Annotated in this window: 44 protein-coding genes and 1 pseudogene (2 of these 45 running past the window's edge); 29 read left to right on the top strand and 16 right to left on the bottom strand. The window is 43.2% G+C overall.

The window, feature by feature from the left end:
* From KSX81_RS00905 to KSX81_RS00890, 4 genes are all read right to left on the bottom strand, one after another.
* Positions 1-42: the beginning of a glycoside hydrolase family 2 TIM barrel-domain containing protein gene (locus KSX81_RS00905; RefSeq protein WP_060451210.1), read on the bottom strand. Its footprint begins 3,015 nt before the window's first position; only the first 42 of its 3,057 coding nucleotides appear in the window; the start codon lies at positions 40-42; its stop codon lies beyond the left edge, outside the window.
* 149 nt (positions 43-191) lie between these two features.
* A complete protein-coding gene (locus tag KSX81_RS00900) occupies positions 192-1,520 on the bottom strand; it encodes a sulfatase (protein WP_004320059.1) in 1,329 nt (442 codons plus the stop codon).
* A gap of 2 nt (positions 1,521-1,522) precedes the next feature.
* The gene (locus KSX81_RS00895; protein WP_004320057.1) at positions 1,523-3,349 is read right to left on the bottom strand and encodes a right-handed parallel beta-helix repeat-containing protein; all 1,827 of its coding nucleotides are present in this window, start codon (positions 3,347-3,349) and stop codon (positions 1,523-1,525) included.
* Between the two features lie 79 nt (positions 3,350-3,428).
* Entirely contained in the window at positions 3,429-4,970 is a 1,542-nt protein-coding gene (locus KSX81_RS00890; protein ID WP_195637805.1) for a sulfatase family protein, read from the bottom strand.
* 237 nt (positions 4,971-5,207) lie between these two features.
* Here KSX81_RS00890 and KSX81_RS00885 point away from each other — a divergent pair, with 237 nt between their 5' ends.
* The 3 genes from KSX81_RS00885 (at position 5,208) to KSX81_RS00875 (ending at position 10,887) form a co-directional block, all read left to right on the top strand.
* A complete protein-coding gene (locus tag KSX81_RS00885; protein ID WP_004320053.1) occupies positions 5,208-6,653 on the top strand; it encodes an arylsulfatase in 1,446 nt (481 codons plus the stop codon).
* 837 nt (positions 6,654-7,490) lie between these two features.
* A complete protein-coding gene (locus KSX81_RS00880) occupies positions 7,491-10,322 on the top strand; it encodes a hypothetical protein (RefSeq protein ID WP_004320048.1) in 2,832 nt (943 codons plus the stop codon).
* Positions 10,323-10,494: 172 nt separating this feature from the next.
* The gene (locus tag KSX81_RS00875; protein WP_004320047.1) at positions 10,495-10,887 is read left to right on the top strand and encodes a hypothetical protein; all 393 of its coding nucleotides are present in this window, start codon (positions 10,495-10,497) and stop codon (positions 10,885-10,887) included.
* A 91-nt stretch (positions 10,888-10,978) separates the two neighbouring features.
* Here the strand turns inward: KSX81_RS00875 and KSX81_RS00870 are convergent, their stop codons facing one another.
* Genes KSX81_RS00870 through KSX81_RS00855 form a run of 4 tightly spaced genes read right to left on the bottom strand, consistent with a single transcriptional unit; the run spans position 10,979 to position 17,190 of the window.
* A complete protein-coding gene (locus KSX81_RS00870; protein ID WP_004320045.1) occupies positions 10,979-12,463 on the bottom strand; it encodes a sulfatase in 1,485 nt (494 codons plus the stop codon).
* Positions 12,464-12,497: 34 nt separating this feature from the next.
* A complete protein-coding gene (locus KSX81_RS00865) occupies positions 12,498-13,316 on the bottom strand; it encodes an SGNH/GDSL hydrolase family protein (RefSeq protein WP_004320043.1) in 819 nt (272 codons plus the stop codon).
* Complete coding sequence (locus tag KSX81_RS00860; protein ID WP_004320042.1) at positions 13,313-14,833, bottom strand: sulfatase; 1,521 nt, start codon at positions 14,831-14,833, stop codon at positions 13,313-13,315. The genes KSX81_RS00865 and KSX81_RS00860 overlap by 4 nt, the downstream gene beginning before the upstream one ends.
* An 11-nt stretch (positions 14,834-14,844) precedes the next feature.
* Positions 14,845-17,190: a glycoside hydrolase family 2 protein gene (locus tag KSX81_RS00855; RefSeq protein ID WP_060451211.1), complete on the bottom strand. Its 2,346-nt coding sequence runs from the start codon at positions 17,188-17,190 to the stop codon at positions 14,845-14,847.
* A 367-nt stretch (positions 17,191-17,557) separates the two neighbouring features.
* Here KSX81_RS00855 and KSX81_RS00850 point away from each other — a divergent pair, with 367 nt between their 5' ends.
* The 7 genes from KSX81_RS00850 (at position 17,558) to tnpC (KSX81_RS00820) (ending at position 30,927) form a co-directional block, all read left to right on the top strand.
* Positions 17,558-19,885, top strand: a complete 2,328-nt coding sequence (locus KSX81_RS00850; protein WP_004320039.1) for a beta-galactosidase — start codon at positions 17,558-17,560, stop codon at positions 19,883-19,885.
* Positions 19,886-20,029: 144 nt separating this feature from the next.
* Entirely contained in the window at positions 20,030-24,052 is a 4,023-nt protein-coding gene (locus KSX81_RS00845; RefSeq protein WP_060451212.1) for a two-component regulator propeller domain-containing protein, read from the top strand.
* A 103-nt stretch (positions 24,053-24,155) separates the two neighbouring features.
* The gene (locus KSX81_RS00840; protein WP_060451213.1) at positions 24,156-26,051 is read left to right on the top strand and encodes an FAD-dependent oxidoreductase; all 1,896 of its coding nucleotides are present in this window, start codon (positions 24,156-24,158) and stop codon (positions 26,049-26,051) included.
* Positions 26,052-26,089: 38 nt separating this feature from the next.
* On the top strand, positions 26,090-27,970 hold the full coding sequence (locus tag KSX81_RS00835) for a right-handed parallel beta-helix repeat-containing protein (RefSeq protein WP_157452182.1): 1,881 nt from the start codon (positions 26,090-26,092) through the stop codon (positions 27,968-27,970).
* Positions 27,971-28,274: 304 nt separating this feature from the next.
* Positions 28,275-28,643 carry a hypothetical protein gene (locus KSX81_RS00830; RefSeq protein ID WP_174522443.1) on the top strand — a complete coding sequence of 123 codons (369 nt, stop codon included), beginning with the start codon at positions 28,275-28,277 and terminating at the stop codon, positions 28,641-28,643.
* Between the two features lies 1 nt (position 28,644).
* Positions 28,645-28,989, top strand: coding sequence for an IS66 family insertion sequence element accessory protein TnpB (gene tnpB / locus KSX81_RS00825; RefSeq protein ID WP_060451215.1), 345 nt, complete (start codon positions 28,645-28,647; stop codon positions 28,987-28,989).
* 87 nt (positions 28,990-29,076) lie between these two features.
* Positions 29,077-30,927, top strand: coding sequence for an IS66 family transposase (gene tnpC, locus KSX81_RS00820; protein WP_225472751.1), 1,851 nt, complete (start codon positions 29,077-29,079; stop codon positions 30,925-30,927).
* Positions 30,928-31,333: 406 nt separating this feature from the next.
* On the opposite strand, the gene KSX81_RS00815 is transcribed toward tnpC (KSX81_RS00820), so the two are convergent.
* Entirely contained in the window at positions 31,334-32,320 is a 987-nt protein-coding gene (locus tag KSX81_RS00815) for a DUF3871 family protein (protein WP_060451216.1), read from the bottom strand.
* Positions 32,321-32,611: 291 nt separating this feature from the next.
* Entirely contained in the window at positions 32,612-33,784 is a 1,173-nt protein-coding gene (locus KSX81_RS00810) for an IS4 family transposase (protein ID WP_060451217.1), read from the bottom strand.
* A gap of 632 nt (positions 33,785-34,416) precedes the next feature.
* Between KSX81_RS00810 and KSX81_RS00805 the strand changes: the two genes are divergently transcribed.
* Positions 34,417-35,718, top strand: coding sequence for an ATP-binding protein (locus KSX81_RS00805; protein WP_004320002.1), 1,302 nt, complete (start codon positions 34,417-34,419; stop codon positions 35,716-35,718).
* A gap of 461 nt (positions 35,719-36,179) precedes the next feature.
* On the opposite strand, the gene KSX81_RS00800 is transcribed toward KSX81_RS00805, so the two are convergent.
* Together KSX81_RS00800 and KSX81_RS00795 are read right to left on the bottom strand one after the other, a co-directional pair.
* Entirely contained in the window at positions 36,180-36,482 is a 303-nt protein-coding gene (locus tag KSX81_RS00800) for a helix-turn-helix domain-containing protein (protein ID WP_004320000.1), read from the bottom strand.
* A pseudogene (locus KSX81_RS00795) lies at positions 36,448-36,800 on the bottom strand (type II toxin-antitoxin system RelE/ParE family toxin). Before KSX81_RS00795 ends, KSX81_RS00800 begins: the two are co-directional and overlap by 35 nt.
* A gap of 212 nt (positions 36,801-37,012) precedes the next feature.
* Here KSX81_RS00795 and KSX81_RS00790 point away from each other — a divergent pair.
* The gene (locus tag KSX81_RS00790; RefSeq protein WP_149923934.1) at positions 37,013-37,243 is read left to right on the top strand and encodes a hypothetical protein; all 231 of its coding nucleotides are present in this window, start codon (positions 37,013-37,015) and stop codon (positions 37,241-37,243) included.
* Entirely contained in the window at positions 37,240-38,445 is a 1,206-nt protein-coding gene (locus KSX81_RS00785) for a WG repeat-containing protein (RefSeq protein WP_121765591.1), read from the top strand. Before KSX81_RS00790 ends, KSX81_RS00785 begins: the two co-directional genes overlap by 4 nt.
* Here the strand turns inward: KSX81_RS00785 and KSX81_RS00780 are convergent.
* The gene (locus KSX81_RS00780) at positions 38,442-39,107 is read right to left on the bottom strand and encodes a M23 family metallopeptidase (protein ID WP_004319995.1); all 666 of its coding nucleotides are present in this window, start codon (positions 39,105-39,107) and stop codon (positions 38,442-38,444) included. The genes KSX81_RS00785 and KSX81_RS00780 overlap by 4 nt on opposite strands.
* 220 nt (positions 39,108-39,327) lie before the next feature.
* On the opposite strand from KSX81_RS00780, the gene KSX81_RS00775 reads away from it, so the two are divergent.
* From KSX81_RS00775 to KSX81_RS00700, 16 genes are all read left to right on the top strand, one after another.
* Entirely contained in the window at positions 39,328-40,089 is a 762-nt protein-coding gene (locus KSX81_RS00775) for a DUF4099 domain-containing protein (RefSeq protein WP_004319993.1), read from the top strand.
* Positions 40,090-40,112: 23 nt separating this feature from the next.
* The gene (locus KSX81_RS00770) at positions 40,113-40,337 is read left to right on the top strand and encodes a hypothetical protein (RefSeq protein WP_004319991.1); all 225 of its coding nucleotides are present in this window, start codon (positions 40,113-40,115) and stop codon (positions 40,335-40,337) included.
* Positions 40,338-40,360: 23 nt separating this feature from the next.
* Positions 40,361-42,031, top strand: coding sequence for a hypothetical protein (locus tag KSX81_RS00765; RefSeq protein WP_374690139.1), 1,671 nt, complete (start codon positions 40,361-40,363; stop codon positions 42,029-42,031).
* 80 nt (positions 42,032-42,111) lie between these two features.
* A complete protein-coding gene (locus tag KSX81_RS00760; protein ID WP_060451220.1) occupies positions 42,112-43,269 on the top strand; it encodes a toprim domain-containing protein in 1,158 nt (385 codons plus the stop codon).
* Positions 43,266-43,751, top strand: coding sequence for a PH domain-containing protein (locus KSX81_RS00755; RefSeq protein ID WP_004319985.1), 486 nt, complete (start codon positions 43,266-43,268; stop codon positions 43,749-43,751). Before KSX81_RS00760 ends, KSX81_RS00755 begins: the two co-directional genes overlap by 4 nt.
* Complete coding sequence (locus KSX81_RS00750; protein ID WP_004319983.1) at positions 43,732-44,430, top strand: hypothetical protein; 699 nt, start codon at positions 43,732-43,734, stop codon at positions 44,428-44,430. Before KSX81_RS00755 ends, KSX81_RS00750 begins: the two co-directional genes overlap by 20 nt.
* Before the next feature lie 54 nt (positions 44,431-44,484).
* Positions 44,485-45,168, top strand: a complete 684-nt coding sequence (locus KSX81_RS00745) for a hypothetical protein (RefSeq protein ID WP_060451221.1) — start codon at positions 44,485-44,487, stop codon at positions 45,166-45,168.
* A gap of 17 nt (positions 45,169-45,185) precedes the next feature.
* The gene (locus KSX81_RS00740; RefSeq protein WP_004319979.1) at positions 45,186-45,848 is read left to right on the top strand and encodes a hypothetical protein; all 663 of its coding nucleotides are present in this window, start codon (positions 45,186-45,188) and stop codon (positions 45,846-45,848) included.
* Positions 45,849-45,863: 15 nt separating this feature from the next.
* Entirely contained in the window at positions 45,864-46,685 is an 822-nt protein-coding gene (locus KSX81_RS00735) for a M23 family metallopeptidase (RefSeq protein ID WP_060451222.1), read from the top strand.
* 68 nt (positions 46,686-46,753) lie between these two features.
* Positions 46,754-46,990 carry a hypothetical protein gene (locus tag KSX81_RS00730; protein ID WP_174522444.1) on the top strand — a complete coding sequence of 79 codons (237 nt, stop codon included), beginning with the start codon at positions 46,754-46,756 and terminating at the stop codon, positions 46,988-46,990.
* 8 nt (positions 46,991-46,998) lie between these two features.
* Entirely contained in the window at positions 46,999-48,801 is a 1,803-nt protein-coding gene (locus tag KSX81_RS00725) for a hypothetical protein (protein WP_060451224.1), read from the top strand.
* 82 nt (positions 48,802-48,883) lie between these two features.
* Positions 48,884-51,346 carry a zincin-like metallopeptidase domain-containing protein gene (locus tag KSX81_RS00720; RefSeq protein WP_060451225.1) on the top strand — a complete coding sequence of 821 codons (2,463 nt, stop codon included), beginning with the start codon at positions 48,884-48,886 and terminating at the stop codon, positions 51,344-51,346.
* A gap of 4 nt (positions 51,347-51,350) precedes the next feature.
* Entirely contained in the window at positions 51,351-52,907 is a 1,557-nt protein-coding gene (locus tag KSX81_RS00715; RefSeq protein WP_004319971.1) for a glucosaminidase domain-containing protein, read from the top strand.
* A complete protein-coding gene (locus KSX81_RS00710; protein WP_004319968.1) occupies positions 52,904-53,086 on the top strand; it encodes a hypothetical protein in 183 nt (60 codons plus the stop codon). The genes KSX81_RS00715 and KSX81_RS00710 overlap by 4 nt, the downstream gene beginning before the upstream one ends.
* Positions 53,087-53,158: 72 nt before the next feature.
* Positions 53,159-53,764, top strand: coding sequence for a hypothetical protein (locus tag KSX81_RS00705; RefSeq protein WP_004319966.1), 606 nt, complete (start codon positions 53,159-53,161; stop codon positions 53,762-53,764).
* A gap of 5 nt (positions 53,765-53,769) precedes the next feature.
* On the top strand, positions 53,770-55,494 hold the full coding sequence (locus KSX81_RS00700) for a zincin-like metallopeptidase domain-containing protein (protein ID WP_004319964.1): 1,725 nt from the start codon (positions 53,770-53,772) through the stop codon (positions 55,492-55,494).
* 401 nt (positions 55,495-55,895) lie between these two features.
* Here KSX81_RS00700 and KSX81_RS00695 read toward each other — a convergent pair whose 3' ends face one another.
* The 3 genes from KSX81_RS00695 to tnpC (KSX81_RS00685) form a co-directional block, all read right to left on the bottom strand.
* Positions 55,896-56,267, bottom strand: coding sequence for a DUF2958 domain-containing protein (locus KSX81_RS00695; protein WP_060451226.1), 372 nt, complete (start codon positions 56,265-56,267; stop codon positions 55,896-55,898).
* 2 nt (positions 56,268-56,269) lie between these two features.
* Positions 56,270-56,560: a hypothetical protein gene (locus KSX81_RS00690; protein ID WP_004319960.1), complete on the bottom strand. Its 291-nt coding sequence runs from the start codon at positions 56,558-56,560 to the stop codon at positions 56,270-56,272.
* Between the two features lie 126 nt (positions 56,561-56,686).
* Positions 56,687-57,671, bottom strand: partial view of an IS66 family transposase gene (tnpC, locus tag KSX81_RS00685; RefSeq protein ID WP_332058169.1) — the 3' portion only. It continues 581 nt past the right edge of the window; 985 of the gene's 1,566 nt are visible here — the last part of the coding sequence; the start codon falls outside the window, past its right edge; its stop codon occupies positions 56,687-56,689.

The raw sequence follows: 57,671 nt of genomic DNA, 5'->3' as shown, positions 1-57,671 counted from the left end.
GTTTAATAACAGTAAAAGTGTTAAGATAAATGTATTTCTCATATAGGGTATAGGATTAGATTGTTTATTGAGTTTTACAATATTTATAGCATAGGGAACATCTGTCTGCTTAGTTTTTACCTATGATAGTAACAGATGTTTCCTATATTTAATGCTATAGAAGTAGTAAAAGGTTCCAGTATCTTTTTATGTTATAAAAGTTCTTTTGGAGTAGCTTCTTCTATCCACTTGTTCAGTCTTTCAAGCATATCTTTTGTCCTTTCCGGATATACGTTGATAAGATTTGTGGTTTCGCTTTCATCATTGCTGATATTATAGAGCTGCACCTTTCCGCTTCTGTATTTAATCAGTTTCCATTCGCCGTTTATTATAGCAGCATTCTGGTCTTCGTAGCTTCGGAACATAAACAAGTCTCTGTCTTTTAGTTTCTTACCCTTTAGAACTGGGACGAGGCTCTTTCCTACTACCTGTTTGTCCTTACATGGTTTGCCTGAGGCAAGTTCTACAAGAGTAGGGTAGACATCGATTGTTTCTACCGGCTGAGTTATAGTCTTGCCCATCATTTTCTTATGAGTAGGGTCGTATATGATGAATGGTACGCGTGAACCGCCTTCAGCCAGTGCATCTCCTCCTATCTTGCCACCTCTTAAATGTCCGTTCTTGAAAGCCCCTCCCTGGTCGGAAGAGAAGATTATAACTGTATTGTCAGCAATTCCTTTTTTCTCTAGCGAACTTCTGATTTCTCCTACAGTCTCGTCAAGCGCCTCAATCATCGCTGCATACTGTGCGTATTTTCCGGTAAGCCCTTTCTTTTCATATTTTGCCACTAAGTCTTTTCTTCCTATTTGAGGGCCATGTACTCCATAATACCACACGTTGAGCAGGAAAGGTGTCTTTTTGTCGTATTTATTAATGAAATCTACCGCTCCGTCTCCAATGAGATTTGTCAGATAAGTATTCTTTCTGGCTTTTGGGAAAGGATTGTTAGTCTTGAAGAACGGTTGGTAGTAGTTGTTCGGATGTCCGTGTTCGCATGTACCGTACATAGCGTCGAATCCTTGTTTTGTAGGGAAATATGGTTCTGTGCCAAGATGCCATTTACCTACAAACATGTTATAGTAACCGAATTCTTTAAGTCGTTCAGCATAAGTGATTTCTTCCAAGGGGAGATACGCTCTCGACTTCATTTTGCCGGGGTCTTTGTCGAATGTTTCAAATTCAAGGCTTGTATCTTTGCCGTATATATGTCTTACGAATCCGCATCTTAACGATTCTTTGCCTGTCAGAAGCGATGCTCTGCTCGGGCTTGAAGTAGCACTGGCTACATAGGCTCTTGAAAAATACAGTCCGTCAGACTTTAGTTTGTTGATGTTTGGAGTATCGAATACAGGGTTGTTATATCCCAAATCAGCCCATCCAAGATCATCTACAAACAGCATTACTATGTTGGGCTGCTCCTGTGAGAATGCCGTTACCTGACTTCCTAGCAATAGGGCAGAGACAGTTATTAGATTCTTCATAATTATTCGAATTTCAGATTTTTATTTCCTTTAATTTTCAAAGTTTCTCTTGATTTCTTGTCGGCTTCCAGTACTTTAGCCGGTTTCAGTCCTGTGTGTATATTATCCTCGATTGTGACATTTTTGCAATTCTCCAACTGGAAAACCGGTGCGTCAGGGAACGGGGCTTTTTCCTCATTGTTAAGGTTTATTCTGTTGCCTTTGATAATAAGGTTTTCTGCTCTGTCCGCCCATACCACTCTCGGATTAAATCCGTCAATCTCATTGTTTATGATATTGATGTTCTTGTCGTAGCACTCAGTCTGGTCGAAGTTCTTGCCAAGTCGTGGAGTGATGTATATTGCGGCATGAGGTTTTCCGCAGTCGGCATAGTTCTTGAACTTGTTATTTCTGATTGTCACGTCGTTTACAGCACCGGATTCAAACCAGAAGAATGTTTCGCCTCTGAAGAGTATTGCCGACATCATTGATGACAGATTATTGTTTTCAATAACAGTTTTCAAAGGGGTTTTCAGAATGAGATTTCTTGCCCTATGGTTTCTTATAGTACATCCTCTCACTGTAAATGTCGGATTCCATGTTTTGTTTTCCACTACATCTCCTGTTTTCAAATCAGACGGAATAGCATTGGCGAAAGTCAGATCCATGTATGTTTCGTTAATGATGTTGATTTTTGTGACTGTATTTGTTTCAGCTCTGGCCGGTGACGGATACTTTATGAACCAAACCTCGTCGCCGGGGGCAGCAAATTTGAATCCCAACTGTTCGAAGTGTTTCAGAGCTACTCGTATCGTTTTGGAGTCGATAATCTTGTTTACTTCCACATATGTGCCATGTACGTTAGTTCCGTCATCAAGCATATTCTCAAATGTGCATCCTTCAATCAGAATATCTCCCTTACAGTTGGCAAAATGTGTGGCGTCTGCAGTAGATGAGATTACTCTGTCTGAATTAGGGGGAAGAACAACTTTACAACCTCTTATTTTTATGTTTTCAGAACGTTCGAAAAGATATGCCATACCTAGGGCATGATGTACCGTTACGTTGTTGAGAGTGATGTTCTGACACTCCTTAAAATCGAATGCAGGAGCATATCTGTCCTTTTCTCTGTCGCCCTTAGAGCTTAGCAGTGAGCCGATTGGTGGATAGTATTTTTGTTTTTCGTATATACGCAGGTTTCCGTTAGGAAGCTCCACCACCTTTGACGGGTCACTGTGCATATCTTGTGCACCGGTTACTACTTTCTTCTTTTCCTTGTCGAAAGGCAATGTGCTGCCTAATATGGAATAGTTAAATCCGTCAATGTTAGGGAACATTATTTTATTCTTCTCTATTTTCCATGAGAAACCATCCCTTAATGGTCTTACTTCCCTCCATCCTTCTTTGCGATTGATGTCTATGACTTCAGCAAGGAATGTAAAAGGTATGTCCCAGTTTATGGTAATGCCTGATATATTCACTTCATTACATTCCTCTATCAGGAAAGGGAATAACTGACCATGACATAAGATGGTAGCTCCGTTGCCTTCTATTTCCACTTTCTTGAAGCCTTTGATAGGGAATATGATTTTCTTTGAACCATTGCCGTGATTTGTTATTGCACAGTATTTTTCTGTTGCATAGTCCGGCTTGCAGAAATATGTTCCTTTTTCAAGTACTATTTTTATATCATCTGTCTTCGCACTTTCTATAGCCATTCTTATATTCATAGTTACCTCGCCATTCTGTAGCGGAATGTTGATGATTTCTTTTGCAGCTGTATATGAATTTGTTATCAGTGTTAATACAGACAGAAATGTAATTCTTTTCCAGATTTTGGGTATAGTCATAAATTTTTGAATTATTTTAAGAATAAATATCCGGACAGTGGAGTGTAAAGATTATCTCCACTATCCGGCAGTAATAGATTTATTTTAGAGTTTCTCCTTTTTTATTCGGATTGTAGTATTTTCCTACAGAATTTAGGAATTCGGCCTTCATTTCTTCAAGCATTTTGCCTTCTTTAGCAGCCAAATCTTCATTCTGGGCAAAATCATTTTTCAGGTTATATAAAGCAAAATCTTCGACAGTTCCGAGTTCATTTCCTGTTTTGTTTACCTTTTCACCTTTGTATGGAGGTATAAGTGCATAGTCGCCTTTTCTGTATGCAAGGCGGCCCATTGCTTCAGTTATAAATGATTCTCTACCATCAGTAGATTCTCCCATGAACACCGGTAAGAAGTTCTGGCTGTCAAGTCCTACAGGAATTTCTTCATCTATCAGCTCGGCAAATGATGCAAGCATATCCATATGCGAAATAAGGGCATCCGATTTGACCGGCTTGATATGACCTTTCCAGTAGACAAAGAATGGAACCCTTGTTCCTGCTTCGAACAGACTGTATTTACCTCCTCTTAATCCGCCTGCCGGTTTGTGGTCGCCAACAAGTTCCGGTGACTGGTCTTTGTAACCGTCGTTAAGTACCGGGCCGTTGTCGCTCGAGAATACTATCAAAGTATTTTCCAACAGGCCTTCTTTCTCAAGCTTCTCTATCAGTTGGCCAACACACCAGTCTGCCTCTATAATAGCATCTCCGCGAGGTCCCATTGTCGTTTTGCCGGCAAAACGCTGGTGAGGGGCGCGTGGTACATGTGGCTGGTGAAGTCCATAATAAAGGAAGAATGGTTTTTCTTTGTTTTCGTCAATGAAATTCATTACTTTACCTACGAAATAATCAGCCATATCTTCATCCACCCATTTAGCTTTCTCTCCACCTTTCATATAGCCTATACGGGGAATACCGTTTACTATTGAATTGTTATGTCCGTGCGCCCAGTGCATTTTCAGCATTTCCGGATGGTCTATGGCTGTAGGTTCTCCTTCAAAATTCTTTTCATAACTCACCTGAATAGGGTCTTCAGGGTCAAGTCCGACTACTGTACCATTTTCAACATAGACTGTAGGTACACGGTCGTTTGTCGCTGCTATAAGACATGAATAATCGAAACCTATTTCATTTGCCCCGGGAGTTACTCTCTTGTTCCAGTCCGGATTTCCCGAACCCATTCCAAGATGCCATTTGCCAATTGCCGCCGTAGTATATCCTGCATTTCTGAACATTTTCGGCATTGTAAACTGTGCTGTGTCAATCAGAAGAGGAGCGTCGCCCGGAAGAATCTTGGCATTCTTGTTTTTCCATGGGTATGAACCTGTAAACATCGCATAGCGACTAGGTGTTGATGTAGCAGAAGTGGCATGCCCATCAGTAAAACAAACACCTCCATTCGCTAATTTGTCAATATTTGGTGTAGAGATGGTTTTACTTCCATATGCGCTGACGTCGCCGTACCCTAAATCGTCCGCAAGGATTACTATTACATTCGGTTTGCTTGTTTTCTCTGTTGAAGAACATGCAGTCGAACTTATGGCTAAAGGAGCCAAAACAGAACTGAATAATAAATAATTTTTCATGATAAAATATTTTAAAGAATTTGTTCCCTTTTTTTATATCTGCAAATATAAATTGTAAATCCATACTGTGGGTATCTTGTTGTATAATAGATGTATCTGTAGGTATTATTATGTTTCTCAATTGCTTAAAGATACATTCCTGTACCTGCAGATACGATAAATATACCTATAAATACATATTAATATGATGGTATTGGTATTTTTGTGTTCGAAGAAAAACAATAACCTTTAAAAATTATGAAAACAGAAAGTTTTACATCATTATTTGCTCTTTGTATGCTGGCGTCTTGTTCAGTGTCCGAAAAGAACAAATTAGAGAGTCGCCCTAATGTGGTATTTATCCTGGCTGATGATTTGGGATATGGCGATGTGAGTTGTTATGGACAGGAGAAATTCACTACTCCTAATATAGATGCTCTTGCCTCCGAGGGTATGAAGTTTACTCAGTTTTATGCCGGATGTACGGTGTCTGCACCGTCAAGGTGTTCGCTGATGACAGGATTTCATACAGGCCATGCTCAAGTTAGAGGTAACAGAGAACTGAAAGGTGAAGGCCAGTTGCCGATGGCGGAGGGGACATATACCATTGCGCGCATGTTTAAGGATAATGGATATGCCACCGGGGCTTTCGGAAAATGGGGTCTTGGCTTCCCTGGATCTGAAGGAGATCCTAATAATCAGGGATTCGACGAGTTCTTTGGATATAACTGTCAAAGACAGGCTCACAGATATTATCCTTCTCATCTTTGGCATAATCAGGAAAAAGTCATTTTAGAGGGGAATGATACCAAAAACAAGACAGTTTATGCTCCTGATCTGATACATGAAAAAGCCCTGGATTTTATCAGAACTAATAAAGATAAGCCTTTTTTTGCATTTATTCCCGTGATACAGCCACATGCAGAACTTCTGGTTCCTGAGGATAGTATTATTGAAAAGTATAGAGGAAAGTATCCGGAAACTCCTTTTGTGGCAGACAAAGAAGGTGCGGAATATGGAGATCCGGACTTCGATGTGAAAGCTTACTGCTCGCAGCCGGAACCTCATGCCACTTTTGCTGCTATGGTGTCAAGGGTGGACAAGTATGTTGGCGATGTGACAGGTTTGCTCAAAGAACTCGGAATAGACGATAATACGATAGTGATATTCAGCAGCGACAACGGACCTCACCTTGAGGGCGGAGCCGACCCGGATTTTTGGAATAGCAATGGTGATTTCAGCGGATATAAAAGGAGTATGACGGATGGTGGCATCAGAGTGCCTATGATTATAAAATGGGGTGACAGGATTAAAGCCGGCTCCGTAGAGCAGCATATTGGTGCCTTTTATGACTTCATGCCTACATTTGCGGATCTGCTTGGAGTGGATGTAGACAAAACTGACGGTATATCTTTATTGCCTGTCATTACTGGGAGTGGAGAGCAGAAAGCTCACGAATTCCTCTATTGGGAGCATCAGGGGAACGTGGCTATAAGAATGGGCGATTGGAAGGCTATACGTACAGGGCTGCTTAAGGACAAGGATGCACCTCTGAAGCTTTACAATATCAGTAGCGATGTGGCTGAGGTGAATGATGTGGCTGCTCTCAATCCGGAAATCGCAGCCAAGGCGATGGAGATTATGAAAAGGGAACATACTGTGAATCATAATTATCCGCTTTATGCTTCGGAGAGAAAGAAATAATGTTATATTAAGGTTTTAGTGGCTTTTAAGGTAAAAGGATTTGGATAACATTACTACTTGCCATATGGCAAGTAGTTTGTAAAATTTAATATAAAAATGTTAGTAAATGAGTTCGCTTTAATAAGTAAGTAAATTTTTGTTATACGGTTCAAGCGGTACTATAAAATACTAAATGTTTTTAATTAAAAAAAACTCTAAAAACACAAAATATGCCCCTCCTTAAAGGACATCCAGAATATTTATTAGATCATAACTATTTATTAGTTATGCTTTTGAAGCATTCTTCAAACAAATTTATACTGGCTTTCTTCTCATACTCTCAGATTCATTAGCGAAGTACGTGATGGACTCCAATACAGGAGCACTATTTGTCTTTTCAAATAAGACTGAGTAACGGCGATAAAGAACATGCAAACTTATCACTGTACCCGTATCCTTCCTTTCTCACACATGTGGCTACAATAATATGATTGTAAGCATTGGGATGACCGTTATTGTATTCTTCATTACCTTCAGTAAACAAACTGTTTGAAGATTGCTTCGGGAATCGTTAAGGTTATTTCTTCATTGGGCTTTTTATTCCATTTAGAAATGTTATCTCAGTATCGGCTTAAAAGAGAACACATCATACCAGAAGATTTATTGAACATATCAAAGTGTTTAGCAGAGGGACTTTTCTTGAACATATAAATTTTCCATATCATTTAATATTATGATACAATGATGTTAAAAAACTATTTAAAATAGTATAAATTCAAAGTACTAAATTAAAATTTGATATTAAAAATTAAGCTCCATTTATTGAGGTGAATTCAACATATTAATATTGTACAAACAATGAGAAAGAAATCTTTTATTACGGCACTGCTTGTCAGTGTCATGCCTGCATTGGTGTCGGCAGGTAATATAAGCTCAATAGACACAAAAGGGAATATCGTGATGAAAGTGCGTATAGCCAAACGGGGGAATGATAATATAATTATCGGCTCGGATTATAACGGAGTAGTCCTTGCCACCGACTATAAGGGCAACATCATGTGGAGAACAGATGTTGGCCACGGAAGCATGAACCATGACCTGTGGTGTGCTGATATAGACTCCGACGGCAAGCAGGAAATCTTTGCAGCCAATGCTAGCGGTAGAGTGGTATGTCTTGATTTGAAAGGTAATATAAAATGGACATTCACTCCTTATGATGGCGTACATCGCACTCCGATGTATTCCGTGTGCGTAGTGAAGAAGGAGAACAAGCCATATGTAGTCTGCGGTGACTTCTCTACAGACTGTTATTATCTCGATGCCGTGACTGGAAAACTCGTACAGAAACTCTCGAGCAGGGACTATTCCAAGGCTAAGGTCTTCAAGATTGACAAGAAATTCAATTCTCTGCATATAGCGAATTTCCTCCGTCCTATTCCTTTAGACGGGGAGAACGACCTGCTCTTACTCCATGGCTCGAACAATCACATGCAGTCCTCGGGTGAGTTTTATGTAATGGAACCTTTGACTGACAAGGTGCTTTCGTATGTGGCAAAACCCTTGAAGCAGAAAGGTACGGTGGGCGATGTGCGTGTGGCCGACCCTGATGGTGACGGCACATATGAGGTATTGTTCGGCTCGTCGGTGCTCAACGGCAACGAGTTCGGAAGAATAGAGTTCTCCGATACTTATACTCATGCCAAATTATTTTCGTATCCCATACAGCAGAAGAATATAGGAAAAGTATCCTACAGAGTGAACCAGCCTTTCATCTTATACGGCAAATCGGGCTATGACTATGGAGTGCTTTCGTCAAATGCAATGGTTTTCTTTTCCTCGGAAGGATATTCAAAACAGATTAAGGACAAACTCCTCACGACATTTGCCTATAATGATATGTGTCAGGACGACAAGGGTAATATCATACTTGCAAGTTGTCAGGACGGAGGCAGCTGCATCCATATTATCGACACCGGAAAGTCCTCGTGGAAGTACGACTATGAAGATCTGATGCCGGAGGGAAACATACAGCGCATAATGGACTACACCACTGAGGTGAGAAAACAGCTGAAGAACTTCAGAAAGCCCGAATGGCAGCGCGAGCCGGTCTGTGTCACCGGATTTGAGGGTTCAAAAGAGCCTATATTCCAAGAACTTGATGACTCTAAATCCCTCGTCCTTTTAGGCTCGCCATGGAACAGAGGACATAATCAGGAATCTTCGTGGAGATTACCACTTTATGAAGGAAACATATATCTTAATTCAAGGGACAGAAGAAACAAGTATGACCGTTCAGCAAAGGAAATAGTTGATTATTTCACTCCGTCGTATGATGGAGTGAAAGGTATTTCAACGTGGGCAGGCCATGGGAATGATCCGTTGTATTATTCTCTTGACGTGCTTAAGGAAATTGCATCGTATGGATATGAGCATGATGGGAAAAAGACCATATACATATATCCGGAAATGAACCATACAGATAAGGATTTTGGGTTCGTAATGAAAAATCAGGTTTATCCGCTGGTGGAATTTATGGGTACCATAAAGTCTAACGTGGCTTTCCGTGCAAAGAATGTATTCTGGCAAGGACAGGTTTACACTAAAGATTGGGAGCCGGTCGTTTCAGGTAAATATGCAGCCGAAGTCATTCCTATCCTGGAAGAAACAACTGACAAGACGCAGGATTTGAGTATAGCCGGACGTATGGGGCTATGGACAGCCGGAAGTGTTGACGGATGGGGGGTACGCTGTTCGCGCGATGATCCAAGTTTCGACCGTTCGCGTCAGTTCTCATCACAGAAACTCTCCAATCATGTTTTGAGAAAGACCGTCTACAGCCTTGCTTGCGGAGCAAAATACATTCATAACACAGCAGAGTCAGACAATGAGACACTGGAATACCATGCAAGCCTCGCATACGAACTGCTTGCCAAGGAAGCCCTATACGTTCCTAAGCGAAATGAGATACTGAGCATCTCGCCCGTTCATCTGAGCATGTATAATCCGCAGGAAAGCTATCTTACTGAGGCCGAAGACCACAAATGGTGGATATATTTCGACAAGGACAGAGAGGAGACACAGCCGAAAGTGTTCAGCCATATGAACGCCTCATGGCTTGGCGCTTCGCTCACTCCATGGGATTTCTCCACCTATGCATCGGGCGTGACAGACAGAAGACAGAACTCCATCCCGACTTATCCTAACGGCATGGTGCTCATCACACCCGTACAGAACAAGGCTCTGAGAGAGAAAAACTCTGTCAGAGGCAATCTTGCGGACAATCTGCATCCTTTCTACAAATCCATAATGAAGGAATACATCACCGACGGAGTGGATTATCTCTCTGCCGACGGAAAGCAGCGTTTTAAAGCCGATGAGTTCTACAAGCAGATAAAGAAGGACATAGAAGAAGGAGCGAAGAAACTGCCGGTGCTCGTAAAAGGTGAAAAGACAGGATGGGTGGTGGCTCAGGTATCGCCTACCCACTTAAGACTCACTCTTGTCGACGGAGGATATCTCGCCCCGATGGACAGAAAGGTGAAAGTAACGCTCAACAATCTCGCAGTGAAGAAAGTCAGCGACATACTCGACGGAACTTCCTACAGCGTCAAGGACAGCTCGTTCGATGTCACCGTTCCGTGTGGCATGTTCAGATTCATAGATATAGAGCTGCAGAAACCTTTTATGTAAATGTTTGATACATAACCAGATAAACGATTCAAAACTTTAATTAGTCCGGCTGATTGTAGGTTTGTATGTGCAACCCTAAGTCCGACCGGGCTATTACATGCCGCACTCGAAAACATAGTTCCACAGACTGGAGCCATACGCGACGTGTGCGCACCAAACAGGCGGGGAAGAAATGAATTGCCTTGAAAAAGTGAACAGCTTAGATTACAACCTTACCCTCTACACACCTATGAACAACGATGCAGTGCTAAGTAAAGCCAGAGTGCACTGGTGCGGAAATTCGGTAACAGTAGCTGAAACCTCCCGTGAACTCCCGATGCTCGTCGAAGGAGCCTCATGGAGTCTGTTCAGGATAGACGACACCCACTCGCGCCTTTTGCTCATAGACCCCGGATACGTCTCGCCCTCGAAGATTAAGGCAAGAATAATGCTTCAGAATGCCAGACCTATCAAGGCCACAGACATTCTTACGGGCGAAGAAATAGAAACCGGCAAAGACATCATAACGATAGAAGTCCCTGCCGGTTCGATGAGATTTATAGATTTTGAGTATCTTAATAGGTAGCAATCCGACAATTAGACGAGTTGACAAGGCTGCCATCCAGGCGGTAACATAGTTCAACTCGTCTACTTATCAACTCGTAACTGAAGCCTTATTATTTAATTTTCTTGCTATAGTCCAGAGCTTTACCCATATACGGATACTTGTCGAAGATATCCCCTTTGCCGTACATTCTCGGGTCGCCGGTTCTCTTCAGCTCATTCTCCATACGTTTTCTCAGCTTGTCCATCACCTTTCTGTATTCAGGGTTCAACGCCTGATTCTTCATGCAGTGTGGATCCTCCTTAATGAGGTAGAACTCCTCGCCCGGGCGTTTTGCGAACGCCATTTCGTTGTAGCGGTAATCCTTGTCGCCTGGTTTCAGTCCCGTCAGGTACGACTTCGTAGGCGAGTTGTCGCAGTTTCTGTAGTCATACTCTGGATTTCCCACCGGCCATCTTTCCGGCTTATAGTTCACCACATACAGATATTCGTCCGTTCTTATGGCTCTCACCGGATAACCCAAGTTCACTCCATCCTCATTGGCGCGTCCCACATCGTGTCTTTCCTTAATCAGAATCATATGGTCGCGCTTCTTGTCTATGCGTCCGCTTTTCTTCGATGTGAGCAGGTTTATGAAGCTCTTTCCCGTCATGCCGAAGTTTCCGTCTATCTGTGCAGCCTCCAGCAGGGTAGGAGCGATGTCGTGGAAACCGATAAAGTCGTCTACCGAGCGTCCGCCCATTACCTTACCCTTCCAGTATACTATGAACGGCACATGAAAGCCTTCCTCATATATCTGTCCCTTGATACGAGGAAACGGCATGCCATGATCTGATGTCACTACAATCATGGTATTCTCCAGCATACCTTTCTCCTTGAGAATCTGTACCGCCTCGCCCACATGCTTGTCGAACCATTCCACCTCCACGGCATAGTCCATTATGTCCCCCCTCACTATCTCGTTGTCCGGATAGAAAGGCTGCACATACACGCTGTCGATGCTCTTCCCGTTCTTCTTCCATGAGTCCTTCTCGTAGAATCTGTGCGGTTCCTTACAACCCAGCCAGAAGCAGAAAGGCTTTCCCTCTTTGTTATCGTCGAGGAATGCCCTGAAGTTGCCCGAGTAGTCAGTGTTGAAGATACCCTTTGCCGGTCTGTCCTTCACCGTCAGCTTGTTATACTCCGGTCCTGCAGGGTTGTCCTTTGTGTCGTACGTTCCGGGACCCCAACCTTTGCCCGTATACCCCACGTAATAACCGTTCTCCATCAACACCTGCGGATAGAGTGTGAACTCCGCCGGGAAATGCGGAAAATGGTTGGTAGCTTCCTTCAGCTGCCACGAGTATTTCCCCGTCAGGATGCACGCTCTCGACGGAGCACTCTTAGGGTTCTGCGTATAAGCGTTTGTAAACACCACTCCTTCCGATGCCAGAGCATCGATAGCCGGAGTATTACAGTTTCTTCCTCCATAAGCTCCGAAGCTTTCTCTCGAAGCGTCGTCGGCAATACAGAACAGTATGTTAGGCTGTTCGTTTTCCCCCATCACCGCTGCCGAAGTCGCAAGCAAGGGGAGTAGAGTCAGTTTGTTTTTAAGCATGGTTTTTTAGTTGTTAGTTGTTAGATTTTATTTGTTAGTTGTTAGACTTCAGAAACTCAACAGTTTCAAATCCTATGAGATGATATCCCGCCAGGTTCGGATGATGGTCGTAGTACCACTCCTTGTATCTTCCTAAGATAGGGTCCAGAGAGTTGTCGTCCGCCAGCACCACCTTCCGCGTCCTGCCCTTCTGCGTATAGTCATACGTGAAAGGCTTCAGCCACTCGTGATACTTCTTGTCCACCTTCTCAAGGTCAATCCTCCTCACATGATAAGTGTTCGGTCCGGACTTCATCACAGCCTCCTTATAGGGCGTATAGATATCAAACAGAGGCAGCCCCATATCCTCCGCCACCTCCTTTATCAGTCCGTTCACCACCTCACATTCCTCGAACGGCATGAAAGGCACAATCGTCATCACCACAAGCCTCGACCCGTCGAAATCCCCCTCAATCCTCCTCAGCAGCGATTTCAGGTTTTCGGGGAACTCCTTCTTCAGGTTTTTACACTTGAACCAGTCGTTTATGCCATACCTCACGAAGATATAATCCGGTTTTCTATCCTTCAGAGGCGCTATCTCCTCCTCATACCGTCCACTTTCCACCACCGAGAGAGCCGTTTCTCCACCACGGCTGCTGTTTATCACCTTTACAGCCGGCATCGAAGGCTCCAATGCCGCAAGCTGCTCTATCATTTCCTCCAGATGAATCCCGTCCGGCTTTACCCGTCGCGGAGTCGCCCCCTTCGTAGTGCTGTCGCCTATTAGCAGCACCGTCAGCGTATCCCTCTCCGCTGCCGATGCTACACCCGGCGCACACATCAGCAGCGCAATACACAAGCACAGCGTCTTCATTTCTTCTCCTTTTTATTTTTCTTACTGTCCTTTCTTGCTTCCGACGCGAATTTCTTGTACTTGTCACAAATCTCCCCGTCCGTCAGCTTCTTCCATTCCTCCGGATAGTTCCTCATCACATAACCCCTCACGTCGCCCATATCCTCCGGCACCCTTCTGTCCATGTCTTTCAGTCCGCAGTCCTTATGCCTCTTCTGCCAACTGTCCATTCTGAACCTCATATCCTTCAGCACGTTTTCATACTGCGGCAATCCGGCAAGGTTTCTTGTCTCGTGTGGGTCGTTCCTCAGGTCATACAGCTCCTCGGCCGGTTTCTTCTCCTCCATGAACTGCATCTGCACACTGCTCAGCCTGCCATCCTTTTTCAGCTCTCTCAGCACATGAATAGCCGGACGGTGAAACTCCAAATACTGCTGATGCTCGTCCCATCCCTTCTCCGGCATATAGTTCCTTATGTACTTATACCTCTCGGTATTAATGGAGCGCATACAGTCTATTATCTCGTCCCAGTTGTCGCGTGCGGCATAGAACGTGTCGCGTCCCCTTGCAGCCTTGCCCGTAGCGCGGTCGAACAGAGGCTTGCCGTCAAGATAGTCAGGCATCTCCGCACCGGCCAGGTCCAGAACAGTGGCCGATATGTCGAGAGTGCTCACCAGTTCCTTCACCTCAGACGGCCTGATGCCCTTTCCCCACGCAATCATCGGAATCTTCACCCCCGGTTCGTACAGATAACCCTTGCCTTTCACCTCACATCTTCCGTTGTCGCCAATGAAGAACACGATAGTATTATCCATCATCCCCTTCCTCTTCAGTTCGTCCATGAGCATCCCCACCTCATTATCCATATATTCCACCTGATCCAGATACGAAGCCCACTGCCTGCGCACCCTCGCATCGTCCGGCAGATAAGGAGGCAGCTCCACACTGTCCGGGTTCACCGGATGCTCCGACCCCGCTGTTACCCTCTTCCACCAGTCCCCCCTGTGCGTCACCACAAGCTGCACCTGAGCAAAGAACGGCTGGTCCTCCGGCGTAAACTCATCATACTTGTCGAACAGTCCGAACTTGTTTTTTCCGTTCCATTCTCCGAGCGGTGTATGTTTGAAGTTGCAGTCTGTCTTTCTACCCTTGTTCATGACATTCGAGTTGCCCAATATGCACGTATACCCCGCTTCCCTGAGATAATAAGTGATGGGCTTCACCCCATCGCCGAGCGGCACATCCCTGTTGCTCCTGTGATTATGAGCATTGATTACTGTTTGATGCACCCCCGTCATCATAGCCGAGCGGCTTGGCGAGCTTATGGGAGCCGTACAGCACGCTGCGCGGTATATCACCCCCTCCTCAACCATCCTGTTCAGGTTAGGCGTACGCACCGCCTTCATTCCGTAACACTCCAGGTCCTGTCCCATATCCTCCGCCATAATCCAAAGGATATTGGGCTTTTGCTGAATTTGAGCGGCAGTCGTCATGCCTATGAAGGCGGCTGCCGTTGTTACTTTAATTTTTCTGTTCATAGTCTAATAGATTATCTTATTTCCACTTCCATATCACCCTTAAGTTGTCCGTCGCTTACGATAATTCTTGCCTTTCCCTTTCTTTCACCAATCCGTATCAGAGCAGTGGCTATACCAGCTTCAGCTTTCACTCCGTCCCTATTCATCAGTTCTATGCCTTCAGGCAGTGTGATATCGATAAACTCCTCATAGTCTGGGTTTACTGTACCGTTTTCATCTCTGGCAGAGATATACACGAATGCTACGTCGTTGCATCCTGCCTCAATGGGTTTTCCGCTGATGTCTATGTCGCAATGCAGCTTTACTGGAGCTTGAGGAGTAACTACTGAGTCTTCTAGCACCTTTTTCCCGTTGCAGAAAGCCACAGCTCTGAGCTCTCCTTTCTCGAACCCTCTGGTCTTGAAAGTAAATGGTGGATGCTTCAGGTTTGTTGAGATTGCATCACTATCTGGTTTCTGTCTACCTATGAGCTTTCCGTTGAGATAGAGTTCTACCTCATCCGCATTGCTGAATACCTTCACGTCTGTAGGAGATTTGCTGTTCCAATAAGACGCTATTTTCAGCACGCAGTCCTCTTCGCACTTCATATCCCTTTGACTGCTGTAGAAGTAGTATGCGAATTTCGGTAAACGGAAGATATCCATAACCCCCGAAGCCTCTATGTCATCGTGATAGCCGCGGTTGTAGTCAAACATCACCCAGTATCCATCACCTGTAGCAGGAATGTTCATATTATCGTTATGCGCTTCCTGCACATTGCGAGCCTGGCGCAGCAGTCTTTCTTCTCCGTTCTTTCTGAACTGCCTGCTCGAAAATTCCAGTCTCATGTTCTTCGGCATCTTGTGTTGGTTCAGCCCAGCATTATTGGAATAATACTCCCAGTCGCCGTATTCAGATACTATATACGGTTTGTCGAATGTCATCCTGTCCTTGTGGAGTATGCGGTGTTGTCTTGCCTGGAAATAAATGTCATATACCTCAGGCATCCATCCGCATGAATACACGTTTTCGCCGGGATATTCCTTATGTACTATACTGTCTAAAACCTCCATGAAATCTATAGGCATCTTTGTTTCGTTGAGCGATACTTCCCATGCCATCACGCACGGATGGTTTCTGTCCCGTCGTACCAACTGTCGAGCCGAGCGGTAACACTGGTTGCGAAATGCATCATTGTCGGCAAAATACTGCCATCCCAATATAGCATCTGCCACCACAAGACCTAACTCGTCGCATGCATCCATAAAGGCCGGCGAATGAGGATAGTGAGACAGGCGAACATAATCAAACCCAGCTTTCTTTATCTTATATGCATCTCTATATTGTGCATTGTCGGACAGTGCATAGCCTATGTATGGGTACTCCTGATGGCGGTTCACCCCACGCAGGTAAGTCTTTTTTCCGTTTATGTAAAGCTGATTGTCCTTGAACTCGAACTTCCTTATCCCGAATCTCTCCGTATTTCTGTCCATTACCATTCCGTCCTCGTCATAGATGGTAGTCTCCAATGTGTAGAGCGTAGGGCTGTCAGGTGACCACAACGCAGGGCTGTCCATTTCCACCGTGTAGCACCACGTATTCCCCTGCTTCCCTTTTCTCAGGATTATGTCTGCCGTAACCTCTTCTACTATATCGTTTCCTTTTTTTATCACATGCTTTATTCTTGCTCCTTTGTCATTCTCCCCCTCGTTTATCACGTGAGTCTGTATTTTCACTTCAGACATTTTCTCGTTCACTGTAGGGAATGTAATGAACACACCTCCTCCTGCTTCTATATCTGCAATCGAGGGATTAGAAATGTAGATATTGTTTTTCTCTATGAAGTTCACCTCTCTATAGAGCCCTCCATACATGTTGAAGTCCAAAATCTTAAGCGGTTTCGGTCCTGTAGTAGGATTGTCTCTGTTGTCCAGCCTTACGCGTATAGTGTTATCCTTTTCTTTCACATAGTCCGTAATATCTGCAGCCACAGGCAGATATCCTCCCATGTCTTTTTTCAGATGCTTGTCGTTTATCCAAATATCAATCACGTTCATAGCACCTTCAAACTCGATGAAATATTTCTTCTCTTTGCTGAAGTTTGAAATGTCGAAGGTTTTGTGGTACCAGCATATTCCCTGCCACTGGTCGTTCACCACGAGAGGTTCTATGTTTGCCGTATGTGGTAATCTTACGTTCTCCCAGCTGTCCGTCTCGAAGTCTGTAGCTGAATAATCTATATGATAATTTAAAGTGTCCTCTACTATGTGGAAAGCCCAATTCCCGTTAAAGTCGGTTTGGTCATTTTTTCCAGTCCGACCGCATGAGAGGAGTAAGGATGCGACCAGCGTTGTTGATAGAATGGATTTTAGTTTCATGGTTTATAAATAATTAAATAAGGGTTTTTTATTACCGCAAAATAATAAAATTCACGTAATAATAATGTATCTTTAAGTACATAATAAGTATCTTTTAAAAAAAAGAAGATATATGATGGACTCTTGAACAGAAGATAATGAAGAGTCTTTATCGTTTGACATGTATCAAACTAAATAAGGAAAGAACTTAATGTTATAAAGGAGTCTGTACATTACTTATTATTTAATTAAACGATTATCTACTATGGTTGATTTTGATATATTACCCTTAGCTACATTTAAAATACTTATAGCTACCGTTTGCTTTATGTGTTACTATACTTTTGCATTAGTGAAAATATAGTTTAACCATAAAATTTAGAATTACATGAATTTTAAAATTACTACAGTTAAATCTTTTGTATTTGCGGGTTTTCTAACTATTGCTTCGGATGCATCGGCAGGTATCAATTATTTATATAATAATGTATACTCAGAATCATTTCTGTCTAATTCAAATAAGGAAGAAGAAGCTTCGGGTAAAATAAATGAACTGCGCAAACTTATAGCCAAAGCAAAAAAATCAGGCATAAACACTTTAAAAGAAGAGACGGCTTTGCGTACGGCTGAAATTTTTATGGGATATGCTAAATGGGATGAAAATAACATTGATGCTAATGTGAAAAACTTTTCATTGGTGAAAAAGTATAAGAATGAATCTGAAAAATATGCAAAACTTCTTCCGGATTTTGAACGACAGGAAATTATAGAGATGATGAATTCTTCAATCTCAGAACTTGAAGCGGTGATGAGAGGGGAACTCAAGCGCTTGCCTACACCTGTTGTGGATTGGACTAAGGTGAAAGTTGATAAGGATATGTTGGTTTACGAAGGCAAGCCTGTCTTTCTTGCTGACTGGACATGGAAACCTCGTATAAAGGAGTATATCGAATATCATGGTAATCTTGACGGATTCTTCATGACAAATGCAAATGTCATCAATAATAAAGGGGATATCAGCCCAAAAGTCATTAATGAACTGCAGGAAAAAGAAGACGGAAGTATAGGTTTTGTATTCTTGAATCATTCAAACTTCCCGAAATGGGCAGAAAAGAAGGATCCTACTGTGAAAGATGGTCCGGGTATTAAATATACAATGTATGATATCAACCATCCGCTTGCAAGGCAGGTGAATTCTGATTTGATTAAAGGTACAGTACCGTATATGGCAGGAAAGCAATACACAGGCTTGGGGTATATGCTTTGTAATGAACCTCACTGGAACTGCATAGAGAAGACTTGGGCTTCGGCACCTATATCAGAATATGCTTATGAAGAATTCAGAAAATGGCTTAAGAACAAACATGGTAACATTGACCGGTTGAACGAGTTGTGGAGCACGTCTTATAAAGACTTCTCATCTGTGGACGGGCCGAGAATAATGCAAGCGTCAATGCAGGGTTCTCCAATGTATTTTGATTTTATGGCTTTCAATATGGACAGAGTAACAGAATGGTTTTCTTTCCTGAAGAATGAAATCAGGAAATACGACCCACAGGCTAAGACTCATATCAAGATTATGCCAAATCTTTGGTCAGACAATAAGCGTGACAGTGGTATAGACCTTGAAGCTCTTACGAGAAACAGTGAGATAATAGGAAACGATGCCAGTTCATGCGGTGCATGGATGTGGGGAAAACCTAAATCTTGGGAGAAAAACTATGCATTTGACTGGGTGGAAATATGTATGGCATACGACTTTATGAAGTCAGTGAGTCCTGACAAAGTGATGTTCAATACCGAAGGACATATGCTTTCTACAGGCAAGTACAGAGATTTATATCAAACAAAAGAATATGCCAGAGGTAATTATTGGTTGGCAACCATTCATGGACTTACTGCAACCCAGACATGGTACTGGTGCAGAAGAGAAGATGGGTCTTCAAGAGGTCATTCCGACTCTAATGGTTACGCAGCTTCGAATAATCACCAGCCGAGGATTGTCAATGAAGTGCATGCCACAATGATAGACCTGAACTCCGTGTCGGACTACATTATGTCGTTCCAGCGTCAGCGCAAGCCTTTGAGAATTTTCTACACTAAAGCATCGTCTATAAACAAAGCGGAGCACATGAACGATGTATTAAGAATTTATGAGAAACTCAATTTCAGTGGTCTTCCAATAGGATTTGCCACAGAAGGAATTCTGAAAAACAATCCTCATGAATGGGATGCAATAGTAGTATATAAGACTCCTTATGCTTTCAAATCTGATATAGAAACTGTACAGAAGTATCTTGACGAGTGTGGAACTGTCATTATTGACAACGAAAGTTTCAAGACTGACGAGTATGGCAGAAAGATTGATTTGACCTTAAAACAAGGTAAAGGTAAGCTTATTGTAGTGTCAACACTAAATGAGATGAAAAACGAGGCATTGGCTGCTGTAAAATCAAATAAAGGAATGCCTATGATTTCTATTGCTGAAACAAATGACAGAAACATGCCTGGATGCGAATGGAGAGTTATAGCAAAAGATAAAAATAAGTATATTGTAAACATTGTTAATATAGGAAAGTCGGATGCTACAGTCAGTATGTCTGCTGCTAAAGGAAATATCAAGTCTGTAAGCGAAGTACTCACAGGCCTTAAATCTGCAACAAAGATAGTATTGAAACCTAATGATGTACAATTGCTTGAAGTGAGTTTAGAATAGAAATATCATGTCTATTAAAAAAAGAGAATGGGAACATTCTCTTTTTTTGTTTATTACCATAAAAATATTTAGTTTTGTTATCAAATAACTTAATATTCTTATTATACTCCTTTTATGAAACATTTTGTGTGCTATATAATATTTATGATGACCGCTATTAGTATGTTTTCAAGTAATGAAAATATATTATCATTATGTAATATAAATAATGTAAATATCTCTAATGGTTTGTCTCATAATGGAGTAACGGCAACAATGCGAGATTCGAGAGGATATTTGTGGATTTGTACATACGATGGTTTAAATCAATATAATGGATTTACCGTAAAGATATACAAAAACACATTATCTGAGAATCTATTCAATAGCAATAGAATCAGGTGTATTGCAGAAGATGAATATGGCAGATTATGGCTTGGAACCGATGAAGGAATTACAGTCTTTGACTATGATAAATATAAGTTCTATCGTTTATCTGTAGACAATAAGAATGAATTCAAGTCGAATTTTAATTTTATAATACGACGAATTATGTTTGACAAACATAGAAAAATTATGATTTGTCTTTCTGAAAGTAACGGTATATTGGAGTATGATATGAATTTATCGTTAGTTACTAATATATCATATCCTAAAAGACTTGAAGCTAATGATTTATGTGCGATAGATGCCAATAATTATCTTTTGTCTTCTAATATTGGAATATTTTGTTATAATACAACTAATAAAGAATTATACAAGATTAATAATGATAAGATAAAAGACTCTTCTTGTTTGCGAGTGTCGAGAAATAATAATATATATATAAGCAGTGGCTCTATCCTATATGATTGCAGCCATGTAGTTGACAATGGTATTCTTTCTGAAATAAAAATACATAATACGTTTAATATAGGAAGTGCTATAAAAACGTTTGAATTGGAGGATAATGAAAGGATATGGATAGGTACTGTAAATGATGGTGTAATGGTTTATCCATCAGACGGTAACTCTGAATATCAAATGAAATTACTTGACTACAAAAGGATTAGTGAGATATCGTTTTTAGACAATAGCTATTGTATATCTACATTCGATGGAGGTATTCATTTTTACAGCTTTAAAAATGAAATCTTCAAGAAAGTTGATTTCAAAGGATTCAAATTTTATCAAGTAGCCGCGTACGGTGATGGCTTATTGGTAAAAAATAACAAATCTCTTTATCTTTATGATTTCAGACAGAATAAAATCTCAGAATTTGCTTCTGTCATTAGTAAGGAATTACAAAACAATGTTAAGTCTTTTTATGTAGATTCATTAGACAGACTGTGGATTCTAACTAAAGAGAACCGATTGTTCTCTTATGATAAGAATACCAAACTTAAAGAATACAAGGACGTTAAGCTGTTATTATTGAAAGACGACTCCCCTCAGATTTTTTATTCAGATCCTATGGGCAATATTTGGTTAGGGTATATAGATAATCTTTATCGTATCTCTTTTACTTCTGACCATGAGATAGACGAAGTGGAATCGATACATCAAAATGTAATGTTTGATTCTTGTGGCATATCTAAGATACGAGCAATGTATTGGGATAGTAGAACTTCATCTATGTTTGTAGGAACAGATGTGCAAGGAATGTATCAATTATATATTGACAGACAGAAACCTATAAAGGATATCAAGATAGAACATTATATGTTTGACAAAGGAGATAAACATTCTCTTTCCAGTAATTTTGTGTCAAGCATTATACGTGATAAAAGTGGAATATTATGGTTTGGAACTGAACAAGGAGGTTTATGTAGGGCTATAGAAGAGGATGGACAAAGGATGAAGTTTATTTCCTATTCAGAAGAAGATGGTTTGTCAAATAATGTAGTAAAAAGCTTACTGGGTGATAAATCAGGAAATTTATGGATTGCAACTAATATAGGATTGAACATTTATAGAAATGATAGTGGTTCTTTTCATGTTTATAGAACATCTGATGGTCTTCCTTTTGATGATTTCTGGTACGCAAGTTTTATGATGAATGACGGAACATTGGTTTTTTCTAAATTTGAAGGATTTTGCTATTTTAATCCGGATTTGCTTCCCAATAAAGAGGAACTTCCACAATTACATATTAGATCTTTTAATGTATTGAGTGATAAAATATTACCGAATGAAATATATAATGATAGAATTATTATTGATTCAAGACTGTCTGATAATGATGTTTTAAATCTTAAATATAATGAAAATAGTATCTCTTTTGATATTGATGCTTTATACTCTAAGGTGGCTACCGATCATTTTATAAGATATAAGCTTGAGCCGCTAAATGATGAATGGATTCAAATACCGGCAAAAGATCAAAAACTTTCTTTTAATGGTCTTAAACCCGATAACTATAGACTCTCTTTGTCTGCTTCTAATTCATTTGATGAATGGACTAAGCCCATTTCTATAGGTATAAACATAGCTCCTCCATTTAGCAGGTCTGCAATTGCATATGTGATTTATGTTCTGCTGGCTCTTTTGTTTATTTCAATTATTGTGTATAATCTTATGCGTGTTCAAAGATTAAAGTATGAGTTACGAGAAGAAGCTATACAGAAAAGGAGTTTAGAATTGTTGAATATAGAGAAACAGAGATTTTTTTCTAATATTTCACATGAACTTAAAACACCTCTTACTTTAATTCTTGCCCCTATTACAGTGTTATCAGAAAGATTTTTACTTGATATTGATGTAAAAGAAAAGCTTGCTATAATAAAGCGACAGGCTAAGAAGATGCTTAATTTAATTGAATTGTCTCATGAACTTCAATTAAATGAACGGAATATGTTAAAGGTGAAACCATGTATGTTTTCATTCAATAAATTCTTAAAAGATATTACTGAAGATTTTATGTTTATGGCAAAATACGATAATAAAGATTTTGTTGTAAACTATCCTAATAAAAATGTAAACGTTTATGCTGATTACAGTATGATAGAGCAGATGTTGAATAATCTTCTTACCAATTCTTTTAAACATACCGTTCAGAGAGACAAAGTAGGTATAGATATTTCTTATCATGATCAACTTTTAACTATTAAAGTGTATGATACAGGTGATGGCATATCAGAAAAAGACCTACCTTATATATTTGATAGATTTTATCAGGCCTCTAATCAGGGCTTGAAAAACATAGGAGGAACAGGTATAGGTCTGGCATTCACAAAACGTCTTATAGAGCTGCATTCAGGTAATATTGGTGTTGAAAGCAAATTAGGAGAAGGTTCTACTTTTACTGTAAATCTACCTATCATACAAAATGTAACAGAGGCTGATGTTATTGATGAAACTAATGAGCAAGAAGGTGAAACTGATTTATATGTTGGAGATTGGGATATAAAATCAATTGAGATAGATTCTAAATATTTACGTTTTTTGGTCTATTTAGTTGAAGATAATACAGAGATGCGTTCTTTCCTGACTGAGATTATTGGTCAGTTTTTTACAGTCAAATCATTTGCTAATGGTAAAGAATGTCTGGATGGTATGAATAAAGAGTGGCCTGACATAATAGTAAGCGATGTTATGATGCCGGAGATGGATGGTAATGAACTGTGCAATGTGATAAAATCAGATTTAAAGACAAGCCATATCCCTGTAATACTATTGACCGCATGTAATACAGTAGATGACAAGATTAAGGGATTACAGTCCGGTGCTGACGCTTATATTCCTAAACCATTCTATCCTAAGCATGTGTTGACCAGAATATGCACATTATTAGATAATAGAGCTAAATTATGGGAAAGATTTCAATCTGGTGTACCATTGAATATCGCTGCTAACGAGAATGAAGTTTCAGCAAAGGACAATGAATTTATATGTGCATTATATGCTAAATTTAATGAATATGTTGATGATGAATGTGTTGATATGGAACTTTTAGCAAAAGAAATAGGAGTAAATCGTTCATTATTTTTTCAAAAAGTTAAAGCTCTTACAAATGATTCTCCATTTGAATTATTGAAGAATTACCGGCTCCAAAGAGCGGCGGAACTTTTAGTTAAAGAAGAATATAATGTTAATGAAGTTTGTATGATGACAGGATTTAAGAGCAGAACTCATTTCAGCAGACTCTTTAAAGAAAAATATGGAGTTGCTCCGAGTAAATATAAGGAAAGCGTGGTAAATAGAATCTGATAATGACTTAAATACTCTGAAATACATATTAATTATTTATTGCTACACAAACCTTTATTCATAAGATTATATTTGCATATGAAATTTAAAACCTAATAATCTTATGAATAAAAGTTTAATCTATCTTTTAGGCATATTCTTGTCATTTATATTTATTAATCAGGCAAGGGCTGTCTCTGATTCAACAAGGGTACATAAATGGTATTGCTTGGGAACTGGTAGTAGTGAAATACCTGAGAGAAGTAAAACAGTTAATTGTGATGTTGCGGTAATAGGGGCTGGGATGTCTGGTATAAGCGCTGCGGTAGCTGCTGCCCGGCAAGGCGCAGATGTTGTTCTTATAAACGACCGTCCTGTGTTAGGGGGTAATGCTTCAAGTGAAATTAGAGTTACTGTAAATGGGGTTCAGACTTTAAAAGCTAAGAATCCCGTTGAACGTGAAACCGGAATCATTGAAGAGATACTTCTTGAAAATAAAAAATACAATCCGCAAGAGTCATATCCCATTTGGGATCATGTTTTGTATGATTATGTAGTAAGGCAACCTAATCTGAGACTAATGCTGAACACGCAGGCTATAAAGGCTATAATGGATGGTGAACGTATAAAGTCTGCTTTTTGCTGGCAATCTACTACCGAAACAGAAGTTGTTATAAATGCTAAAATCTTTGTTGACTGTTCTGGAGATGGGCTTTTTGCTGCAACTTCAGGAGCCGAATATCGTACTGGACGCGAAGGAAAAGCTGAATTTGGAGAGAAATACGCTCCGGATGAACCGGACGGATGGATGATGGGGGAGAGTATAATGATGATAACCAAAGATATGGGGCGTCCAGTACCTTTCTATCCGCCGTCTTATACAAAGAAGTTTGACGCTTCAAAGGCTGTTGATCGTAAAATCAAAAACCTTAAGGAGGGGTTTTGGTGGGTAGAGCTTGGTAGTCCTAAAGATATTATAGCAGACCGTGAAAAGAATAGACATGATTTGATGGCCTATTTTTATGGAGTGTGGGATTATGTCAAAAATTCAGGTGAGTATCCAGAGGCTGCAAATTTGGCCTTGGAATGGGTGGGATCCCTTCCTGGTAAGCGCGAGTCAAGACGTTTTATGGGTGATTATATTCTGACTGAAAAAGACCTGCTTAGCTATAAACATTTCGATGATGCTGTGGCTTGGGGAGGGTGGTCTTTAGATGAACATTGTCCGGGTGGGATTTTGTCATTGGATCAGCGTCCGAGTTATTTCCACGAACGTTTTAAAAAAGTGTATGAAATACCTTATCGTTGTCTTTATTCAAAGAATGTTCCTAATTTAATGTTTGCAGGACGTAATGTTAGTGTGTCGCATATGGCTCTATCCTCTACTCGCATAATTGGTACTTGCTGTATGATGGGACAGGCTGTTGGTGTGGCGACTGCTATGTGTATAGAAAAAAATATAAATCCGCGCGAAATATATCTTTCTTATATTGATGAACTTCAAGAAAGAATGTTACGAAACGATTACTATATTCCTAACAGACCGGCTAATGACTCTAATGATCTAACTCGAACTGTAGATAAAGTTTGGGCTACTTCTACATCATCAGGTGATGTCCATAATTTGTTTGATGGTGTAGCAAGAGATGAAGAAAATAAAATTCATCATTGGCAGTCTGATGGTTTGAATGAAAAGTTGTTCTTGGAGTGGAAAAAGCCTGTTGAAATGTCGAGTGTAGAAATAAAGTTTGACACAAATCTTCATAGAAAGATAATGATGCATAAGAATCCGGCAAAGAATTTTGATCAAGTTCCTGGTATGCCTCCTGAACTTGTTAAAACATTCTCGGTAGATGTTTATTCTAAGGGACGATGGCATACTGTGGGTGAAATTACTGATAATATAAAAAGATTTGTTCCAGTCAGTTTCCCGGCAATGTCAGTGACTAAGGTAAGAATTAATTTGAAAGAAACTTACGGATGTCCACATATCAGACTTTATGAGGTTAGATGTTATTGATATTAATATTCTTGTTTTTTATATTTAATATTATGCGAATGAAATTTACTTTTTTGTTGTTATCGGTTTTTATTTTTAATATGCTGCTTACAGCATCTTGTTCCTCAAATATTCATGGTGACCTGAATTTTACAATATCATTAGAAGAAGGCGATGATGCTACGTCATGTGTTTATAACATAATTAATAAACTTAGTTATGATGCCGCTGCTACTATTTCTTTCGAAAAAGGTACTTATCATTTCTATCCTGAATTTGCTTACGAGAAATATTGTTATATTTCCAATCACAATGATGTGATGGCAAGAATAGCATTCATGCTTAAAGATAAAAGAAATCTGACCATTGACGGGAATGGTTCTAAGTTTATTTTTCATGGTAGGATGATTCCTTTTTTAATGGAAAAATGTAAAAATATCAGAGTGAAAAATCTTTCAATTGATTTTGCGGAACCGTTCCATAGCGAGTCAATTATAACATCGCATAACAGTGATGGCTCTTTTGATATGAGTATATCAAAGGAATATCCTTATGAAATACGTAACGGACAATTGGTTTTTGTTAAACCATATTACGAACATTCTTTGGGGCAGAGTATATTATATGACCCGACAAGAAAGGCTATTGCTTATCAAACAGAGATATATACACCTTTAACAACATTGACAAAAGTCAAAGAAAAGAATTATAAAGATTTTGAATATAAATATAAAACGGATTCAAAAGATGATTATATAAGATATAGAGGGAGACGTAATCAGTTGGAGGTAAAACAATTGAAACCCGGTCTTGTGAGAGTGTATAACCATAGGAAAAAAATGCCTCCAATAGGAATGGTATTAGCTTCAAAAGGAGAGCAGGGTGAAAATAGATTTGCACCAGCATTCAAGGCTAATGATACAGAGGACTTTTCAGCAGAAAATGTAATAGTTCATCATGCAGGAGGAATGGGATTTCTTTTTGAGAACTGTAGTAATGTGGATTTATATAAATGTGTCGTTGAACCATCTGGTAACAGGATGGTGTCGACTACTGCAGATGCTACTCATTTTGTAGGTTGTAGAGGAAAAGTTTCCCTTCGCAATTGTGTTTTTCATAATCAGCTTGACGATGCAATGAATGTTCATGGTGCATATCAGGAAGTTTATGAGATAATTGATGATAAAACTCTAAGAATGAGAGTTGGGCATTTTCAGCAATTAGGTTTCAGGCTTGCATGCACTGGAGATACAGTAGGATTGGTTCGTTTGTCTGATTCATTTCATGCCTATCATAAATTGACTGTAAAGGGGACGGATCAGATAAATGGACGCTATCAGATTGTATATCTGAATGAATCTATACCTGATAACATAAAAGTGGGCGATTTGCTTGAAAATCTTTCAGCTTACCCTGAAGTTTTAGTTGAAAATTGTGATATTAGTAGAAATAGAGCCAGAGGTTTGCTTATTTCTACTCCTAAAAAAACTGTTGTAAAAAATAATTATTTCTCTACAGAAATGGAAGCTATACTTCTCCCTGTTGAAAGTTCTTCTTGGTTTGAATCTGGTAATGCTGCAAATGTTACTATTGAGGATAATACTTTCCAAGATTGTACTATTGGCGGTATGGATAGAGGGGTTATATGCTTTAGAACAGATGAGAAAAATAAAAATATGGCTTTTAGTAATATTAATATTAAATCAAATACATTCAATCATTTTGACAATCTGATATTGCAAATCACTAACGTTGATGGGTTAACTTTTACAGATAATATTATAACTAACAGTGGAACATATCCACAACAATTTCCAGATAATCCGGTTATAAGTGTTGTGTGTTCAAAAAATTTAAAGTTTAATAACAACGTATATAAAGGAAAGGCAAATAAAATGCTTGAAGTAGTGGAGACTGAAGAAAAAATAGAATTTAAATAATTTATGCGAATTAGGAGCTGGCGCCCTGATTCAAAGATTAAAAATTAACATAAAAAAGTAGGCAATAGCTTGTGTAAAATAAGACTGTCGAGGATGTAAATTAAATTAGCGAGACCGTAATTCAAACTGTGTCATTTCCAGATAAGTCAGATTTTCAATAAATATTACTTTTGGATAAACCTTTGAAATCCAGATGATTCTAAAGTAAATTTGAACTAAAGAAATGTAAGCATTCTATTTTCCGCCTTGACACGTATGTTTCCTAAACCTACCTTTGCGTCATAACCAAATAACATCAATGATTATGGCGAAAGAAAAAGTAAACTATCAGGAGGTATATGACCTCTACCGGTTATGCAGCGAGACCAAGGATCTTCGCGAGTTCTGTGCGGATTATGGAGTAAACTACGACAAGTTCATGAACTGGCAACGTCATCAGCTATGGAGCGAGAAGTTAGGCAAGACGGTCCAGGTTGAGCAACCCAAGGTTGCAAAAGTCCAGATAATCGGTAAACCCTGCAATAGTCCAACCGTGAAGATGGAAGTGAAACAGCCGGAAGGCGAACCACCAATAAAATGGGTTAAGTTACAACTGGCATCTGGCGCAACACTGTTTCTGAGAAACACCACAGTTCTTGATTTGAGTCTGTTGCTTAATAAAATGATAGGATGATATGCTTGGACTGAGTGCTAACCTAAACTATTACCTGTTCAACGGTAATGTGGATTTGCGGAAAGGAATCTTCCGCCTGTGTGAGAGTATAAGGGAAGAGATGTCACTTGACCCGAGCGATGCATCCAATGTATATATGTTCATGTCCCGTAACCGGAAGGTCGTTAAGATACTTCATTACGAACGCGGTTTTTATGTGCTTTACGAGAAACGTCCTGTCATGGGAAAGTTCAAGAAACCTGTGTTTGATGAAGTTTCCAGATGCTACCGGATACAATGGTCGGACATGGCCTATCTTACGGAAAGCATAGTAGTTGACAAGATGTACGTCAGTCCGAAAGATTAATATTAATACATTGATTATCAATAAAATGACACAAAAATAAACGATAAAAAATTTGCGTAACTGCCTGATTTTTCGTACCTTTATATCATGATTGATGAAAGAGCATACGAGTTACTTTGCTGCCAGCTGGGTCTGGCGAATGAGGAAAAGGCGGGGCTTCGCAAACAAGTAAACGAACTGATTGCGAGGCTTAAGGCTATTGAAGAATCAAACAAAGAGAACTCCAAGGCTATGGTTGATACAATCAATGAGTTGTCTACAACAGTCGAGAATAATCGAAAGGAAATGGAACTTATGAGAAAGCAGCTTGAGGCAAAAGACGAGGTGAACATGATGCTGGCAAATGAGATATCCAATCTCAGGCTTCAGCTTGAGGACGGCAGGAAACACCGTTTCGGCCGTACCTCAGAACAAAGAAGGCTGCTGAACAACCGTAACATTGATAAGTCTGCAATGGAGAAGTCCGAGTACGACGGTTCTGGCAAGAAAGGTGATGATGATAATAAGACCGATGGTAACGGTACCGGCAGCAATACCTCTTCCGGTAACGTACCTGCACAGAACTGCAGGCCTTCAAGGAAAAAGGAAACTGCTCCCCGTGCAGCAAAGACCAGGCTGAAGGTGGATAAGGTAATTGTTCATGAAATAGAAGACTATTACCAACTCCCGGATGGTGCAAGGCTTATGAAGCGTAACGGAATGGCTGATGTGTGGGAATACAGGTTTATAGAACATGTACGTGCTCATAACGTGGAGCATGTGTACAAGGTGGCAAGGGTAAAGCTTGCAGATGGCACTTTCACTAACACGATGGAGCATCCCTTGAAAAACCTTGGAGGAATCTTTTCCCCTGATTTGCTTGCCCGTCTGCTTTGTCTGAAATATGACTTCAGTATGCCTGAGAACAGACAGATAAGACTGCTTGCAAGAGAAGGCATCCACATAAGCAATACCACGCTGAACGGCTATATCCATAACGGAATCTCCAGGCTTAGGGAGTTTATGGAAGATGTCTTCAAGGAGTTTGTACAACAGGCAAAATACCTTATGGTTGATGAGACTACCGAACTTGTCGGAGTTGAAACACCGGAAGGTAAGGCTTACAGGAGAAAGTACTTATGGGCTTTCTTTGCAAAGCATGTCAAGTTGGTTTACTATCATTACAATAACGGCAGCAGAGCCTCTGATGTAGCAAAGACCTTCCTTGAGCATTTTATGGGATCTATATCTACAGACGGATATACGGTTTACAGGATGTTCGACGGAGAAGAATCAAAGGTGCTTCATATAGGATGCTGGACACACTGCAGGAGGTTGTGGGTTGATGCCTTGCCATCAGACAGGACGGCGATGGACATAATAGATTCTATCGGTGATTTATTCAGGAATGAAGACCTGTTCCGCACAATGAAACTCAGCGGCGAGCAGATAAAGGAAAAAAGACTTAAACTTACAGGACCTATTCTTGAACGTATCCATCATAAGGTGGTCATGATGATGCATGATGCGAAGATTATGGCTAACGAACTGATGAGAAAGGCTGCGAACTACACGATAAACCAGTGGAAATCCTTGAGAAATATCCTCAAGGACGGTTCAGCGGAAATATCCAACAATCTCTGTGAGCAAAGAATGAAACCTGTAAAGCTGCTGCTCAAGAACTGTATGAATATAGGAAGTGAGGCAGCCGCAGAAAACTCGGCATTCATCTTCTCCCTGATAGAAAGCTGTAAGTTGAACGATATAGATCCTCAGGATTACCTGAAACACTTGTTTGAATGTGTTCTTCATGGTAAGGACTGCGACAAGAAGGCTCTTCTGCCTATCTTTCTCATCATACACATAGTAGTGGGTTTGTGGATTCCCATAGTGGTCATCCCTTTTTACCGTTCCTCTAAAATCACCTTTCTTAAAGAAATACTGAAATGGTACTATTAAACTGGTATCTGTATTATCGAATTGGACATATACCATAACACTTAGTTTTCCCTTGTAGAGCCATAGTCCTTCTACCACAGAATTCCAATTATTTCCTTTTCTTCTGTCGGGATTAATGTAAAATTCATAATCCCTTGTACCTTTTCTTCTTCGTCCTGTTTCCTTGACGATTTTGAGTATGGTTTCTTCTGTTACTCTTCCTAATTCGGTCTGTGTCAGATTTTCTATAATTTCAATCTTTTTCACAGGTGTAGTTCTCTTAAAAAGTTCAATATTTACGTTTATCATTTCTGTTATTATTTAATGGTGAAACAAAAAGAGGAGGCATAGATTATCTCGGTTTATAATTCTGTTTTCTAATAAACTTTGATATTCTATACCTCCTCCGGTATCTTACTAAAAATAATTATTCAATGAACCATCCCCATTTATCATCTTCTCCCGATATTGCTTTCGTAATACCTAAAGATATATCATAAGCGTTTATAGTTCTTTCCATCATTGTATCGATGTAGTTATTCTTATAATTAGTGAGTAATTGATAAAAATTCCATCCGGACATGTTCTTTCCGAATGAAGCGAAATTTTCATCAGAATAGTAATCTCTCACAGCTGCGTTTATCTGAGCTTCATTCAATATCAGCTCCGGCAACTGAAGATCTGTCTTTACACTTTGAGGCAAGGCTTGGTACATCCTCGCTTTACCTAAAAATTGTGCAAAAGTTGTTACGTCAATAAATGTGTTCTTAAGAGTTCTCATTTCCTCGACATGCTTTATGTAATTGTATCTGCTGAAAAGTTCCATACAATATTTATACAAATCTGCTGTATTTGTCACTTTTATGTCAAGTTTAACTCCGTCTGTACTTAATAGCATGTTAGTGCATACCTGATTTAGGAATCCTACACCAACTCTAAAAAGCTGTTTCTGGCTGGCATTTCCAAGCAAGTTCGTTTCACTGTAAGACCTCACACCTACAATCTGTAATGTAAGATCATTTCCTTCAATGTTATAAGTTATACTTGGAATTTCTATAATAAACATCATTCTCTGATAATATGAGCCTGAATCTTCGTCTGTTAGATTTTCAACAAGCTTTCCTGAACCTTTACGTGTTCTTAGCTTCATTTCGTGACTGACCCTTATGTTAGGCTCCAAAAACTGCTGCCCTTGATAAAAAGTCTGGGCGGCATCAAATACTGTATTAATAAAGTCGTTATGACTGATTGTCTCGACATTATCTCTACTAAATACAGGTACCAAATAATCATCCTGTAAGTTCTGCAATTCTATTCCCCTGGTATTCCCAAGGATAAATGCTTTTTTTTCTTCAGGCTGGTCGATAATAACAGCATCTTCCACATCCTGATACTTTGTTAGTCTTGTTTCCATTTTACTTATCCTTAAAATGTTAAAAACTTGTGTATCGGTATTCTATCTTCTCCCTTTACACATCCAATCTCTAATTTCCCTGGTGACTATAGTAATAATCTCCAGAGCAATGACAATTACGTCCTTGTTCATTACTTTAATTTTTTAGTTGTTTCTAATTTTTCATTTCTCCTTATATTTAAATCGTTAATTATTAGTTGTTTATATCTATATATAAGGGTTTTAAGGATTATAAAACGGGGTAATTTATTAAAATTAGTCACTAGTGTCCACTAAAAATTAGAGGACGAATTAAAAATTATAATTACTAAATAAATTTGGTCCATCAAGACCGCTTTGTTCTTTGACATCATTGAATTTAGTTTTGCTGAATAGATTTCTTAATGGAGTCTTGTCCGTAAGAGAAATACCAAGAATTTGTAGAACCTCGTATGTCGATCTGTTAAGTTTCATATCATGTTGCATGATAGCCACAAGACAGTAGGCAATGATTGCTGAGTAGACTTGTATCTTTACAGCGTTCTCGGAAGTACCCCAAAATTTCTTTATTTTCAGGTGCTGCTTGAGCCATTTAAAGAACAGTTCCACTTGCCAACGATTCTTGTAAAGTTCCGCAACCTGTAAGGCTGGAATATGTTTTGCATTTGTCAGATAAACGAACTCCCGTTCGTCTTCTTCATCCCAAAACCTCACCAAACGAATCGTTTCAGGATATGATTTTTGGGTATAGAAACCGGTAAGTTCAATCTCACAGTCTGACAATATATTCTTGGGTAAACGTCGTTTCCATTTGAGTACTCTTGCCTTTATGTTTGTCTTAGCCCGTACAACAAAGAACGAATCCATCATATGTATCTTGTAGAGACGATGATAATCGTTATATGCACGGTCGAAAACATAGAATGAGCCAGATTCATAAGTTATTACGTCCATAGCCCTGACATCGTTTATCTTTGCTTCGGTTATATGGATAAAGGCAGGAACTTGAGTTTCGACATCATATAAAGTGTGGATTTTGATACCTCCCTTATATGTACTAAAGTTAGCCCAAGGGAACAATTTCAGACACAAGTCAATTGTGGTAGAATCGAAGGCATATACATTTCCGTTTAGTTTGAATATGTCATTTACTCTTTTCTTTCTGGCTTCGCTTATCATGTGGAATGCGAAGTCCTCAAAGATACGGTAGTCCCGGTTCTCATTTGCTTTTGCAAGGTTGCTTCGGGTGACATGTTTCCCAACTCCAAGATGGTAGCATTTCTCTTGATGTGCATTCAGTGCAACAATCAGATCACGAAGACTTTCACGATTGCACAATTGTCCGAACATCAAAGTAAGAAGTTGATTCCAGCAAGTAAAATGCTTAACATACTTGTTGCCATCATACTTCTTTACGATACGGAGAAACTTGTAGTTGTCTAAAAACTCAACCATTTGGGCGAAAACGTATTTGTCTTTATTCATATACAGCCTAACATAAAAGGCTGCAAAGTTATGATTTCAAATCGTTGCGCAAGAAAATCTCTTCTAATAAACTGTAATTCAATTATTTCAAAGAACTATTTGCGATTTTTAGTGGACAATAATGAAAATTAGTGGTTCTTAATCAAATTCCGTGCTACTTATTTATGTTCAATTACCTTATTCATGGCTATTCTGGAGTACTTTAAGATGCATATAGTTTGGATAATTTATTTGTTATTTCTAATATGCCGATATCCCTTTATCCATCGGCCTTTCAATGAGCTTTACTAGCACGGAATTTGATTAAGAACCAAATTAGTCTTATTGAACAGCTCGCGCAAGTGAGTTCTATCAGTCAATGATATGCTGATAATCTACAATGTTTTATCGGTCGAGCGTTACAACTTCATATGATATATGACAATAGTTACAAATCAGGAAGTTTGGATTTTAACATTAGTAATGAATGTTGAGATACCCCTAAAATTTCAGAGGCAAGCTTTTGTAAGATTCAAGTTTATGATACTCAGCACCATATCAGACCTGAAATACTTGGATAATAGATATTTTTATTCCTTTCCTTGAAAAAAGGAAAGAATTTGCTATATTTGTCCTTTAAAAAAGGAAAGACTATGAGAAAGGATATTATAAAATCTCTGATTGCTATAAAACAGAGTGAAATACCGTTCGATGTTATAGATAGAGACACTAAGCTGCCTTTAGCACGTAAAAAGATTATAACAGTACCAGGTGTGCGACGATGTGGAAAATCTACCATGATGGAGATAGCTATCAACGAACTTGTTGCAGGCGGAGTACCTTCTAAGAACATTTTATGGTTAGGTTTCGACGATGAACGATTAAAGAGCATGGACGCATCACAACTTGATGAGGTGGTTGTAGCCTATATGGAGATGTATCCTGACGTGGCATTCAAAGATGTACATATCTTTTTGGATGAGATTCAGTTAATAAAAGACTGGGAATACTTTGTGCTGCGCCTTTACAAATCTTACTGCAAGAATATTTATGTATGCGGAAGTAATGCTACGATGCTATCCAAAGAATTAAGTTCCGCATTGAGAGGATACCCTTTGGAATACGAAACTTTTCCTTTATCATTCAATGAATATTGTCGGTTTATCGGTGTTAGAACTGATAGTTATCTTGAGCAGGACATAGCCAGACTACGGAATGCTTTCTTGGAATATAACGGCGTAAGTTCCTTCCCAGAAATAGTTCTTACACATACTCGTTCCGAACAGATAAAGTTGTTGCACGGATATTTCGATACAATGATTCTTAAGGATATGGTAGAGCACTACAAGATTTCGAATATCGGTATGGTAAGATATTTCGTTAAGAGGATAATGTCCAACCTGACCAAACCTACATCTATAAATGCCATATATAAGGATATAAAGTCGCAAGGTCTTAAAGTTACAAAAGACGACCTTTATCTTTGGGCCGATTATGCGTGTGACATTTTTCTGTTCATCAGAATTCCCAAATATGAACGTTCGCTCAGCAAAGAACAGAAATCACTCGACAAGTATTATTGTATAGACAATGGTTTACGCAGTGCTGTCATTATGCCACAGAGCAATGACAATGGAAAGAATCTAGAGAACAGCGTATTTATGCATCTGTATAGAAATCGTATGCCATCAGATAAGATTTCGTATTATCAAGGCAACAGTGAATGCGATTTCGTAATACAACGGGAGGAGTCTGTGGTGGAGCTTATTCAGGTGACATGGGATATGAGCGATGCTGAAACAAAAGAAAGGGAGATACGAGGTATTATTGAAGCATCGTCCGCTACCGGGTGTGATAATATGAAAATCATAACCATCGACTATGAGGATGTTATTTACATAGAAAATAAAAAGATTGATGTTATTCCTGCGTGGAAATGGATGTCTGCCTTGTAAGCAATAAAAAAATAGCAGAATACTGATTTCTCAGTACTCTGCTATTGTCATAAGGATAATATGAAACAACTTCTAAAACTAATCATCATTCGGTTAGTTTTAGAAATGGCTTCTAATACAAATCTTTTTGCATATAGATATTATCCTCACATATATAATGAAGAACCTTGTCTGAAACTCTTCGCTTTAACTTGGCTCTTCGATAGACAAATCAGGTTTCGATATAAAGACTGTAGCTTTATACTTACTTCCTGTCATCTATCCTTCCAATCCATATTCATGCCATCCTCTGAAACATAAATAGGACCAGGTATCGTATTTTTGTTTTTGATTTATAGTTTGATTTTTCTATTGTTATTGTTTATTTCATATATAAGGGTTTGAGGGGAATGGGAGAGGAATAAAAAAATCCTGCCATTGTTTTATGACAGGATAAATGTTTATAGTAGTGATTGTAAATTTTACAAGGACATTGACAATTCTATTTTACATCCCAATGCATTCATTATTCTGTAGAAGGTGGAAACTTTAGGTTCTGTTTGTCCACTTTCTACCCTTGAGATGTAAGAACGATTGGATCCTATTCTTCTTGCCAGTTCAGCTTGACTTATTTTTGCTTTCTTTCTTGCATCCTCTATAATCTGTCCGGTATAGAATGCATAGGCTTTTTCCTCAGCTTCAAGTCTGCTTGCCGTACCTTTAGCCCCGAACTTGGCATCAAGTACTGCGTCATAATCTACTAGTTGATGATTGTTTGTCTGCATAATATGCCTCCTTTATTTTTATGGCTTTTTCTATTTCACTATTTGGAGTCTTTTGAGTTTTCTTTTGGAATCCATTAAATAGTATTACTATATTTCCTTCATCAAAAATAAAAATACCCTATAAATGTTCCCTCCATATTCAGTGCGTAGCTCAAAGATACCGTCTCTGATACTTTTTACAAATTTAGTGGATAATCTTTCTTGTGTTTTGAGTAGAAGCAATCCATATTGTACTTTTTCTTGCTCCTTTTCATTCAGAGTCTCCATGAATTTCTCAAAGTATCCTCCGTATGTTCTTATTTTTCTTTCAGTTTCCATGTTGCAAAAATAATCAATGTTGCTCAACTATGCAACAATTTGTAGAAATAATAGTATTGTCCTTTGAGTATATTAACGTTGTGGAGGTTAAACTAGTATAAAGTATAGGTGGGGGAGAAAAAGGGGGAGTAAGAGTTATTATAAAAAAAGAAAAGTCGCTGATTTTCAGCGACTTATGGTTTCGATTGTGGTGCCACCAGGATTCCGTAGAGGTGGCAATGAAACTGTCTATCCGCAACTCGCGAAACTTTGCCTATAGCCATGAGGGCACACGTGCCTCGATGGGCAAGGACACCAGCACGCGCATGAACTTCTTCTCTCGCCTCTCGTGCATGAAGATGCAGGAGGCAGACGGATGCGCAGCACCTATGTCGGCAGAGGAGCGGCACAACCTATATACCAGTATGGCAGACGAAGCTTTTGATGAGGAGGAAGGAAAATGAGAACGAAGATAACATCAATGAAAAGGGCTTTCATTCTGTTCTGGCATGGGTTGACCGCCCTCCTCGTTGGCATTGCCAACTGGTTTACGGTGATATTGGGCATGAGGGATGACTCCAAGTATGGCAAGATTCTCCGTCGAACAGTGGGCAGCTGCTTTGCGTTCCTGATGCTGTTGCTGGCCATAGCCGCAGGTTGGGATTTTTGTCGTACTGCTTGCTATCGGTTGGAGGTAAACAAGCATTTTGATGGCTCGTATTACGATACGCAGTACATCTCCCGCAATGTCACCTATTACACCTACTACGATGAAGACGGTTTCCTAAAGACTGCTGACGGCAAGAAGACCATTACTGGAATCAGGTGGATAGCCAAGCCACTGGGTATGGACTCACTGATATGCTACAGTGACGGCAAGAAACGCGGCTATTTCAATATGTTCACAGGCAAGCCTGTCATTGAGCCGAAGTACAGCCATGCGTGGATTTTCTCCGATGGACTGGCATCGGTGGATGATGGAGGCTGGATCAAGTTCATCGACGCATCGGGCAAGGTGGTGATAGACCCACAGATTCCTTATATCCCCGGAGCAGAAGGCTATGTATTCCACAAAAACCGCTGCATTGTCCACAATGAACGTCGTGATCGTTTCGGGCTGTTGGACAAGCAGGGCAAGTGGGTGTTGCAGCCAGAATATTTCTCCATCGAATCTTCCGGGAACTTCTGGGTTGTCGATAACGGAGAGGGCAAAAGCGTATTGGACAGTACGCTGAACACGGTTATTCCGTTCACGAAAGGTCAAATTTGGGTAAGCAGCGAATATATCAGTGTTACTCTCAGCAACCACATCATTCAACGTTACGACCATAGTGGTGAGATTATCAATGATTTCTACATCAATGACGTAAGTTATATGACCTATGAGTCTGATGAGTTGCGCTACTCTACCTCTAAGAATTACAATGAGGAAGGTACACTCACCAGTGAGACGGAAAACATTGAACCGTTGCCAGTGGAGAAGATGGCAAAATGCCGGCGTTATGAGGCAGAAAGCGGATGGTATGGACTAATGACAGCAGATGGCAAGGTCATCACACCTCCGTCATACTGTAGCATCCAGGCAATAGGTTATGACATGTACCTTTGCAAGGACAATGACGAAGATGGTGTGATACTGAATGGAAAAGGTGAAAGGATTAGTTAGTTTTCAGGATTGGCAGTGTTCTCGGCAAACATATTGCTCATAGATGTTTGCTTTATAAGATTGAGCAGGATGGCAGGATTGATGTTCTTGCCATCCTTTTTTAGTGTCAAATGAAGATGTGGTCCAGTGCTACGTCCACTGTTTCCTGTCATGGCGATGACGGTGCCGGGATAGACGTGGGTGCCTTTGGTGACGAGACTTTGGGAGAGGTGGCAATAGCTGATGGTGAAGTCGCCGTGACGGAGGGTGACATACAGACCTGAACGTTTGTCCCTGCCTACCTTGATGACCTCGCCCTGCATCATGGCGTATGCGGGTTCATAATTTGCCTTCAAATCAAGCCCGTTATGTAGTGCTTTTCTTTTTGTGAATGGGTCTCTGCGATAGCCGAAAGGGCTGGTGACAGATATGTGACGGAGTGGACTGACAAGCGCCGGGAGGCGGTCGGTCTGCTCCGTTTGGGTTTGTATTTGGGCAAAAGCAAGAGAGTCTCGCCGCTGACACGGCGAGAACGGGGGCTGTTGTTCAGGTGTTGTGGACTGCGTCGTTTTTGGCACTGCCTTGCGGTGTGCCTTAGTCTGCGTGACGGTATTGAACTGAGCGAATACTGTTGCTGATGAACAGAATATTGCTGCTATTGTGATGAGTAGAAATCGTTTCATGGTGCAAAGTTAACAAGCAATTATTGGACTGGCATAATGAACAAAGGGAAGACAAGAAGATTGTAACATAATATAGCAATCGAGTTTGATTTTTGAGCAGAAATCAAACTCAAATAATAATAATCGTCAAAAATAGCACGCATTATCTTATGTAATTCTGCTTGTCTCTGAATAGGTGTATAACTTTGCACGAGTTTAATTTCAAATTCAAAGTTAAAGTATGAAGCAAGTACGATTTGAAGAGAGCGAGGTGCCTTATCAGACACTGGCTCGTTTTGGTCTCACACAGGAAAAGATTGAAGACCTGCCCTTGTGGGCATTGGAAGATATTGGTCAGGGACGACGTTCGCCACTGCTACCCATTCAGGTGACTAATGAGGAGGGCGAGACATTGAAGAGCCGCACCCGATTTGCGTTGGTCCGTATGGAGGACGGCAAGGTGGATGTCGTGTTCTATCCGCAGTTGGAGAAGTCGCCGTTAGAGTCATTCACTCAGGAACAGCAGGAGGACTTGCTGGCTGGAAAGGCTATCCTTGCTGACGTGAAGGATGCGGAAGGCAGAAGCAGCAAGGCTTTTGTGCAGATTGACACGGAAACCAATCAGGTGATGTCCGTGCCAACGCCTGTCATCGGGCGCAACTTGGAAGTGCTGAAGGATGAACTGAAACTGAGTTCGGCAGAGCTGACCGTGATGCAGAAGGGTGAGCCACTCACGCTCATCATGGAGGACGAACAGGTGACGGTGGGCATTGACCTGAATGACAAGACCGGCATAAGGATTAACCAAGGTGACAGTCAGAAGTGGAAGGAGAACACCAAGAGAGAGTGGGACAAATACACCTTCGGGTGCTATGGCTGTTGGGTTATGGACGATGACGGCAATCTCGACTATGTGCCTGAAGAGGAATACACCGAGGAGCTTTGGAATGAGCAGAAGAAGAATGGAGAGCGCAACCGCGCCTCTTTTTCCATGCACAAGTAATCTACACATAATATAATAAGTATATGGCATCAAATAAATATTATCCAGAGGATGTGCTCGTCGAGAAGATGCAAAGCGGCGAGTACGGATGGTTGGAGTTTATCAACCATCATTCTGCTGAATGGCAGGAAGAATACGAAAGCTATTGTCTGAAAAACGGACTCTGCATTTGTGAAGAGAGTGCGGAGCAGTTTGTCCATCACAAGGATGAGGAGTTGGAGAAGGCAATAGAGAACGGAGAAGCTTGATAAATGAAGAGTGAAGAATAAGTATGGCGATAAGAAAGAATACGAATCCCCAACCGATGGAGCAGCGAGAGGAGAGACCAAGATTTTCTTGGGCTATCCCGAGTCGTGACAGAGGAAGACAAAGTCAACAGATGGACCTGCAGCCAGAGATGCGTGACCTGCTCATGCGCAATGGTATGCAGGCGCATGTGGTGAGCAATGGCAGCGGCTATCAGCTTGTGGTGCAAGGCCACGACAGTCCGCTGCTCACCTATAACATCACAGAGAAGCAGATGTTGGCTCTGACCGACTGGGGAACGAATCATGCCAACAAGTTAGCCTACAATACCTTTACGGGCATTGTGGGCAACGACTTCTATATGCCCAAGAACTTCGTCCATGCACGCAATGCCAACGGTCGTGTGGCCATGGGACTGCACGGTTATCGTGTTGGTATCGGCGAGTATGGACGAATGGGGCGCATCGGAATGCCACCACCCTTTTTAGGTTGGACACCACGCAGTCAGGATGGATTCCATCTTCGCAGAGTTGGAGGACGATTGTTCTTCCCCGAATCCCCGATTGTGCCTGAACGTTGGGACGGCAGAATGAAGCCTGGGGAGTTGCAGAGCGGCGGTTACGGGTTCTACTATAAGGGGCTGCAACAGAGTTATAGCCCTCAGCAACAGGATGTGCTGAAAGATTTGGAAGGAATCATAACGCCTTCCGTCAACAGACCAAGAAGCACAGAACCTGCCAAGCCCTATAAAGAACTGATTACCTCGCCTGTCTATTTCACCAATGAGAAGTGGCAGGAGTGTTTGGCATCGCATGGCATCATCATTGATGAAAGTGCGAAGACGTTGACCATCCAATCGAACAGCGTCAATGCCGACATGGTGTATGACCTGACGGATGAGGAAGTGAAGAAGCTCACCTCCAACTCCATCAAGGAAGTGCCCGTCGTTCAACGCTTGGAGTTGTTGAATGGCATCATCAAGGACGACTTTGCTGACAGAATCCTGATGGACACACTGAACAGCAGGGAGCGCATCGACCTGCATCTGCATCCCGAACTTGAACAGGAGTTGCAGCAGAGACAGCAACAAGACGAGGAACGTTTGCTTCCTTTGGAAGAGGAAGATACTGTCAGACGGGACGTGTTGCAAGGTGATGCCATGGTGAGAGGTGAAGACCTTGCCTTGATTAATGAGAACAAGGGTTGGTATCGTGAGGGAGCGCACGGACGTGAGGTGGAAGTCGGCGATATTATGGTGGAGAAAGTACCTCCAGCAGAGGGAGAAAAGAAAGGCGAAGCCAAGTATCGCATGACCGCCATCATCAATGGTGAAGCTATCACGCACGAAATCAAGCAGAAGGACTACGATAAGTTCTTGGCAGTGGATGACTACCATCGCATGAAACTGTTCTCCAAGGTATTCAATGAGGTGGATATGAAGACACGTCCCGAAGCCAATGCCGGACTGGGTACGAAGATACTGGCAGCACTGACGGCAGGAGCGGTCGTTACGGCTGAGGTTGCTCATGACATGAACCACCATCACCACCATCCTGCCCCGGAGTTGTATGCCGAGCATCATGGTGGTCCACGTCCTTACTTCAAACCTGGTGTGGATTCACCACAGGAGATTGCGGCAAGGTACTTTGAGGCAGAAGCCAATCATGTTGCTACGGAGATTAGACGAGGATATTAGCCCGAAAGCAAAACTTTCGGGAACGGTGGCTCTATATACGACAACATTGACAACAAAGGACAACAAAACAGCAAGACGATATGGCTGAAAAAGGGAAAGCGAACGAGCTGACATACGATGACTTTCTGGACAGGTTGAGCATACAGGAAGTGCTGGTGGACGCAGGTTATCATCTGAACAAGAGGGATGGCTTGCGTTATCCGTCGTATGTGCGTACTGACAGCGAGGGCAGACGGGTACGTGGCGACAAGTTCATCGTCACGCAGAACGGAAAGTGCTGCTTCCAACCGCCGCAGCAGAAGGTGTATAACGTCATTTCTTTCATCAAGGAGCATCCTGAAATGTTTTCAGAGAACAAGGCTGGAATGTCTCCTGACCGCCTTGTCAACCTTGTCTGCAACCGACTGCTCAACCAACCCATCGAGGACAGACCATCGAAAATCGTAGAACCGAGAAAGGACAGCAAGCCATTCAACCTGAATGACTACGACATCCACAAGTTCAATCCGCAGGACAGGGAAACACAGAAGAAGTTTTATCCCTATTTCAAGTTCCGTGGCATTGACCTCTATACCCAGTACGCCTTTCATCGGCATTTCTGTCTGGCTACCAAGCATCGGACGGATGGACTTACCTTTGCCAACCTTGCCTTTCCGCTTGTACTGCCCATGGCACCCGACAAGACCGTGGGCTTTGAGGAGCGAGGACGACCGAAGATGGACGGCAGTGGCGGCTATAAGGGCAAGGCAGAAGGAAGCAACAGCAGTGAAGGACTGTGGATTGCCAACCTGACGGGGAAGCCGTTGGAGAAAGCCAACGAGATTGTATGGTTTGAGAGTGCATACGATGCCATGTCAGAGTATCAGATAAATCCTGTGAAGATGGTGTATGTATCTACGGGCGGTACTCCTACTGAAGGGCAGATGCGAGGACTACTGTCCGTCACTCCCAACGCAAGGCACTATTTGGGTTTTGACAAGGATGATGCCGGACGGCAGTTTGTGGCAAACTTCAGGAAGGTTGCAACAGAGATGGGCTTCCGTCATGAGCACGTGCAAGCTTATCATCCGTTGGGTTGCTACAAGGATTGGAACGATGCGCTACTCAACAAGAAGTCTGCGGAACTGATTGCAAAAGGCGAGCCAGACACCTTTGACTATGCCGAGTTCATCGCAGCAGGCAAGGCAGAAAAACAAAGGGAAAAAGAAGAAAAGAACACATATCATAGAAGCGTATGAGACAAGAAGATAATAGCATCATCACCTTGCGCCCCAGCATCGGGCAGTTTTTCATCAACGAGCTGCCTCTGTTGCTGTTGTGCGTGGCAATGCTCCTATTCGGAGGATTGCCCGGTTGTGCGTATAGCACCCTGTTGCTTGTCATCACTCTCTTGTTCTCCCTCTGTTTACTCTACCGATTCATCTATCTGAGGAGCATCCGCTACCATATAGGGAGCGAGCAACTCATCTGTGAGCACGGAGTGTTTCAGCGGAGCGTGAATTATATGGAGCTGTACCGAGTGGTGGACTTTGCGGAGCATCAGACCTTGATGCAGCAGTTGTGCGGACTGAAAAGCGTGACCGTGTTGTCGATGGACAGGACGACTCCAAAGTTGGAAATGACCGGCATCAAGAACAGCTATGACGTGGTGAGTGTGATACGAACAAGAGTAGAAACGAACAAACGAAGAAAGGGCGTGTATGAGATTACGAATAGATAAGATTTGGCTCATTGTCGTGGCATTGGTACTGAGCGTGCCGTCAGCCCATGCACAGATTGTGACAGCCAACCCTTTGGAATGGATGGCACTGGCAGAGGGCAACGAAGCCATCAACGGTGAGATAGAGAAGGAAATCAAGGGTCAGACCAAGACAGCCCTGTTGCAGAACACCATCGCCGCAGAGTTCACAAAGATACACGAATGGGAGAAGAAGTACAACAGTTATCTGAAAACCGCCAGCGGTTATGCCTCTTCCCTCAAAGCCTGTACCTATCTGTACGACGATGGTGTGAAGATATTCATCACCTTGTGTAAGATGCACAAGGCCATCAGCAACAATCCGCAAGGCATCGTCGCCACCCTCTCGATGAACAACTTGTATATGGAGACCGCCACGGAATTGGTGTCCGTCTTCACACTGCTGAAAGATGCAGTCGCCAAGGGAGGCAAAGAGAACATGCTGACTGGTGCGGAAAGGAGCAAGACGCTGTGGGCACTGAACGACAAGCTGAGTGCCTTCAGCAAGAAACTGCATCGGCTCTACCTCTCCATCCGCTATTATACGTTGACTGACGTTTGGAACAGCGTGACGGCAGGGATGATAGACCGCAGCAATGGGGAGATAGCAGCTCAGGCTTTGGGACGGTGGAGACGGGCGGCGAGAGTGAGTGGAGAGTGACAGACCGACAACGGAATTGTCGGGAACGGTGGCTAATCATAAAGAAAATAAGATATGAGAGTTATAGTTGTTTATTCCATATTAATGTTGTCATCCTTTGCAGGAGTGCGGGCGCAGAACGACCCGACTCTTGCGGGGATGATTCTAATGTATACCAATAAGGCAGAGAAAGAACTGAAGAACCAGGAGAAGGTGATGCTGTTGCAATCCACCGGCCATATCTGGACCAAGGAGGAAGTGGAAGCCACTACCGACCTGCAGCGGGAGTTCAACAACTATTTGGATTCCTTTCGTTCCATCGTCAGCTATGCCGCACAGATATATGGTTTCTATCATGAGATAGGTCAGTTGGTGGACAACATGGGAGGATTGGTGGCTCAATTAGATGCCCATCCAGCTAATGGACTTGCCGTAGCCCTGTCTGCCAAGCGCAACAAGATATACCGCGAGCTGATTATGAACAGCATCGAGATTGTGAATGACATCCGCACAGTATGCCTGTCGGGCAACAAGATGACCGAAAAGGAGCGTGTGGAGATAGTCTTCGGCATCCGTCCCAAGTTGAAGAAGATGAACAAGCAGTTGAAACGACTGACGAGGGCGGTGAAATACACCACCATGGGCGATGTCTGGATGGAGATAGATGAAGGGGCAAGACCCGCCAAAGCGAACAAAGCCGAGATAGCGGCGGCTGCCAAGAGGCGGTGGAAGCAGGTGGGCAAGAACGTAAAACCGTGATTAAAAAACGATAAGATATGGGATTTTGGAGTTCATTATTGAAATATGGTGGCAAGGCTGCACGAGGTACCGGCCATGTCATCGGAGTAACTGGAAAGACCTTAGGCAGCGCAGCACTCCACCCGCAACGCACCCTTATGGGAGCTGGCAAGGCTATGCAGACAGCCGCAGTGGGTAGTGCCGCAGGCTATGTGACATGGGAGAAGCTGACCACAGACAAGAGCGTGGCACGCATAGTAGGTGATGCTGTCATCGGCGAGAATGCCACGGAAGCGGTGGCGCAAACTGCCAACGATGTGCAACGTCTGACGGGCAAGGCTGGTGAAGCCGTTGATGCGGTGAACACTGTAGCCGGAAAGATGGACATCCAGTTTAGCGGTATCAGTGACTTCTTCCGGAATATGTTTGGTGGCGGAGGATGCGACATGATAGGCAATCTCTTTGGCAATATCGGCAAGGGTAACGTGTCAGGTATGAGCATCGTCGGACTAGTGGCTGCCGCATTCATGGTATTCGGACGCTTTGGTTGGATGAGCAAGATTGCGGGTGCCCTGCTTGGAGCGATGATTATCGGGAACAACTCTAAGGTGGCACAAGCTCTGCCTAACGGAGGCGGCACGTCTTCGCATGGGCAGAACATGGAAGAGGCAGAGACTCAGAACAGAGGGATGAAACGATAACCAATATACAGCGATATGAGATATACAGAAGAAATGATACTACGCTCATCGAGCGGCTACTGTATGCCGTTTGAGGAGCCAACAAAGCAGGACGTGCAGATGTCCTTGGGTTACGGAGAGCAGAAGCACCCCGTGACGGGAGAAACATTCTTCCATCACGGCATAGACTTCTCGGTGAACCACTACCTGCTATCGGCGGTGGCCACAGGAACCGTGTCAGCCATCGGGTCGGACGCGGAGCATGGCATCTACCAGACCATCCGCTACGGCAAATACGAAGTGACTTACAGACACCTCTCCAATGTCTTCGCCAACTTCTCCCAAAACGTCAAGGCCGGTCAGACCATTGCCATCAGTGGCGACATGCTGCACATGGAGGTGAGGTTTGACGGAGAGGAAATCAATCCGTTGGAATTCCTCACCATGCTCTACGGCAACATCAAGGCATTGGAGAACAATTCCAAAATGGGCATCAATGAACTGGACATGAACATACCTTCACCCTACGACACCGACCATCAGGAGATAGAAACATTGATGCTCCGCTTCCTCCCCTCCTATTTCGAGGACCTGCAGCAGGGAGCATATAGTCTGCCTGAACATACGGAGCAGTCATTAAGAAACATCTTCTCGTTGGGAGCGAGCAAGCATTACTTCTACGAGACCATACCGAGCATGGCTAATCCCTTGGGCATCGGCAACCGCTGTATGCCTTTGGCGGCTAAGGTGCAGAACCTGCTCATTGCCGACTTTCTCAACTATCTTGCCATGCGACATCAGGTGTATCTCTCCACGATGGACGAGGTATTAAAAAAAAACTCCAAGAGCAAGCCCTGACGCATGACGGCATCATTGATTCTCTTGCCGATTTGGACGTGGATATCCAGAGCTTCGACATACCGAGGATGGTGAGCGTCTATCCCGACCGGGCTGGCGTGAGATGGTGGACAAAGGCATGGTTCAATGGCAAGGAAGAGGGAGAACCTTCCGTGGAGATAGAGGAACGTATGGCTGTGCAGTTCATCCACCGCCAAGTGGACAAGGACGCATGGTTGGAGGAACACTATCCTAAGCAGATGGAGATATATCACAATGCCATCGAGCAGACAAAGGAACAGATATTACAGCAGTATAATATATAAAAAGGTATATGGCAGTAAAGAACAGTCAGCGATTCGCAGAGATAGAGCGTCTGATGGGCGACTACTTCGGGTGTCACCTTGCCCCCGTGATGGGCAGGGTGCAGCGGGACTTGTCCAACAGACAGGCAGACGAGATGCGGGCCTACTCCAACAGTACGGCTGGCATCCTACGCTCATTGGCCACTGCCAATATGCCCGGTGATGACCCATACGCCACTCTGAGGATTACAGGCGAGTGGAACAGCAAGACCACAGAAGACTATCTGGCGATGTGCAAGGAGGCTATTGTCGGCAACAAGGACATGCAGCGTGACCTTGCCGTGATGGCTGAGGAATGGCGCAAGGCAGTGGTGACGGAGATAGGACGAGAACGGTACGATGCACTCTCTAAACAACTCGGTTGTGATTTGGCATACGCCTATATCGAACACTGCATGGAGCAGCTGATGATAGAAAAACTGGTGAAAGACCGTATGCCCAAATCCTCTGCCGACTATATCATCCGCAAGGCGGCACAGAGCAGTCTGTTCGGTCTGCCCTACGAATTGAACAAGTCACCGCTTGCCGCAGAGATAGAAGCCAGAGGAGAGGCTGCCTATAAGCCCTCTCGGACAGAGAAGGCGGCGGGATGGGCTGCCGGAGCGAGTGCCGATGCCGTGGCCATGGGAGGTATCGACTCATGGGCGACCTTCGCCAAGTTTGTCGGTATCGATATGGTGATGAATGTCGGCATGGAACGCCTTGGCAAAAAAGGCAGCAGCCATGAGGTCAGTGTCGAGGAGTGTATCAGCAAAGGAGTTTTCGGTACGGACACCAACGTCTTCGCCTCATTCCGCAAGCAGGCAAAGGTCATCAAGAATCACGAGAACAGCTATATCAAGGCTACCAACAGCCATTTCAAGAACAAGATTCCCACGAGCAATATCACATTTATGGATTGGACGAAACAAACTGAACATACCTCATTCCCATGGAATAAAGGTACGTTCCTTGACCCTCAGAGAAACGAAGCAGCCAAACGTACAGACAAGTACAAGGATGTGCCCTTGATAGTCGCACCCGGACAGGAAGACGAGTATCTGGAGGTTAAGGCGAGACTTGATGCAGAGGCTGAGAAGGAGAAGAAAGCAGAACCGCAGGAAACTCCTGATTCATCGACTGAAGAGGCAACAGCATCTGTAGAACCGCCAGAGCAAGCCGCCTTGCAGACCAATGAAAGCGGATGGGACGGACTTTTACAGAGCTTCGGGCTGAACGGCTTTTCTGACATTGGCAAAAACCTTGGCTATGTGTTGGCAATGCTGCCCGATGTACTGGTGGGACTGTTCACGGGCAAGACGAAATCGCTGAATATGGACAATAGCCTTCTTCCTTTGGCCTCCATTGTGGCTGGAATGTTCGTAAAAAATCCCATACTGAAGATGTTGTTGATGGGTATGGGAGGTGCCAATCTGCTCAACAAGTCGGGACATGAGGTGCTGGGCAGAAAACAGCAGGAAGGCATTGCACCAACTGTGGTGGGTTCTGGTGCGCCACGTGTGCAGTACCGACAATATCCTGATGAGCCACTCAATCCTCGCATCAGCAACCCGATGCTGCAAGGGCGATGTCTTGTTGCCAACATCGATAATGTGCCATGTACCATCCAACTGCCAGACAGCGTGATTGGGGCGTATCAGTCGGGGGCATTGCCACTGAATACATTGGCTAACGCCATACTCGCCAAGAACGACCAAATGCGAAATATGGCAGCAGTGCAGTACGAAGAGCAGGCACGGGAGAGCGTAGTGCGACCGAGGGGGATTCAGTGAAGCCCGACAACAAAATTGTCGGGAACTGTGGCTTGGTAAGCCAATTATAGAATGTGATTGAGATAAACAAAAAGATAAAAGCATGAAAGAGAAATCAGATTTTGAGAAGCGGGCGGCAGAGAAACAGGTGTCGCTGCTGACTGAGGCACTGACGAGTGCGGTAGATGCCAAGGGACATTGGTTGAACGCAAGCGGTAAACTCTATCCGAAGCTCTATCCCAAGGGCTTTTCGGTCAGTCCGTTCAATGCCCTTGTCCTTGCCCTCGACTCCGATGCCAAGGGCTGCAAGAGCAACCTGTTTACGCAGTTCTCCGAAGCCAAGGCACGGGGTGAGAGCGTGAGGGAACATGAGAAAGGCGTGCCCTTCCTGTATTACAATTGGAACAAGTATGTCAACCGCAACAATCCCGATGATGTCATTACCAAGGAGGCATACGCAGAACTGTCGGACCAGGACAAGCAACAATACAAGGGAGTGAAGAACCGTGAGATACGTGTGCTCTTCAATATCGACCAGACCCTCCTGCCAATGGCTAACGAAACTGCTTACACTACGGCCTTGAAGAAAGACGGCACGATGGAAGACAGAGGGTACGGCGATAAGGAGGACAAGCAGCTGCATGGGCGCGTCAACGGATTCCTTCAGAAGATGAAGGACAACCTCGTGAATGTCCGTCAGGACGGCACAGGTGTGGCGCATTATGACACAGAGAAGGATGTTATCTACCTGCCACGGCAGCGTGACTTTGAGCATTACAACGACTATGTACAGGAAATGATGCGTCAGTTGGTGTCTGCCACCGGTCATCAGCAGCGGTTGGCACGTGAAGGCATGGTCATGAAGAACGGCAAAGCCCCGTCGGAGGATGCCGTGAAGAAGGAGAAGCTCATCACGGAACTTGCTTCGGGTGTGAAGATGCTCGAATTGGGACTGCCTGCTCGTCTGTCTAAGGACAGCCTGGGCATGGTGAACTACTGGACGAGGGAACTGAAGGAAGACCCTTGCCTGATTGATGCCATCGAGAGTGAGGTAAACGGTGCGCTGAAGGTATTGAAAAAAGCGGAACTGGGTGAAAAGGTGGAGTATGCAACCGACCAGCATCAGCGAGAGACAGCGCAGATACAGGGGCAGTTGCCCAGCCACTACTTTGTGGCTGACGAAATCAAGCAGCATCCCAATGAGGAGCAGCGTACCGTGGTTATCGTGCGTGATGATGCCAGTAAGACCGCAGATGTGGTGCTGCCACAGGGTGCGTCGTTGGAGGTGAACAACGAAATTAAGGGCATGAACAAGCAACGCTTCACCAATGCCTTGCAGAAAGAGGGTTATGACAACGTGCGTTTCTATAATCCCGATGGTGCCTTGGGTTTCCGTCCCGATGACAGTTATTTTGCCGACAAGAAAATCACGGTATCGAGGTTGCGCAACTGGTCTATCGAAGACCTATCCTCGTTGGATGCTTCTGAAGCCGTGATCCATAGCCGTGACATCGGTTTCGACAATGTGCAGTTGGTGAAGGACGACAAGGAGCGGTGGGCATTGTACATCAAGCCCGAAGGCAAGGAAGGCTTCGCCGTCTATCCCGACAAAGGAGACCTCAATCATTTCTTCACCACCTTGAAGCAGTCGATGGACAACATCGAGCGTGTGCGTGAAGAATTGGCACAGAAGTATTATGCCATGGCAGAGGCGAAACCCGACCTGAAGGTTGACATCTTTGGTGGCAATGAGCAGGAGGTTGATCTGAACCGAATCCAGCGTGTAGCGGTGTTTCGTGCCAAGTCGGGCGAATGTCTGTGTGCAGCCACTATCGACGGCAAGAAATTGCAGCCGAGAAGTGTCAGTCCGTCCCAATGGCAACGATTGTGGGTGGCTCCTGACAGGGATTCATACAAGCAGAGCCTTGCCGCCTCGCTGTTTGCCGATGTATTGCAGAAAGACAACAACGTCGAGCAAAGTACACAGGAGAAGCAGGAAGAAGCGACAGAGGTGAAGCAAGCAGAGACGGCTACTGTAGAGAAGCATGATGAACAGAAGGAAATGGCACAGCAGGAAGATAAGCCTTCAGACCAGAAAGAACAGGCATCAGAGCAAAGAGAAGAAAAGAAAGAGGAGAAGGAAGAAGCCAAGGCAGCCAAGGGGGCTATTTCTCCACTTGTCCAGCAATATCTTGACTTGAAGAAGAAACATCCTAATGCCATTCTATTGTTCCGTTGCGGCGACTTCTACGAGACCTACAAGGATGATGCGGTGAAGGCATCCAAGATATTGGGCATCACGCTGACGAAGAGCAACGGGCGCAAGGATGATGAAGGAAAGCCGTTGGCAATGGCAGGATTCCCATATCATGCTCTCGACACCTATTTGCCGAAGCTCATTCGTGCGGGAGAACGGGTAGCCATCTGTGACCAGCTGGAGGTGCCGAAGCAGACAACATCGTCGAAGCGTGGAATAACGGAGATGGTGTCACCTGGAAAAGAGGCTGGAAGGCCGATGGCACAGGAGAACCAGGAAACAGAACAACACACCAGTCTAAGGAGATAGGCGTATGGGAAAGAATGCAGCGTATGCCGCACAATATGCGGAGGAAGCCAAAGAACAGATGCGGAGGTATGGGATTCCTGCCTCTGTCATCTTGGCGCAAGCCATTTTGGAGAGCAGCAACGGACAGAGCCAACTGTCTCGCGAATGCAACAATCACTTCGGCATCAAGGCTACGGATTCGTGGCTGAAGAATGGCGGTGAGTATGGAGTCTATACGGATGATAGGCCCAACGAGAAATTCTGTAAGTACAAAAGTGTGGGTGACAGCTATGAGCATCACTCGCAGTTCCTGAAGCAGAACAAGCGATATGCGCAGTGCTTCACGCTTTCACCTGACGACTACAAGGGATGGACGAAGGGCATTGAGAAGGCTGGCTATGCCACTGGCGGCGGTTATGCAGCGAGTCTGCAACGCATCATTGAAGCCAACGGACTGGACAAGTATGACCGTGAGGTGATGGCTGAGATGCGGGCAGAAGGTAGGTCGTTCGGGGTGGAGAATAATCCTCGCAGAGAAGAACCTGCTGCCCATGTACCGCAGTCTGCCGGGTATTCCTATCCTGTGGAGCGAGAGGAATTTCTCTTCATCACCTCGCCTTTCGGCAATCGCCAAGACCCTATGGATGCCACCAAGCAGCAGATGCACAAGGGCATTGACATCAAGACGAACCATGAGGCGGTGCTGGCTACGGAGAACGGCGGAAAGGTGGTGGCGGTGAACCATAATGCGAACACGTCAGGAGGGAAATCCGTCACCGTGGAATACAGCCGTGAGGATGGCAGCAAGGTGCAATGCTCCTACCTGCATCTTTCCGACATAGCAGTAAAGGTAGGCGACACGGTCAATGCCGGACAGAAGTTGGGGGTGTCGGGAAATACCGGCACACGAACCATTGGCGAGCATCTGCATTTCGGAGTGAAGAGCGTATCGGCTGACGGCTCAAAAAGGGATATGGATCCATCTGCTTATCTGGCAGAAATCGGACAGAAGGGCAACATCAAGCTACAGGCACTGCATAACGGCGATGACCTGTTGGCGAAATACAAAAGTGACGTGCCGCAGGAGCAGAATGTGTCACCAGAGGACTGGATGAAGAAACTGCTTTCCTCAGAGGACAGCGGTGTGGGCATTTCGGGAACGAATGACCCTATACTTGACATGGCGATGACCACCTTCATGTCGCTGATGATGTTGGCAGCGCAGATTGACAGCAAGGATGAGGAACGACAAAAGGGACTCATCTCTGCCATGGCAGCCAACCAGCTTGTAGATTTGACCTCGCTTGTACCAGGCATGAGGCAATGCACCATCGCTGTGGGTGAGAACGGCAAGGCTGTGCTTCATGCAGAGAGCGGTACGGTGAAAATTGACCGTGAACTAACTTCCTCGGAGATGAACCGCCTATCGCTCATTTTGGGCAATGCCAATCTGTCGGAAGAAAGCAAACGGACGAAGATTGCTGGAATGGTGACAGGCATCGTGGCGACACAACAGGCTTCGCAGAATTTCGAGCAAGGGATGGAGGCTGAGAGTCAACAACAAAATCTGCAAAGGAAATGAAAAGGATAGCAAGTCATCTGTGTACAGTGTTGATGGGTATGCTGGCAGTGACAGGACACTTCATGCTTACCCAATGGCTTTTCGGTCAGACCGTGGCCATCATCCATCTCGGCTTCCAACTTATCATAGCAGCGTGGATGGTCTATGAACTGATACGTGCGCCAGTATATGATGATTGAAAAGAGATTATTGACATTGCGAAGACATTTCACTTGGACAATGGAGATGTATAATTCAAAAAGTATCGAGCAATGATCAAATGTAATGTAACAGTGTGCGGAACGGTCAGCAAGGTTGCGACCTGCCGCACGAACAAGGAGGGCAAGGCCTTTGTGAGCTTTGCCATGAACATAGTCATTCCGGCGAAGAGCGGGATTAACAAGACTATCGAGGTGTCGGTCATCAAGGACGGGACACTTACGGATGTAGGCAGCTGCAACATTGGCGAGCACATTGAGGTAGTCGGTGTATTGGTACCGAGGAAACGGGGCGATGCCCTTTATTTCAACCTGTCGGCAAGCAGCATCAGCCACCAGCCTGCCGAGGCAGAGGACTGCATCAAGGGCGTGATGGAGTTCCGCGGCAAGGTGGGCAAGAGCATTGAGGACAAGACGGACAAGAATGGTGTGCCGTACTGCCAGTTCTCCGCTTTCAGTGCAGAGAAAGTACAGGACGGATTTGAATACATCTGGGTAAGTTTCTTCCTCTTCGATGGCAAACGTGAGGCATGGCTGCAACCGGGTGTGAAAGCGAACATCAAAGGGGCGTTGTCTGTCAGTGTCTTCAATGACAAGTTGGACTTCTCCTGCCGAGTGTCGGAGATGAGCGAATATGTTCCTCAGCCCTATAATGGTTAATGACTATGGGAAAACCTTATACTAAAGAAGGTCCGAGTGCCGAAGACAAGGCACTCGACCTGTTTGCCGATATGATGATTGAGCGTATTCAGTCGCTGTCGGGCAAAGACGGATGGAAAAAGCCCTGGTTTACTGAGGGTACGCTGCAATGGCCGAAAAATCTGAACGGACGAGAATATAATGGCATGAACGCTATGATGCTACTCCTGCATTGCGAGAAGGAGGGCTACAAGATTCCTCGCTTCTGTACCTTCGACCGCATACAGCAGTTTAACAAAACTGGCAAGAAAGACGAGGAACAGAAGCCTCGTGTGTCGGTATTGAAGGGTGAGCATTCTTTCCCCGTGATGCTCACCACGTTTACGGTGGTCAATAAGGAAACAAAAGAGCACATCAAGTGGGAGGACTACAAACTGCTCTCTCAGGAGGAGCGCGAAAAGTACAATGTATATCCAAAGCTTCAGACTTACCATGTATTCAATGTGTCGCAGACCAACCTGAAGGAGGTCAGACCAGAGTTTTGGGAGAAACTGGAACAGGAATACTCGATGCCTAAGGTGGAGAAGGACGAGCAGTTTGCCTTTGAACCCGTGGATAGGATGATAGCGGACAACCGTTGGATATGTCCCATCAAACCCATGTTCGGTGATTCCGCCTATTTCTCCATCAGCAAAAACGAGATTGTGATGCCGGAGAAAAGGCAGTTCAAGGATGGGGAGTCTTTCTACTCGAACCTTTTCCACGAGATGGGACACTCAACGGGTGCGGAGGGACAGTTGGACCGCATCAAGCCCGCTACCTTCGGCTCGGCAGAGTATGCACGCGAGGAACTGGTGGCAGAACTGACGGCTGCGCTGACCGCTCAGCGATATGGCATGACGAAGCACTTGAAGGGAGATTCGGCTGCCTATCTAAAGTCTTGGCTGGATTCGCTGAAAGAGTCGCCGCAGTTCATCAAGACCACGTTGCTCGATGTGAAGAAAGCCACCTCGATGCTCACGCAGCATATCGACAAGATTGCGATGGAGATAGACCAGGAGAAAAAGGCTGAGCAGACGGAAAATGTCGGCAATGAGGAGAAAATGGAGGGAAGTAAGGATGCCGGGCAGGTATATTACGCTTCCGTTGCCTATCTCCAATCAACGGATGACACATCGGAACTGGATAAGCTGAAAGATCGAGGAGACTATGATGGACTGCTGAAACTTGCCAAGGATTACTATGACGGTAACGGCATGGACGAGAAGCAGACCTACAGGAAGCCGTGCCAGAACAGAGGCGATGACCTGTTGATTGAGGACAAGGACTTTGCAGTGGTATATAATGGCAGTGTCGGTGGCACATACGAGGTGTTCCTAAAGCATACGGAACAGGAGATACGGGACCATATCACTCGCTATGGCATAGGACGTGCCAGTGAGGACGTGAAGGCTGTGGCGAGGGAGATGACCGCCGAAGAGTTTTCGGAATTGGCGCAACGAAAGATGCCGATATTCCAGATGCCAAATGGCGGTCTGCTGAACCTGCAATATAACAAGGATAAGGATAGTCTGGATGTGGGGACTGTGACCAATGCAGGACTCTCAGTGAAACACTCCTTCCCTTTCAGTCATGACCATTCTATGGATGCAAACATCAGCTCTGCGTATGAGCAACTGCTCGACATGGAGGAGTACCAGAAGGAAGAGGTACAAGAGGAGCACGTTGCCAAGTCCGCTTTCCGAAGATGAGAGTAGTATCGTAGTATATACTAATCGTAGGCTTTACTACTCATAGTAGGTACTAACAATAGTCAGCCGCAAGGAGTATTGTCCCTGCGGTTGCTTTGGTTATGGAGTTACTTTTGACAGTCTCTTATCCACTCTTTCCAATCTATGTCATCAACAGTTAATTCTTTGGTCTCCCAATCGTAGTCGATGTTTGGCAAATTGGAATATGGGAAATAGATGCTATACCCGATTTGCCCATAGGAGCAAAATAACGGAGTGACTGCGAGTTCTCGACCATAGTAAGAGGATGGTTGAAGATAGTTCCTCCAACAAAAGCGGTCTCGTTTAATGCAGCGGCAGATATGCCTGATAAGTTGATTTCTGTCCATTATCTTTTGTCTTTGGGGGTTATCATATGATGTTCACTTCTTTTCCATTCTATTCAGGAAAGTCTGTAAATCCTCGTCTGGAATGCTCTTCAGTTTCACCGGCTTGAAACCGTCCAATTGCTCCACTTGAAATATCTCGTCCACTCCATATTTGGAGCCATCCACCTTTACGCTCTCCATTTCTTTGACGGAGGTATAGCCATACTCCGTTTCATGCAGACCGCATACGATGGTGAATAACGTGGTGTCGTTACCTTCCTGTTGCCCTTCAAGTACGAACCAACGGACGTGTCCGATGAAGAATATTGCCACACAAACGGCATCCTTGCCTTTGCCGTCCTGTGAGTAAAGAGGATAGGATTTCAGTCTCTCCTCCAACGTGGGTGTAATCAATCTGCTTGCCATAGTCAATCGTTGTTAAGTGTTCTGTAATACATTCTGTTTTCAACAAGGTGTTCGATGGTCTCTGCTGCCAATCGGCACACCCACTCGTTACGCTGGTCATAACGACCTTTTTGATAGTCGTTGGCAAGGCGTTCCAAGAAGGCAAACACCACCTTGCCCTTTTCGTTGATGAGATAGCGATGGTCATCTGCAAGGGCATTGCCTACCTTGGCGGCTGAACCCATCTGACCGTTTACGAACCGTGAGAAGCACTCGATAAATGCCTTCTCGTTTTCTGATAATCTGTTGTTCATATCCTTTGAATTAAGAGTTAAATACTTGCCTGATAATAGATGTTTGGCTCACTGCTGACGTTGTAGATGTAAGCGTCTCCGCGATTCTATATAGTGTATTAAAATAAAAAGGCTAATGATCCCTTTTTAGTCATTAGCCTTTTCCCATCTGTCAGGAAGCAGTTCCCTGTATTTTTCAATTGGTGTGTTCGGTTGCCATTCGGCTGTTCTGTTTATCACATCCGTGAGATACTCAAATAGATTCACTTTATGCATCCTACAAGTGAGTGCTATCGTATAGAGTATGGCGCCTCGTTCGGCCCCCTTATGGCTGCCGAAGAACAATGAGTTTTTTCTAGATAAGGATATGTACCGGTTCATCCGTTCAACCATATTGTTGTCCAGATAAGTGTCACCATAATTAAAGATGTCCACCACTGCATTCCACTCATTGCGAAGATAGGTAATGGCTTCCTGCAGTTCGCTCTTAGGTAATAAATCCCCCCGTTCTTCTATTTCATCAAGCACATCTTTTATTTCTCCGAGTATGTCCGGCGCATACTTTTTTCGATGCATAAGATTCTGTTCTACCGTCCATCCCTCAACCCCAACTTTATGCTTATGCTCGTTTTGATAAAGTGCGTTTATCAGCTCCACGATTCTTTTTGCATCCGGCTCCTTCTCACCGCAATCTATAAATTTCCGTTTTATATGTTGCAAGCACGGGATGCGTGTGATATTGGGATAAGCATCGCTTTCGAGCTTCCGGTAAGGTGAGTAACCATCGCTTTGTATGATACCTTTGCAACTGCCTAATTCGTTAAGAATAACTCTTTCAGACCGGGAGCCGTCATCATAGAGCAAGTATATCATCCTGGTGTTTATGCCGACAACCACCCAAAGGTATCCCTTCCTGACTCCTTTTCCCTTGCTGTTCTTTTCTGGGACGAGTATTTTGTAATAGGTTTCATCGGCTGCCTTATAAGGATCACTCAAAGCTGTCTGCCGGATGCACTTATAAAGATTTTCGAAGAGGTTTGAGGCTTTCTCTATCAACTTATGAGCCGTAGGTTTCTTCAGCGTAAAGCCATGACTCTCGAAGTAGTTGATGATTCTTTCAACAGGTAGCGAT

The organism is Bacteroides sp. MSK.18.37 (genome assembly GCF_019129155.2).
GTDB lineage: Bacteria > Bacteroidota > Bacteroidia > Bacteroidales > Bacteroidaceae > Bacteroides > Bacteroides ovatus.
This window is presented reverse-complemented; position numbering and strand designations above follow the sequence as displayed.

What these genes read in the sequence shown, in the direction of transcription:
- KSX81_RS00735 (WP_060451222.1), top strand. Translation starts at nt 45,864, where the DNA reads ATGAGATATACAGAAGAAATGATACTACGCTCATCGAGCGGCTACTGT.
- KSX81_RS00885 (WP_004320053.1), top strand. Translation starts at nt 5,208, where the DNA reads ATGAAAACAGAAAGTTTTACATCATTATTTGCTCTTTGTATGCTGGCG.
- tnpC (WP_225472751.1), top strand. Translation starts at nt 29,077, where the DNA reads ATGATTGATGAAAGAGCATACGAGTTACTTTGCTGCCAGCTGGGTCTG.
- KSX81_RS00900 (WP_004320059.1), bottom strand. Translation starts at nt 1,520, where the DNA reads ATGAAGAATCTAATAACTGTCTCTGCCCTATTGCTAGGAAGTCAGGTA.
- KSX81_RS00690 (WP_004319960.1), bottom strand. Translation starts at nt 56,560, where the DNA reads ATGAACAACAGATTATCAGAAAACGAGAAGGCATTTATCGAGTGCTTC.
- tnpB (WP_060451215.1), top strand. Translation starts at nt 28,645, where the DNA reads ATGCTTGGACTGAGTGCTAACCTAAACTATTACCTGTTCAACGGTAAT.
- KSX81_RS00890 (WP_195637805.1), bottom strand. Translation starts at nt 4,970, where the DNA reads ATGAAAAATTATTTATTATTCAGTTCTGTTTTGGCTCCTTTAGCCATA.
- KSX81_RS00850 (WP_004320039.1), top strand. Translation starts at nt 17,558, where the DNA reads ATGAATTTTAAAATTACTACAGTTAAATCTTTTGTATTTGCGGGTTTT.
- KSX81_RS00710 (WP_004319968.1), top strand. Translation starts at nt 52,904, where the DNA reads ATGAAAAGGATAGCAAGTCATCTGTGTACAGTGTTGATGGGTATGCTG.
- KSX81_RS00830 (WP_174522443.1), top strand. Translation starts at nt 28,275, where the DNA reads ATGGCGAAAGAAAAAGTAAACTATCAGGAGGTATATGACCTCTACCGG.
- KSX81_RS00765 (WP_374690139.1), top strand. Translation starts at nt 40,361, where the DNA reads ATGGCGATAAGAAAGAATACGAATCCCCAACCGATGGAGCAGCGAGAG.
- KSX81_RS00700 (WP_004319964.1), top strand. Translation starts at nt 53,770, where the DNA reads ATGGGAAAACCTTATACTAAAGAAGGTCCGAGTGCCGAAGACAAGGCA.
- KSX81_RS00870 (WP_004320045.1), bottom strand. Translation starts at nt 12,463, where the DNA reads ATGCTTAAAAACAAACTGACTCTACTCCCCTTGCTTGCGACTTCGGCA.
- KSX81_RS00720 (WP_060451225.1), top strand. Translation starts at nt 48,884, where the DNA reads ATGAAAGAGAAATCAGATTTTGAGAAGCGGGCGGCAGAGAAACAGGTG.
- KSX81_RS00780 (WP_004319995.1), bottom strand. Translation starts at nt 39,107, where the DNA reads ATGAAACGATTTCTACTCATCACAATAGCAGCAATATTCTGTTCATCA.
- KSX81_RS00805 (WP_004320002.1), top strand. Translation starts at nt 34,417, where the DNA reads ATGAGAAAGGATATTATAAAATCTCTGATTGCTATAAAACAGAGTGAA.
- KSX81_RS00860 (WP_004320042.1), bottom strand. Translation starts at nt 14,833, where the DNA reads ATGAACAGAAAAATTAAAGTAACAACGGCAGCCGCCTTCATAGGCATG.
- KSX81_RS00785 (WP_121765591.1), top strand. Translation starts at nt 37,240, where the DNA reads ATGAGAACGAAGATAACATCAATGAAAAGGGCTTTCATTCTGTTCTGG.
- KSX81_RS00835 (WP_157452182.1), top strand. Translation starts at nt 26,090, where the DNA reads ATGAAATTTACTTTTTTGTTGTTATCGGTTTTTATTTTTAATATGCTG.
- KSX81_RS00725 (WP_060451224.1), top strand. Translation starts at nt 46,999, where the DNA reads ATGGCAGTAAAGAACAGTCAGCGATTCGCAGAGATAGAGCGTCTGATG.
- KSX81_RS00745 (WP_060451221.1), top strand. Translation starts at nt 44,485, where the DNA reads ATGAGAGTTATAGTTGTTTATTCCATATTAATGTTGTCATCCTTTGCA.
- KSX81_RS00730 (WP_174522444.1), top strand. Translation starts at nt 46,754, where the DNA reads ATGGTGAGCGTCTATCCCGACCGGGCTGGCGTGAGATGGTGGACAAAG.
- KSX81_RS00740 (WP_004319979.1), top strand. Translation starts at nt 45,186, where the DNA reads ATGGGATTTTGGAGTTCATTATTGAAATATGGTGGCAAGGCTGCACGA.
- KSX81_RS00840 (WP_060451213.1), top strand. Translation starts at nt 24,156, where the DNA reads ATGAATAAAAGTTTAATCTATCTTTTAGGCATATTCTTGTCATTTATA.
- KSX81_RS00775 (WP_004319993.1), top strand. Translation starts at nt 39,328, where the DNA reads ATGAAGCAAGTACGATTTGAAGAGAGCGAGGTGCCTTATCAGACACTG.
- KSX81_RS00895 (WP_004320057.1), bottom strand. Translation starts at nt 3,349, where the DNA reads ATGACTATACCCAAAATCTGGAAAAGAATTACATTTCTGTCTGTATTA.
- KSX81_RS00875 (WP_004320047.1), top strand. Translation starts at nt 10,495, where the DNA reads ATGAATTGCCTTGAAAAAGTGAACAGCTTAGATTACAACCTTACCCTC.
- KSX81_RS00845 (WP_060451212.1), top strand. Translation starts at nt 20,030, where the DNA reads ATGATGACCGCTATTAGTATGTTTTCAAGTAATGAAAATATATTATCA.
- KSX81_RS00815 (WP_060451216.1), bottom strand. Translation starts at nt 32,320, where the DNA reads ATGGAAACAAGACTAACAAAGTATCAGGATGTGGAAGATGCTGTTATT.
- KSX81_RS00750 (WP_004319983.1), top strand. Translation starts at nt 43,732, where the DNA reads ATGAGATTACGAATAGATAAGATTTGGCTCATTGTCGTGGCATTGGTA.
- KSX81_RS00695 (WP_060451226.1), bottom strand. Translation starts at nt 56,267, where the DNA reads ATGGCAAGCAGATTGATTACACCCACGTTGGAGGAGAGACTGAAATCC.
- KSX81_RS00715 (WP_004319971.1), top strand. Translation starts at nt 51,351, where the DNA reads ATGGGAAAGAATGCAGCGTATGCCGCACAATATGCGGAGGAAGCCAAA.
- KSX81_RS00705 (WP_004319966.1), top strand. Translation starts at nt 53,159, where the DNA reads ATGATCAAATGTAATGTAACAGTGTGCGGAACGGTCAGCAAGGTTGCG.
- KSX81_RS00770 (WP_004319991.1), top strand. Translation starts at nt 40,113, where the DNA reads ATGGCATCAAATAAATATTATCCAGAGGATGTGCTCGTCGAGAAGATG.
- KSX81_RS00755 (WP_004319985.1), top strand. Translation starts at nt 43,266, where the DNA reads ATGAGACAAGAAGATAATAGCATCATCACCTTGCGCCCCAGCATCGGG.
- KSX81_RS00855 (WP_060451211.1), bottom strand. Translation starts at nt 17,190, where the DNA reads ATGAAACTAAAATCCATTCTATCAACAACGCTGGTCGCATCCTTACTC.
- KSX81_RS00760 (WP_060451220.1), top strand. Translation starts at nt 42,112, where the DNA reads ATGGCTGAAAAAGGGAAAGCGAACGAGCTGACATACGATGACTTTCTG.
- KSX81_RS00800 (WP_004320000.1), bottom strand. Translation starts at nt 36,482, where the DNA reads ATGCAGACAAACAATCATCAACTAGTAGATTATGACGCAGTACTTGAT.
- KSX81_RS00880 (WP_004320048.1), top strand. Translation starts at nt 7,491, where the DNA reads ATGAGAAAGAAATCTTTTATTACGGCACTGCTTGTCAGTGTCATGCCT.
- KSX81_RS00865 (WP_004320043.1), bottom strand. Translation starts at nt 13,316, where the DNA reads ATGAAGACGCTGTGCTTGTGTATTGCGCTGCTGATGTGTGCGCCGGGT.
- KSX81_RS00810 (WP_060451217.1), bottom strand. Translation starts at nt 33,784, where the DNA reads ATGAATAAAGACAAATACGTTTTCGCCCAAATGGTTGAGTTTTTAGAC.